Here is a 57,671-nt window from a genome sequence, read left to right as displayed (position 1 = left end):
CTTCTTTTTTCAAGTCTTGAATATAACCTGCATCTTCTAATATTCCTTCTAAAATTTGCAATGCAGAATGGTCTTCTAGGCGTTCTTGCCAAGTTTTAATAATTTGGGCAAATTGATTGACGGATTTTGCTGAACGTCCGGCTATGGTATTGACTGAATCTTCATCACTAATCACTTCCCAGAGGGGAATTCCTAACTGTTGAGACGCATTAACTAACCCATCAATGGTGGTTTTCCCAATTCCTCGACGGGGGACATTAATAATTCTGAGTAAACTCACACTATCGGCGGGGTTCGCAACGACTCTTAAATAGGATAAGGAATCTTTAATTTCTTTGCGGTCATAAAATCTTAATCCTCCGACAACGGTATAGGGAATATTATGTCTTAATAACACATCTTCTAAGGCGCGAGATTGAGCGTTGGTTCGATATAAAATGGCAAATGCCCCATAATCTAATTCGGGATTTTGTTGACTAATTCCTTGAATTTGTGATAAAATAAAATTAGCTTCATCGATTTCATCATCTGCCTTATAACAATAAATCGGCTGTCCTTCTCCTCGCGTTGGACGCAGAATTTTATCAATACGTTCTGTATTTTGTTGAATTAAATGGTTAGCGACTTGGAGAATATTTTCCCGTGAGCGATAATTTTCCTCTAATTTAATCATAGTACGGGTATCGTCATCGGGTAAGCGATCGCCAAAATCCTGTTGAAATTCTAACAAGATTTTATAGTCTGCCATGCGAAAGGAATAAATCGATTGATCCACATCTCCCACGACAAAAATCGAGCGATTTTGCCAATTTTTGAACGCTCTGGGGTTTTCGCCATTGGTAACTAATAATCGAATTAAATTATATTGGGTACGGTTGGTATCTTGATATTCATCGACTAAAATATGACTAAATTTTTGATGCCAATAGGCTAAAACCTGTTCATTTTGACTGAGTAAATCAACGGTCACTCGAATTAAATCATCAAAATCTAAGGCATTATTGGCAGCTAACTGAGATTGATAGGCACTATAAACCTCTGATACCACTCTTCCATAATAATCCGGGTTTTCCTTGGCATATTGTTGAGGGGATAACCCTAAGTTTTTGGCATTACTAATAGAATATCTAATTTTTTTAGGCTCAAATTTTTTATCGTCTAAATTCATTTCTTTGAGAACGATAAATTTAACCAGTTTTTGAGCATCATCTTCATCAAAGATTGAAAAGTTTTTATCCCACTTTCGCCCACTTTCATCTTGATATTTATTAATATCATATCTCAATATTCGAGCGCATAAACTATGGAACGTTCCCATCCATAGATGCTTAGTAATACTGCGATAAACCTTTGATTTAAGGCGAGTTTGCTCATCAGGGGCTAAAGCCGACAAGGGTTTTTCAAATTCGATTTCTGCTTGTTGTTGAGCAAAAATGGACTCAACTCGTTCTTTAATTTCCCTAGCGGCTTTATTAGTAAATGTCACCGCTAAAATATTCTCAGGATGAACCCGATAACTGCGAATTAAATTAGCAATACGATAGGTTAACGCCCGTGTTTTACCCGAACCCGCCCCCGCCACCACCAGCATTGGGCCACAAAAATGCTCAACCGCTTGACGTTGGGACGCATTGAGATGACTAAGGAAATCAACAGTTTGAGTCATGGCTAGAAAAACACGGGAATTCAACACTTTCTATTCTATTGTAGGATGTCCATCGGGGCGAGGTCTTCTCGCCCAAACCTCAAAATAATTTAAGAATTATTCTAACTTCCTGAGTCAATTCCTACACCATTCTGATTAAATTCTATCACTGTTTTTTCTGATAATTCATGGGTCGTCATGGCGGTTAAAATTTCCAAAGGTAATGTTAAATGATAAGCCCCAGCTTGCAAAGTTGCAGAGGCTTCTTCAGGAGATTTAATACTGGCTGCTAATATTTTGGTCGGACTTCCATCTAATATATTCGCCATGTCTTTAACTAATGCAATTCCATCTCCTAATAATCGCGTTGCACGATTAACATAAGCGATCGCATATTTTGCCCCTGCTTCCATTGCAACGGCGGCTTGAGCAGCACTATAAATCGCAGTAACAGAACAAGGAATTTCTGGAGATAAATTAGCAACAACTTGAAACCCAATGGTTGTGGCAGGAATCTTCAAAACCGTTTGTTCTCCTAATAATTCAAAGGCTCTTATTCCTTCTCTAACCATTTCTTGAAAATCCGAAGCGGTTAATTGATAATAAATTTCTCCCGAAATTAAATTTTTTAACTGAGTTAAGGTTTCTTCTGGAGATAATTCACTCTTTGCTAATAAAGTCGGGTTTGTGGTAATTCCCTTCACCCATCCCCACTCTTTCACAATTTGTGCTTCCGAAATGATTGCAGAATCTAAATATAAAGCCATAAATTTAATCGTGTTGACTGTTAACTATTAACCCTTATTAGTTACCTGTAATCCCTTATCAGCGTCAGAGTCAATTTACTATCCACTTCTTAACTGATAACTGATAACTGATAACTGATAACTGATTAAGACATTCCTTCAAACGGCCCTAAAAAAGTCGGTTTAGGACGAATAATATGGATTTCGAGAATCGCTTTAATGACGGCTAAAACTTCCCGTTGGGTGTAAAATCTCATGGAATCATCCTTGAATTTCCCCCAGTCCGGTGTTCCTAGACCCACTGCTTCTATCCCCAATTGATTACAGGTGTAAACAGCACGGGGAAGATGATATTTTTGGGTAATTAAAACCGCTCTTTCTACCCCAAAAATAACTTTAGCACGATAACAACTTTCATAGGTACTAAATCCTGCATAATCTAATTTAATATCTTTACTGGGAACCCCTAAACGTTCTGCATATTGCTGCATAGCCACCACTTCATTATATTCAGGAGTGCCATTATCTCCCGTCATTAATATTTTATGAACTCGCCCTAAACGATATAATTCTACCGCCCCTTCTACCCGATCAGCTAACATTGGTGTGGGGGTTCCATCAGCCCAAACTCCCGCCCCAAATACAATTGCAACAGGTTCATCAGGGACTTGTTCAACTTTGAAATATCGGCGATTATTCGTAACTGTTTTAATATAAACTGTCAAAAGAAATGGGGTTAATATTGTTCCCAAAGCAATTAATAAACATAGAAAACGCCAGTGCAACACAAACCATTTAGGCATAAAATTGAAGCTGACCGTAGCAGGGACAAAGTTTGACTCAAAAATAGGGTATCAGGTTTTTGACGATTCTGAGTTTAAAGGCGAACCCAATTCGGTCAGGTTCAAAACATAACCGCCTGTCACCAGATAAACACGGTTGGCGATCGCCCCTAAATGACGAACTAACGCCCCTAAGCGATCGCGAAAGGTTCGACCAACGGGATAAGCGGGAACAATTCCCCATCCCGTTTCTTCTGCTACTAAAATGACATTTCCTGGGATTTCATGCAAGGTTTGTAATAATTGTTTTTGAGTATTTTCCCAGGTTGTTTCATCTTGATCAAGAAGATTGGCTAACCACGTTCCCAATGAATCTACAAGAATACAATTATTTTGACAGGATATTTTTTGTAATGTTGCGGTTAATTCGATTGGAATTTCTAATAGTTTCCAGTTTTTCGGACGACGTTTTTGATGTTTTTGAATCCGCATTTTCCATTCCTCATCTGTTGGATCATGCTGAGAAGTTGCAATATAAATGACTTGTTTTTGAGACTGTATTGCTAAGGTTTCCGCCCATTCACTTTTTCCTGAACGGGATGGGCCAGTTACAACAATTAAGTTAGAGGAGGTCGATCCAGAATTCAGCATAAAATTAGGTTTTCCAAAATAATTTTAATCGAGTACATAAACTGACAAATAATGCTATAATTAAAGTATAAGATAATCCTCTTAAAAATCCCAGAATAGGGGTATTTGTTAAGGCTTCAATTTTAGGAGTCCAGCCTTGTAATTCTAAAATAGGCCATAACAAGTTGGCAAAGGCTAAATAACCAATCATTGGATTTTTACCCGTATCGATGAATAACTGAAACCAGAGAGTTTGGTGAAAGCTATCGATGAAAATGGTTAATATCATTAACAGGAAAATAGTGATCGCCAGTGTTATAAAAAAATAACTCATTGTTGTAGGGTCTTTTTTAATTCCTCCTTGATAAGGTTCAAAAGCTAATCCTAAAATTAATCCATACAGTCCCCATTGATACATTTGATTTAGTAACTGTTCTAGGGGATGGCTAGGATTTTTGAGCAAGAAATAACTAATAATTAATAAAATTACACTAATTCCGGTGGTTTGGGGGAGCAAACGAGATTGTAAACCAATGACTAAATTGAAAATCATTAGTAACATTAAAATCACAATTCCCCCTAAGCGAAATCGGTTCCAAGTTTTCGGCATATATCCATCTTCAATTTGGGTATAAATGACGATTTTATCGCCAATTATAGTTCCGGGGATAGCAATAAATAAATATTTTAAATATTCAAATCGATATAACCAAGGAATAGGAGAAATAGATAACAGATTGCTCATCCATCCTCCGGCTGATTTTGATAAAATCAAGGCGAATAAAACCCCCATTAACCCGACTCTAAATTGGGGATGATTGCGGGTAAATAACCAAATAAAAGAGGTAAAAACAACAATATTTGTTAATACCCATAAAATAATATCACTTCGATAGAGAGAAAATTCAGGGAATTTGGCATTATAGGGATATTGAATTTGAGTTAAAATAGCGATCGCAGCCCCCCAACCCATTAAATTCACCGCTAAATTAATCCATTTAGGAATAACCCTAGGTAACTGAACAAACATTAAAAATAAGATTCCAAATCCCATTAACGCGAGTTGCCATTTTTCAGAACTCGGTTCAGGATTAATAACGGTTGGGCGAAAATGTTGTAAAACAATAGCAAAAGTTCCTAATAAAAAGCCCCGTTTTATAATTCCTAAACTGATTTCAAGATTTGTCCATCCTTGAGATAAACGCCGAGATAAGGCGATGGGAATAGCAGTTCCTAATGAAAAAATAAAGATGGGAAAGACTAAATCTACCCAAGTCAGTCCCGCTATTTTTGGATTAAATTGATGAGTTGGTGGCGGAAATTGAGCGTGATACATCCAAGCAGGTAAGGTTCCATTAAAGGGAATTACACCGGATAATACCATTGCTAAAACTGCAAGTCCTCGCAACGCATCTAACGCATCAACTCGTTTAGTCTTTGTAGAAGGAGAGTTGGCTAATTGCATGGGTTTAAATCTGACGTTTTGCTAAATCTAAAAGACCAGAGTTAGCTCAGTAATTCGTGAGGTCAGACAATATCATTGAAAGGGGGTACGGATGAAATTTAAAGTTAAAATCAGCTAATATTATTCATTAATTAAATTAGCCAATGCCTCCAGAAACAGCCAAAATAATTGCTGCAATAAAACCGATTACGATAAAAATTAAGGCAATCATAAACAGCCAATATTGCAGCGTATAAAGTTTACGCAGTTGACCCAAAGCACCTATCAAGTTTTCAATATCATTGCCTTGAGTTTCTACAATTAATTTGAAAGCTTTTGAAGCATTAATTGTCCAAATTCCCGTTACCAATAAAACGACTCCCTGAACTATCCCACCAAATCCTCCTTGCATAATTGCGATGATGCCACTAATAGCCCCCAATATTCCACTGGCTATTAGGAAGTAACTCACAAACAGCATTTTTTTAGACAAATCCAAAATCAGTTGATTCTGGGATTCATTAAACTCATAGGTTTCGGTGTCCATAATTTACCCTGAAAAAATACGTTAATTACAGCTTAATTTTACTCCTATTTTTTGAAATGGCAATCATTTAGCCGAAAAATACTTGCCCCTCCTGGGGTTTGTGATAAAATTTGGGCAAATGCTTAACCCATTCCCAAGCCCTAGGCTTTGAACAGGTTGAGCAATAATACTAAAAAAATGGAGTGAGGATGATGAACCTTAAAGTCTTAGCATTGTCTGTTATTCTATCTACACTAGGATTTGCCCCCGTTGCTCAAGCAGAAAATGAATCCGATTTACAACGATTAAGAACGACAAATCGTTGTCCTGAATGTGATTTAAGAGGAGCTAATTTGCAACAGTTTGATTTGCGAGGGGCAGATTTATTTAAAGCGCAATTACAAGGTGCTAATTTAAGAGGAGTTGATTTACGCAGTGCGAATTTGAATCAAGCTAATTTATATAAAGCTGATTTAACTCAAGCTAATTTAGCAGCGGCTAATTTATTTGATGCGAATTTAAGGAATACTATCTTAGAACGGGCTGATTTAAGAGAAGCGGATTTATCCCAAGCGGATTTAGCTCAAGTCAATTTGATTAAAGCTAATTTAAGAGATGCCAGTTTAGTTAGTACAAATCTGAGTGAATCCTATCTTAACCAAGCCAATTTAGAAAATGCTGATTTGCGTCAAGCCTTTTTATTTAATAGTGATTTAGAAGCAGCAAATCTCACCCGTGCTAATCTTTTAGGAGCAGATTTACGCAGAGCAAATCTGGATCGGGCTGCTTTAGAAAGTGCTAACTTAACGGCTACAATTCTAGCAGATACTAACATTGATCGGGCAGAATTATCTCAAACTATATTAAAAGGAACGGTTTTACAAGGAACGGATTTAGCCCCTGTTGTTTGTGTGGTTAGTAATGTTGTTAATTGTGTGATTTCTCCCGCTTCAAAACAAGCTGAAGATTTATTCTTTCAACCGGAAATAGAAAACCCCCGTTAGGCATTTAAGATGAGCTACGCCCATCACTTACCTCTATTTAACTTACATGGGGTTATGATGGGCAGAACTCCTCCGACGGAGTTTTAAAGTTTTGTAAAAAGATGTAGTAATTATGGAAATTAATCCTGACAAATGATTAAATAAACATTCAGGATTTCAGGAAGGGTTAAAATTAAGAATGGATGATTTATCAATAGGATTGCAACAGATTATTGTAGAGACTTGCGCTCATTATCAAGGGTATTTTTATCCTTAATTTTGTAGTTTTCCAGAGTTTTAAATTATGGGATATGCCACTGGAGGAGATTCTATTATCTTACCAATTCCCCAAAGAAACCGACGCCTAGCTCAACGCTTTTCTCAACATCAACCTACCCTCGAAAAAGCCGAACAAGTCTTTAACAATACCCTTGCAGTTTTAGTGGTTTATGATTTTTTACAACTGTTAGGAATCGAAACAGATTTACTTAAGAGTGATAGTTGGAATTCCGTTGTGAGATTAGTGGCAAATAGTGCCGATTTATTGATTCCTCATTTAGGAAAATTAGAATGCCGTGCGGTTAAAATGGGATCTCAAACTTGTCCTATTCCGATGGAAGTTGGGTCAGATCGAATTGGCTATGTTGTTGTCGAATTAGATGAACAGTTTAAAGCAGGAAAACTCTTAGGATTTATTGAACAAGTTAAGGGAACAGAAATCCCCCTGTGTCAATTACAACCCCTGGATGCTTTACTCGATTTGATTAATTTAAGCCTGAGAAGATTCTAACTTGCTTTGAATTGCAACTTCAATTATAATCAAGCATTAACTCAATCCATTAGGAAACAATTTCTGATTAAAACCGCTATATGAAAAAAAATCTGTTTCGTGCAAAACTGGTGCAAACGATGATTGTGGGAATTATTCTTTTATTCCCAACCTTTGCCCGATCTCAAAATGAATTACCGACTGCTGAGGAGCTTCGAGGTAAACCCAATGAAGCAGAACAGCAACGTTTAGATAAAAAGCAAAGCCGACAAGCTGCACTTCGCCAAGGAATTCAACTTTATAAAACTGGAAATTATGCAGCTTCTGAAACTATTTTTCGTCAATTAGTAGAAGCTCAACCTGAAGAAGCCAAATATCATTTTTATTTCGGAAATGCTTTGTTTTATCAACGCAAAATTGAGGAAGCCACTCAAGCTTATCAAGAAGCGATTCGCCTTAATCCTAAATATGCTTTAGCTTATAATGCTTTAGGCTTTTTACAAGCCACTCAAGGTCAATGGGATGAAGCGATCATACAGTATCAAAAAGCCTTAGAAATTAATGCTGACTATGCAGAAGCCTTAAAAAATTTAGGGGAAGCGTTCTGGAAAAAAGGGAACATCGCCGAAGCTAAAAATGCTTGGAATAAAGCCTTAACTTTATATACACAACAGGGAAATAATAAAGCCGCACAACAAATTCAAGAAGTCTTAAATCGGACGGCTCAATAATTTTTAAATTCAAGAACCAACTCGATTAAAGGGAGAAAAATCTTAACATGACAACCCAGCAACCCACCCGCAAAGAATGCGATAGTATGGGAGAAATTGAAGTAGTGAGCGATCGCTATTGGGGAGCCCAAACCCAACGCTCTATTTATTATTTTAGCATTGGCAATGATTTAATGCCCCAGGAAGTAATCACTGCCTTTGGTATCCTTAAAAAAGCCGCTGCAATTACGAATCAAGAGTTAGGAAAACTCCCCGCAGACAAAGCAAAATTAATTATTCAAGCCGCCGATGAAGTCATTGCGGGTCAACTCAATGATCACTTTCCCTTGCGAGTTTGGATGACCGGAAGTGGAACCCAATCGAACATGAATATTAATGAAGTCATTGCGAATCGAGCTATTGAAATAGCCGGAGGAATTTTAGGCAGTAAAAATCCGATTCATCCCAATGATCATGTTAATATGTCTCAATCTTCTAACGATACATTTCCCACGGCAATGCACATTGCAGCAGCCATTGCTGTTACACAACGGTTAATTCCCAGTGTCAAAAAAATGCGGGATGAATTACACAAAAAAGCCGAAGAATTTGCCGATATTGTTAAAATTGGTAGAACCCATTTACAAGATGCAGTTCCCTTAACGTTAGGTCAAGAATTCTCCGGTTATGTGGCGCAATTGGATGGAAATTTAAAGCGGCTGGAGATGATTTTACCGGATTTATATGAATTAGCCATCGGGGGAACAGCCGTTGGAACTGGCTTAAATACGCCTCAAGGATTTGCTGAAAAGGTATCCGATCGCATTAGTCAATTAACCGGATTACCCTTTATTTCTGCCCCGAATAAATTTGCAGCTATGGCGGCTCATGATGGCTTAGTGATGGCAAGTGGAGCCTTAAAAACCTTAGCTTGTTCTTTAATGAAAATTGCTAATGATATTCGATTTTTAGGCAGTGGCCCCCGTTGTGGTTTAGGAGAATTAATATTACCTGAAAATGAACCCGGTTCGTCTATTATGCCGGGGAAAGTCAACCCCACCCAATGTGAAGCCATGACAATGGTAGCCGCACAAGTGATGGGTTATGATACCGCGATTAGTGTTGCGGGTTCCCAAGGACATTTTGAGTTAAATGTATTCAAACCCATGATTATATTTAACTTCTTGCAATCCGTGGCTATTTTATCAGATAGTTGCCATAACTTTACAGATTTCTTGTTAATGGGATTACAAGTTAATCGTAAAAAAATTAATAGTTATGTTGAACAATCTTTAATGTTAGTGACGGCTTTGGCTCCTAAAATTGGCTATGATAATGCAGCCCAAGTTGCCCATATTGCTTTAGAAAAAGATCTGACGTTAAAAGAAGTTTGTCTGGAATTAGGATATATTTCTAGTGAAGAATTTGATGCCATTGTAGATCCTTATAAAATGGCATATCCTAACCTTTAAAAAGCGGGAGTAGGGATGGGTCGTTCATCAATAATAGCCTTTACCCTATTTCCTTTTATCATCCTGTTATTTTTTTATTTCAGAGAAGATTAGCTTTAATTTATTTAAAGATGAGTCTGCTTTTTTCTATTCACCCCTTTTAAAAAAAGGTATTGAATTTACGAAAATAAGGATCTATAGTAAATGTAGACTATACTAAAATTTACTCGCTAATCACAATCACGTCGCCTAAATCAAACAAAAACCCTGAAAACCTAGGATGTGAGTCGAGTTTTGACACGTTATCAAGCCCAAAGGATAAAAATTTTAACTTTAAGACTTAAGCTCGCCATTAGAGTAAACCGATCAACCCAAACGATATTGTTGATCACCTCAGAACAATCTAAACTAGCGAGGAATCAAACTTGAATTTAAAACTCATCTATTTTTCAACTCATTATCAACAAAATTTCTTTTATTAATAATGTATTTATTATGTCTTTAAACCCAACTTTTGTCCCTAGAGATACAATTGAATTTCCTGATCGTCCACTTCCTTTAGATTCTAAATTTTATATTCAACGCCTTCCTTGCGAAAATTTAGGCTATGCAGAGATTCAAAAATCGGGGAGCTTACTCCGACTAAAAGCTGCTAGAAAAATGGGGAAGAGTTCTTTTATTTTGAGACTCCTAAACTATGCTGAAAGTTTGGGATATAAGACGGTTTCAATTGATTTTCTCCAAGCGGATAGTGCCATTTTTGAGAATCCTAATAAATTTTTGAAGTGGCTGTGTATTAATATCGCTCGACAATTGAAAATTGAACCTCAATTAAGCGATTATTGGGATGATGATATTGGGAGTAAAGTCAGTTCTACAGTTTATTTAGAAAGTCATATTTTTCCCCAAATCAATTCCTCTATCGTTTTGGCTTTTAATGAATTAAATCGAGTTTTTGAGTATCAAAATATTAGTCAAGATTTCCTCCCTCTGATTCGATTTTGGTATGAGCAAGGAAAACAAACTCAACTTTGGCAAAAGGTTCACTTTATTTTAGTTCAGTCCACAGAAGTTTATGTATCTTTAAATATTCATCAATCTCCCTTTAATATTGGTTTAGCGATTGAATTACCTGTATTTACCCTTGAACAAGTTAAGGACTTAGCACAACGTTATCAACTGAATTTAACAGATAATCATATTAAAAAACTATCCAATTTAGTCGGAGGACATCCCTATTTAGTCCATCTTGCGCTTTATCACTTAAGCTATGATCTCATTAGCATAGATGACTTATTAAATACCTCTCCAACCTTAACAGGAATTTATCGAGAGCATTTGCAATCTCTCTCGTTGAGCCTTCAACAAAAACCTGAACTTGCTATTGCCATGAAACGAGTAGCAACAACAACAGAAAGTATTCAAATTGAACCGCTCATTGCCTATCAATTGTATAGTTTAGGTTTAGTCAATTTACAAGGAAATTATTGCCTATGTTCTTGTGAACTTTATCGTCTTTATTTTCAGTGGCAATTGTTAAATGAAAAGCCAGAAAATACCAATAAATTACGAAAACTTCAACAAGAAAATAAATTTTTAAAAGCTTTAGTTTATGTTGATCCTTTAACAGAAGTCGCTAACCGTAGGCAATTTGATCACTGTATAGATATTGAATGGAAACGAATGATGCGGGAAATTGCTCCCTTATCTTTAATCTTATGTGATATTGATCATTTTAAAATTTATAATGATACTTATGGTCATCAAATGGGAGATGAATGTTTAAAAAAAGTAGCTCAATCTATTCGTAATGTTGTTCAACGTCCGGGGGATTTAGTGGCTCGTTATGGGGGTGAAGAATTTGTGATTATCCTTCCGAGAACAGACGCAACAGGAGCGCTATATATTGCGGAAGCAGTTCGTGAGAATCTCAAAACTTTAGCGCTTCCCTTTGACACAGAACAATTGCCCAATCGTCCAGCACCGATTGTTACAATTAGTATCGGCGTAGCCAGTACAATTCCCGGTGTTGATACTAATGATATTGGCTCGTTATTTTTAGCCTCCGATGAAGCCTTATATGAATCTAAAAGAAACGGCAGAGATCAAGTGCAATTGAGTTCATTTTTGCAATTTAGATATTGATTAAAAGAATGACAATCTATCGATATCGTGTCGGCGGTAGTCTCAGTAATGATGATTTATTTTATGTGGTTCGCCAAGCGGATACAGAATTATATGAAGCCTTAAAAGCGGGAGAATTTTGTTATGTTCTCAATGCTCGACAAATGGGAAAATCTTCTTTATTAGTCCGAACCTTTTATCGGATGAAACAGGAAGGTTATGTTTGTGCAACGTTGGATATGACCCAAATTGGGAGTGAATCTGTAACGCCGCTTCAATGGTATAAAGGAGCGATCACTAGCTTATTATTAGGATTTAATTTATTCAACACATTTAATTTTAAAGCCTGGTGGACAACTCAGGAAAACGTTTCATTTTCCCAACGATTTAGCAACTTTTTAGAGCGTTTATTATTTGAATTTTTTCCTCAAAAAAGAATTATTATTTTTATTGATGAAATTGATAATATTTTGAGTTTACCATTTTCCGTTGATGATTTTTTTGCTTTGATTCGATTTTGTTATAACAACCGAGCCATTTATTCTGAATATAATCGTCTAACCTTTGCAATTTTTGGAGTCGCCACTCCACCGGATTTAATTACCGATAAAACTCGGACTCCCTTTAATATTGGCAAATCAATTTTTTTACAAGGTTTTCAATTCCATGAAGCTCAACCTTTAGCCCAGGGATTAACGCCCTATTCTGAACGACCTCAAGCGGTCTTAAGCGAAATTTTAAATTGGACAAATGGACAACCCTTTTTAACTCAAAAATTCTGCCAATTAATCCAAACGATTAATCAAAGTAGTAGCTCTCAAAAAATCATTATTCCCGCCGGACTAGAATCTTTTTGGATTGAGTCTCTAGCCCGAACTAAAATTATTGAAAGTTGGGAATTTCAAGATGAACCCGAACACTTAAGAACCATTCGAGATCGCCTATTTTTCTATCAAAATCGCATCGGTAAATTACTGGGAATGTATCAAAAAATTCTACAAGGAGTTGCTATTCCCTGCGATGGAAGTCAAGAACAAATTGAACTACTTTTATCTGGTTTAGTCATTCCTGAAAATGGATTTTTAAAGGTTAAAAATTGCCTTTATAAACTGATCTTTAATTTAGAGTGGGTTAATCAACAATTAAGCAGCCTACGCCCCTATTCTCAATCCCTAGAAGCCTGGGTTGCCCAGCAAAAACAAGATAATTCTCGTTTGTTACGGGGACAAGCTTTGATTGAGGCTCAAAATTGGGCAAAAGATAAAAGTTTAAGTGATTTAGATTATCAATTTCTCAATCAAAGTGAAGCTTTAGATCGACAAGAAACACAAAAAAGTTTAGAAGCACAACGGGCAAAAGCTGTGGAAGCTAAAATAGCTGAGGAACGTAAAACTGCTAAACTACAACGGGTTTTACTCGGTGTGGTTACTGTAGGGTTAATAACCGTTCTCCTCTTAGGTTTTGAAGTGTTAAATAACTTTTATACTGCCAGAAATAACGAAAAAATAGCGAGATTGAATGAAATTAAAGCTTTAATTTCTTCTTCAGAAGGAAAATTTGCTTCGGATCATCAATTAGATGCTTTAATCGATGGAATTAAAGCCAAAAAATATCTGCAAAAAATTCCAGAAGTTGATCCTCTATTTACTGCTAAAGTTGAACAATCTTTGAGACAAGTAGTGTATGGTACAAATGAATTTAACCGTTTAATTGGACATCGCGGAGGGGTATTAACCGTTGATATTAGTTTTGATGGTCAACTGATTGCCACAGGAAGTAACGATAAAACAGTCAAACTGTGGAAACGAGATGGAACTTTACTGAAAACCTTAAAAAATGACGCTACTGTACATCGGGTGGCTTTCAGTCCTGATAGCAATCAAGTTGTCGCCGCCACTTTAAACGGTCAGGTGAACCTTTGGCAAGTAGATGGAACCCTCGTTAGACAAATTAAAGCCCATTCAGCACCCGTTTGGGGGATTGCTTTCAGTCGTCAGGGGGATGTGATTGCTTCAGCCAGTGGCGATGGGACGGTTAAATTATGGTCGGTTGATTCCTTCCAACTCCTACACACCTTCAAGACCCAACAGCAAGCCGTGTGGAATGTCGCTTTTAATCAAGATGGTCAAACTCTGGTGAGTACGGGATGGGATGGAACCCTGCAACTGTGGAGTCGAACCGGAAAATTACTCCACACCCTCACCGGTCATCAAAAAACCGTTTGGGATGTGGCGTTTTGTCCCCAGACTAATCTGTTTGTCTCCGTGAGTTCCGATCACACCGCTAAACTGTGGAATGTTGATGGCACCTTAATTAAAACTCTCGTGGGAAATAATGTCATGTTGGGGGTGGATTGTAGCGAAAACGGTCAATATATTGTTACCAGTGGTAAGGATAATGTGGTTCAACTGTGGAAATCCGACGGGACTTTTATTCGTACCTTAAGAAAACATCAAGCGGTGATTCGAGATGTGGCACTCAGTGGCGATGGGTTGATGGCTGCTTCCGCCAGTGATGATGGCATCGTGAAACTCTGGCAACGCAATCTTTATTTATTAAAACCGCTCTATGGACATCAAGATACGGTTTGGACTGTGCAGGCTAGTCCCAATAATCGCTGGATGCTTTCAACCGGAGCTCAGACTCTGCGATTTTGGTATCGGGATGGAACCCTAATTCAGGTTTTGCGTGAAATGATGCGGGGTGCGTCCTTTAGTCCCGATAGTCGTAAGATTGCTGGCGGGGGAACACCAGAGGTTAAGTTGTATGAAATTCAGGACACTGACCCCCCGACCCTAAAACGATTGAGAACCTTCAAAGGCCATCAATCCCTTGTGATTTCAACGGTGTTTAGTCCCGATGGCAAAATGATTGTTTCTGGAGGGGATGATCACACCCTGAAATTTTGGGATCTTCAAGGGAAACTGCTGCATAGCGTGGATGCTCATACGGAAAGAATTTGGAAACTTGCGTTTAGTCCCGATGGTCAGATTCTCGCTTCTGCGAGTGAAGATGGAACCGTGAAGTTATGGACACCGGAGGGAAAAGCTGTTACCACCTTAAAAGGACATGAAGGGGCCGTTTGGGGTGTAGCGATTAGTCCCCTGGGAAATTTGATCGCATCGGTGAGTCTGGATGATACTCTGCGACTCTGGAAACGGGATGGAACCCCCATCACCACTATTCCGGGTCAAAGTCGAGGGTTAACACAAGTGGCGTTTAGTGGTGATGGACAATTTCTAGCCACCGGAGGTATTGATAATACGGTTAAGTTATGGAATTTAGTCGGGGAATTAATCATAACTTTACCCGGACATCAAGGGATTGTTGATAGTGTAGATTTTACGGCTGATCAAAATGCCGTGATTTCAGGAGGAGATGATAGCACTGTTATCCTCTGGGATTTAAAAAAAATTCGTAGCCTCAACGAATTACAATATGCTTGTAATTGGGTAAAAGATTATTTAAAAACTTCTCCTGAAGTTGAAGAAAGTGATCGAAGCTTATGCGACTAAAAAAGTGCTTGATTGCCAAAAGTATCATTGTTAATTATGAAAATAATTAATTTTTTTAAACCCGCTATTTCTGTAATTAATCAACTTAAATATCCTCAAAAATTTGTTTTGATTAGCTGCATTTTTATTATTCCTTTAAGTTTGATGATGTATTTGTTAATTTCTGAAGTCCAGACTCGGATTGATTTTGCGACTCAGGAGCAGTTAGGAACTCTCTATCTCCGTCCTCTACGGCAACTTTATCCTAAAATCTATCAAGCTCAATTATTAATGGCTAACCCGAATTTGAGCGGGAAAGATCAAGCTCAATTAGAACAACTGAAACGAGACATTACAGATCAGATTAAAACCTTAGAAAACCTAGATAATAAAATTGGGAATAAATTATTAACAACGAATTTATTTAAAGAGCTTCAAGACAGTTGGAGAACCTTAGAAGAAAATCAAAAACTGTGGAGTTTACAAACTCAAAAAGTCTATTCTTCTTTGATTTTAGAACAAATTAATCAACTTCGGTTTCAAGTGGGAGATCAATCTAATTTAATTCTTGATCCTGATTTAGATACCTATTATTTAATGGATACAACCTTATTAAAATTACCAGAAATTCATAAAATTTTAGTCGATATTCTCTTGATCAGTCAAGATATTAGCCAACGAGATCAACAACAGTTAACTCCAAAAGAATATTGGACGATTACCACCCTTTCAGGATTATTAACGAATTATAATGAAAAACTCAAGCGTTCCCTAGAGGTTTCTTTTAATCATAATCCGGCGGGAAATCTCCAACCTAAATTGGGAGAAAAATTAAATTTACTCACCGATAATATTCAAACCTTGAATAATGGGCTGAGTAATATAATTAGAACAGGGGATACGACCAACATACAACAATATGCCCAAAATGCTGAATTAAATATACAACAAAGTTTGAGATTGTGGGATCTGACCATTGATGAATTAGATTTCTTATTACAGCGTCGGGTTCAGGGTTTTATGGCTCGACAACTGTTTTTAGGGATCTTAGTTTTAATCCCATTATTAATCGTGATTTATTTATTTATTGGATTTTACCAATCCGTGATGCAAACGGTCAATAGTCTTAGTATTGCGTCTCAAAAAATGATTGCGGGGGAAATGAATGAAACCCTATATCTGGAGAATCAAGATGAATTAGCAGATGTCGCTCAATCCTTTAATAATCTGGCTGTGGCTTTAGTGAAAGCCAATCAAGAAATTACCTCCCTGAATCAACAGTTAACCTCAGAAAATCTTCGCATGAGTGCGGAGTTACAAGTAACTCGTCAACTGCAAAAAATGATTTTACCCAATGACCGAGAACTGTCAGAAATTGTCCATTTAGATATTGCAGGTTATATGGAACCAGCAGATGAGGTGGGGGGAGATTATTATGATGTTTTATATAATAATGGGATGGTTAAAATTGGCATTGGAGATGTTACCGGACATGGGTTAGAATCGGGGGTTTTAATGTTAATGGTACAAACAGCAGTCAGAACGTTAACTACTAACAATGAAACTGACCCCATCCAGTTTTTAAATACCTTGAATCGCGTGATTTATGATAATGTTCAACGCATGAAATCCGATAAGAATTTAACCTTTTCTTTAATTGATTATTATAATGGATTTCTCAGCATTTGTGGTCAACATGAGGAAATGATCGTTGTGCGATCGCAATTGCAACCGGATAGCAAATATCATCCGGTTATTGAAAGAATTGATACCATGGATTTAGGATTCCCCATTGGTTTAGAAGCCGATATTACTGATTTTATTGGTTCTATCAATATTAAATTAAACCCAGGGGATGGCGTTGTTCTCTATACCGATGGAATTACGGAAGCTGAAAATCATCAAGGTGAATTTTACTCCTTAGAAAAACTCTGTGAAATTGTCAAACAACATTGGCATTTAACCGCCTCAGAAATTCGTAAAGCGGTGATTAATGACGTGCGATCGCACATTGGTAAACATAAAGTTTATGATGATATTACCTTGGTGGTTATGAAGCAAAAATAGTAAGAGTTATAACGGATAATTCTGTTGTAAAAAGGCTTCCGCAGACGTGCGATCGCAGACTTCCCCATCTAATGTTGCTGTTAATAAATCATCTAACATTTGTTTAAATTGACGACCCGGTTTATATCCCATGGCTTTTAAATCATTCCCATTTAAAGCAGGTTTAATCTCCCGCAATTGGATTAAATAGTTCCAAATGTGTCGTCTAACTTTTCGATCTGAATGAATAGCGATTAAAATTAACATCGGTAAACTATAAAGTTTAAATAACCAGAAAAATTGACTATTTTTTTCAGCTTGAGAAAGGGTTTCCAAAATTTTATCTTGAGCAGGTTCTAAATTTTTTAACCGTTCAATACTTTCAATCTGTAATTGAAGAGTTTGAGCTACTTTTTCTCGATATTGGGGAGATAAATAGGCAATTAACACTTCTAAGCGAACTTCCCAATGGGTTAAGGTTCGTTGGGAATCAAACCGTTGTAAACAGCGATCTACAGAGCGAATTTGTTGCCATAACTGGGGACTTAATTCTAAGGTTGGATGAATACACCGTAAGGCTTTTAATTCTCCTAAAAGTTGTAAAGATCGCTTCCAATAGTGAGACTGTAAAATATATCTTAACTCACTTTTTAAACGGGTTTCTAACGCCGGAACTCGACGATTTTGATCAAAGGATTTATTACTTTCTTCCCGTTGTTTTTCATAAATTCCACTACTAATGGCATAACGAATATATTCTTTGGTTTGAGTTTCAATTTCAAATCCTAAACGCACCGCGAACCGCACCGCACGATAAATTCGAGTCGGATCTTCAATAAAACTATTAGAGTGTAAAACTCTAATTTTTCGTTGTTCTAAATCTAAAACTCCCCCAAAAAAGTCTAATAATTCTCCAACCAGGGGAGGCGTTAACCGCAAAGCTAAGGCGTTAATGGTGAAATCTCGTCGATATAAATCTTGACGAATTGAACTCGCTTCTACCTCTGGATTTGCCGCCGGATAGGGATAAAATTCGGTTCTAGCGGTAGCAATATCAATCCAAAGAGAATCTAAAATTGGATCATTATGCCATAATAAAGCAGCCGTTTGAAATTGTCCATGAACATCTAACCGCGCAGCCGGATAATGCTTTTGTAAATCCATGGCTAATTCTACGGCGGGAGAACTGAAAGATAGATTATCTCCATTATAATTCGTATTTCCATAACATCCATCCACCACAATATCAATATCACTTAATACCACCGTTGTTTCGGGTTCTGCTAATAGTAAATCCCGTACCGCACCGCCAACTAAATAAACCTGCCAGCCCCGTTTCTGTGCTAAAAAAGACAGATGATTTAATAAAGTTAATAGTGGCGTTGCTAATCGTTCTTGTAATAATTCTTCTAAGGTGGAACAAGTCACCCCCGGAATACACCCTTTTAAGGGGGATTTTTGCGGACGTTGCTGTTGATGGAGTAACCTTAAAACATCGGTTCGGGTAACAATTCCAACTAAATTTCCTTGATCTAAAACTGGCAACCGTCCAATATCATACGTCACCATTAAATATTCGATTTCGGGTAAAGTTGTATCCGGGGTAATGGTTTTTAATTGCGGGGTCATATATCCCTTAACAGGTGCATGACTAAACCCATGATGTAAGGCAATATCTAAATCTCGCCGGGAAATAATTCCCACTAATTGATCTTGTTCATCAACGACTGATAGACCGGAATGACCATAGCGTAATAAAATTCGATGGGTTTCTTCTACAGAAGTATCAGGACGAATGGTTCTCACCGGAGAAGACATTAATTCTTTTGCTGTTGGTGGGTGAGGAATTTGTGCTTTTAATTGTTCTACTAATTGATTTAAAATTTCCGAAAAATTACCGTCTTTTAAGCTAACTGAAGCAGCACGGGTATGTCCTCCACCGCCATAGGGTTTAAACAATTCATTGAGATTTGTTTTCTCAATTCGAGACCGTCCAATAATACTGAATCGATCCCCTTCTCCTTTGCCATATTGATGTCCTAAGAGTAAGGCATCGCTTTCAGTTAAATCGATTAATTCAGACGCAACACTGGATAAACCGGGCACATATTCATCGGTTTTTAATAATACCCAAGCAACGGTATATCCTCGAATGGTTGATTTTTTTAGCTGGTCTAATGCCAGGGTTAATAAATCTTGTAATTTAGGCGGTAAACCCGGTTCTACATATTCTGAAATCACAGGTAAACTTGCCCCTTGCTGCATTAACCAAGCTAACGCCATGGCATCTCTCGCAGTGGAATGGGGGAAGGTTAAAGACCCTGTATCTAAATGAATTCCTAACGCCATTACCGTTGCTTCTGCTGTGTTTAAAACCACCGGTTGAGCAGAATTTTGAGCGAAGATTTGTAATTGTTCAACAATTAAAGTTGTGGTGGCACCCACGGCTTCAATATAGGTTTCTGTAGCGGGAATATCGGATTTGATATCGGGATGATGATCATAAATTCTAATGGTTGATAAATTGGCTAATTTAAACCATTCTGCACTTTTTCCTAAGCGATCGCAACTTTGGGTATCAACCACAGTAATTGAATGAATTTTATTGGGATTAACTGACCGACGTTCAATTAAAGGAAATTCATCTCGATAAAACGCTAAAAAATCTCTCACCGCCGGATGACTTCCCCCGGACAATACTATTCGACTTCCGGGATAAATTCGAGTCAGTCCCACCGCCGCACCCAAAGCATCAAAATCAACAGTTGTATGGCATAAAATTAAGTGCATAAAATTAGGAGTAGGGTGTGTGGAACAGGCATCTTGCCTGTTAAGTGGGGTGGCGGATGTATTTTAATTAAGTTGGCTCTTTCATTAATTTTACCATAAAAAATCCATCCATATTCTGTCTATGGGGCCAGATTTTAATCCAGCCTTCTGGTTCAGGAGAAAGGGTAAAATTCCCAGGAGGAGGTAAAATTTTCCAATTAGAATGTTGGCTTAAAAAGGTTTGAATTAAGGTTTCATTTTCTTGGGGATGGAGGGTACAGGTAGAATAAACTAAACAGCCTCCCGGTTTAACCCAAGTTTGGGTAATTTCTAATAACTCCGATTGAAGTTGAGACAACTCTTTAATATTTTTAGGATCATGTCTCCAGCGTCCATCCGCCCGCCGATGTAACGTTCCTAAACCCGAACAAGGTGCATCTAATAATAGCCGATCTGCAACCTCAAAATAACCTTTTAACTCCCGAATATCTCCCTGTTGAGGATGGATAGAATTGAGTTGTAATCGGGTTGAATTTTGCTGAACTTTTTTTAATCGAGATTTAATCGAATCAAAGGCTAAAATTTTACCTTGATCTTGCATTAATTCAGCAATATGGGTGGTTTTTCCTCCGGGGGCGGCACAAGCATCAATAATGACTTCTCCAGGTTTTGGATCTAATAAATAACTCACCCATTGAGCACTACTATCTTGAATTGACCACCACCCTTGATCATAACCGGGTAAATTTTGAATTGCACCGACACTTCCCGTTAATCTTAATCCTAAAGAAAGTCCAGAAATTCGATGAACTGCAATTCCCCTTTCTTGAAATTCAGATTCTACTGTTTCTAAGGTTGTTTTTAACGAATTAATTCTTAAATCAAGGGGGGGAGATTGATTAAACCAAGTACAAAGCTGTTTTGTTTCTTCTAATCCTAAACTATCTAACCAAAATTGAATCAACCAGTCAGGAAAACTATAGAGAATTCCTAATTTTTCGATGGGATTTTGGGGTAACTCAAAACAGGTAAAAATAGAATCAGGTGTTTCTAAAGGACAATTTCCTTGCTCTCGAATATAATGTCTTAATATCCCATTCACAAAACCACTAAAGTGCGTTAAGCCATTTTGTTTAACTAATTCCACACTGGTATCTACCGCAGCCGAATTGGGAATCTGATTGAGATAGCAAATTTGATAAAAACCAAGATGTAGTATAGTACGAATATCCGGGTGCTGTTGATGGGATTTTTTAGAAGCTAAGTAATCGATTAAGGTATCGAGCGATCGCCTTCTACGAACACAGCCATAGACTAATTCGGTGGTTAAGCGTCGGTTAATATCCGATAAATCAGATTGACGAAGCCATTGATCTAAAACCACATCAGCCAGCCCACCCCGTCGGTTAATGTCTCGGAGAGCTAAAAATGCAACTTGGCGCGGATTATTATTCACAGTTATTTTAACACTCAATTCAACTTAATTGGACAATAATTTATCCCAGATAGATTGTATTGAACTCATAGCTGAAACCCCAAATAAACCATGACTACAACTGACTCAAGACTATCAGAAATTGGTGCATTTATTCAAACCAACCTCAAGAAGTTTTCTTCAAATTTAGCTCCAACTAAAGCTCAAACTTATGACGATTGGCGAAAGCATTTTCTTTACCAACGTTTAAGTTTAGGTTTTACTTTAGCTCTGATTTCCTATTTTACCTTTACTCTTTCACAAATTAACAATTTTTTCTTTGATCCCGACCATTTCCAGCCGTCCTGGTTAGCCACACAAGTCGTCGCTGAGTTAGGTTTAATTATTGGTTTAGTCCTGCTGCGAACTCCCTTGGGGATGAAATATCCGGGGTTAATGTTTCTGTTATTATCTTGGGTCGTCACAATTACCCCGCAAATTCGAGAAAACCTAAACGGAATTGCTACTGCTTCCATTATTGAATGGCCGTTAATGTTTTTTTCTCAAGCTACATTAATTCCGGTTTATTGGCCTTTACATTTAATTTCTCAATTAGGGGTTTTGATCTATTATCACGGAAGCCAAATTTTATTTAATTTAAAACTGGTTCTTCCAGCCCCTTGGATGACAGCAGAGTTCTTATCTCTGTATTTATTTTGGATTTGTTTAATTTGCAATCTTTCAGTGTATTTATATGATCGGTTAGCGCGTTCGGAATTTAAGTCTCGTCAAGCCTTAGAAAAAGCTTATGATCTAGTTAAAGAAGAACAGGAACGCTCCGAAAGTTTACTCTTAAATATTTTACCCCATTCCATTGCCCAACGGCTAAAACTACAACCTAGTACCATTGCCGATAGTTTTACCGATGCAGGCGTTTTATTTGCCGATATTGTGGGTTTTACGGAACTTTCAGGACAGTTTAATCCGGCTGAATTAGTTAATTTACTCAATCAAATCTTTTCGGAATTTGATCATTTAGCTGAATTACATGGGTTAGAAAAAATTAAAACTATCGGGGATTCTTATATGGTGGTTTCCGGTTTACCCATTCCCCATGATGATTATGCACAAGCGATCGCAGCTATGGCTTTAGATATGCAACGAACCCTGAAAGAATTTAATGTCAAAACTCAACAAAATTTTCATATTAGAATTGGAATTGCAACTGGGCCAGTAGTGGCGGGAGTGATTGGAATTAAGAAATTTATTTATGATTTATGGGGAGATACGGTTAATCTAGCAAGTCGGATGGAATCCCATGGACTTACCGATGAAATTCAAGTCACAGAAACGACTTATTTAGCCTTGAAAGAACAATACCTATTTGAAAAACGAGGGACAATTTTAGTTAAAGGGAAGGGAGAAATGACCACTTATTTATTAAAAGGGAAAAAAACTCTAGCGGTTTCCACCAACATTCCTTAATCAGAAAAACTCTCGGTCAGGGTTAGAGTTTCCGAAAATAGGGTCTTGACAGTTGTTGTTATGATTAGAGAAAATTAAATTCTATTTCACGAACAACAATGAAAGCTACCTTATTCACCGTAACTCTAATTCTGTCCTTGACGATCACTGAAACTGTTCAAGCCAAAACGTTAATAGAAAATCATTCCTTGAGTTTACAACAGTCTGTCAATGAGACTCAAATTGCTCAAAGTACAAATCCAATCAGTTTGGGACAAGCCGCAGATTTAATCACACAATGGTTAACTGCAAAATCGAGGATTTTTGCTCCTCCCTTTGACCTTCAGCTTGTTAGCCAATTAACCACAGGGACGTTATATAACGATACCTTAAAAGCGATTGATTTTTTAAGGAATAACGATGCTTTCTATCAATATGGAGTCCAGAAAGTTGAATCCGTTGAACGGTTTGCAGCATCAGGAAATAAAGCGACCATAGAAGTTAAAGTCACTGAGGATACAACTTTATACAAAAGGGGTCAAATTCTTGAAAGTAGCTTTAATACGAAATTAGTGCGTTATAATTTAGAAAATTGGGATGGAATTTGGAAAATAGCGAACTCTCAAGTTTTGAATTAAACACTCCTGAAAATAGCGATCGCTAGTCATTAATTATGGTACAAGAACTGATTAATTTAAGAACCTGCATTGAAGAACAACGCTATGATGAAGCGTTAATAATTATTGAGGAATAAGAAGCCGAACGAATTATCAATAATTTTACAAATATAAAATTGATTTTACTCAAGTAAAATATTGATTAAAATCGGTATTATAGCTCTCAGCATTTGTTTTTATATTTTCCTAAAAAAATATTTACTTCATAGACAAGAAAAAATCAAGTTAAGAAAATATAAGTCTTATAGGTATTTCTAATTCCTATGATACCATAAAGAAAAGTTATTTTGGGAGATGATCATAAAATCAAGTCTTCTAAAGCTTTTGATTATCCATCAAAAAGGAGATTAAATTATGCCTAGCGGTCAACAAATCTCTAGTTATTCGCAAATTTATCGAGATATAAAAAAAACAATTCATTATCATCGTCAAGATACTTATTGGAGTTGTGTGATTTTCCTGATTATGCAATATTCTATTCCTGTATTGTCAGCATTTTTAACAGCTGTTATTGGCACAAAAATGTTTTCCGAAAATGTTGTTTTATATATGGGAATTTTACTGACAGTGTTAGGAACTTTTAACTCAATTTTAAAGCCTGCTGAAGGTTATGAATGGGCAGCTAGTTTTTCTAATAAGTTTGAAGAATTTGAGAATGATTTGAATCTATCAATGATAGAATTAGGAGCTAGAAGCGAAACAAAAGAATCTGATTATATTCAACTTTTAAGAACGACTAATCATAATTTAGCAAAATTGATTGATGAACGAAATCAACGACAAATCGCTTTCTTTAGATCTAGACCTACTGAAGTAGTTAATGAACTTCCTGTAATTGCTGGGGATACAGAGTAATTTTTTTCAAGGCAAAGGGTAAGCAATCTCGTCCAAAACAAATTTAATATCATTCGAGGAGTTGATCAAAGCTTAATCGACTTACCCGGAGGAATGGCTTGGAAAGAAGGACATTAAATCTCTCGTGAAAAAACCGGGTTTCTCATTGTTATTTCGGTAAAAACAACAAAATTCTTGTTAAGAAACCCGGTTTCTGTTTTCGGTGATTTACAGTTTATTAATCATCGGCATAAATATAACGGCACAGATCTTGGGGATCAGGTTCAGGGCTACTTTGGGCAAATTCAACCGCATCATCAATCGTGGCTTGAACTTGTTGATCAATTGCTTTTAATTCCTCCTGGGTTGCTAAATTATGTTCCGTTAAATACGCTGCAAATTTTTTAATCGGATCACGAGCAAACCAAAATTCTTTCTCCTCTTTATCCCTTAATTCATCAGGATCTGCCAAAGAATGTCCTCGAAAACGATAGGTTAACGCTTCGACTAAGGTTGGGCCTTCCCCAGCGCGAGCACGAGCAACGGCTTTTTTAGCCACTTCTCGAACCGCTAAAACATCCATCCCATCGACTTCATAACCCGGCATTCCAAAAGCAGGGCCTTTTTTGTAGATTTCGGGGTCAGAAGTTGCCCGCTCATGGGCCATCCCGATCGCCCATTTATTATTTTCGACCACATAAATAATCGGCAATTTCCATAATGTTGCCATGTTCAAACATTCAAAGAATTGACCGTTATTACAAGCTCCATCGCCAAAGAAACACATGGTTACTTGATCTGCATTGGGATCATTCATGGCTTCCCGACGGTATTTACTTTGAAAAGCAGCCCCCATAGCCACCGGAATTCCTTCAGCAACAAAGGCAAACCCCCCTAATAAATTATGTTCAGAGGAGAATAAGTGCATCGAGCCACCCCGACCCTTAGAACAGCCTGTAGCCTTGCCAAATAATTCCGCCATGACTTGACGAGGGGGAACTCCCGCGCTCAACGCATGAACGTGATCCCGATAGGTACTACAAACATAATCTTCATTTCGGCGACCGGCGCGGATCATCCCCGTCGCAACGGCTTCTTGACCGTTGTACAGGTGGACAAAACCGAACATTTTGCCCCGATAATACATCTCAGCGCATTTATCTTCAAACAACCGCCCCAAAACCATATCCTCATACAGCATTAACCCTTCATCACGGGTTACAGCCGTTGCATCCGCCTTAAATGTCGGTAACGTGCGTTCCTGTACCATTGTTTCCAATCACCTTTACCAATTTGAATTTATATTTTACCAGGGCTGTTTCATCTTCAAGTTAAAAAGACTAAAAAAAGAGGGCTGGGACTAGCCGTGCTTTTTGGCGCATCACTATTTAATAAAATCGAAAGCCAGGGCGATACCACTACCTATCAGTATAGCAATTTTTTTATCAAAAAACAATACCCAATTCCTGAATTGTATATTTGTAAAAAGTTAATCAATTTAGAGTATTTAAAGTCTGATTCCCCGAAAAAAAGAAGATGATAAAACAAAACCTATAGCGCTACTTGAAGAGGGGACAGGGAACAGTAAGAAGTGAAAGGGTTTGAGAATTCAGAAATGTCAAACACCGTAATGCGTAGTGCTATATAAAAAAGTGTTTTTTATAAAAATCAATAATTTCCAAAATAGCTTTCGGGCTTTCTAATTAATCGTCCCCTTTTCTGCTATACTTTTAAAACATGAAACCCCTCTGGGGAGAAGGCGTAGTGTTACGTTTTCTCTTTTTTGCCGACAGTCAATCGCTAACAGCCAACCATTCATGACATTTATATCTGTTCTCTACGCACTATTTTTATTAATTCTATTAATATTTTATTGGATTCTTCCGTGGAAGTTTTGGCGACTTTTTATCCTATTAATAGCGAGTCTAATTTTTTATAGTACATTACAAATTCAATATATTCCTTTACTGTTGCTATGGACAGTATTTAACTTTGGTTTAGCCTTAACCATTGTAGAACCCCAAGAATGGGAAATTCCTCACATTTCTTGGAATCGTCGTCGCTCTTTCTTGTTAACCCTAGGTATTATCATTAATGTTTTAATTTTAGTTGGGTTTAAATATTTACCCTTTATTTTCAATATTGTAGGAACCGCGTGGAATCTTCCTGTGATTATTAATACAGGGAATTGGATTGATCAATATGTCATGGCGCCTTTAGGGTTAAGTTTTTTCTGCTTTGAACTCATCGCTTATTTAGTTGATGTTTATCGAGGTGCACCCGCATCTACTTCTCTCCTCGAATTTGCCGCTTATAAAATATTTTTTGCTAAACTAATTTCAGGGCCAATCACTCGTTATCATCATCTGAATAATCAATTTAGAACCCTAAAATTTCCGGTTCCTGAACAAATTGCTGATGGGTTATGGTTACTCGCTAGAGGTGCAATGAAGAAAGGACTGTTAGCTGATAATTTAGGGATTTTAGTAGATCTCAGTTTCAGTAATTTACAACGAGCCGGAAGTGGGGATTTGTGGTTAGCAACCTTTGCTTATGGATTACAATTATATCTTGATTTTAGCGGTTATGTTGATTTAGCCAGAGGCACAGCATTACTCTTGGGATTGAGTTTACCTATTAACTTTGATGCACCTTATTTTACCACCAGTATTGCCGATTTTTGGCGACGTTGGCATATAACATTAGGAGATTGGTTACGGAATTATTTATATTTTCCTTTAGGTGGTTCTAGGGTGGGATTATTTCGCACTTGTCTGAATTTAATCATCGTCATGTTAATCGCTGGAATTTGGCATGGTGCGGCTTGGGGATTTGTCGTTTGGGGAGGATTACATGGTTTAGCATTAGTGGTTCATCGCCTCACAGACGCAATATTTACGAAATTATCTATAACCTGGATTTGGAAAAGTTTACCTGGTGTTTTTATCGCTTGGTTAATCACTCAATTAATGGTATTTACCGCTTGGATTTTCTTTAGAATTCCCAATTTACAAGATTCTGGGTGGGTTATTCATCATTTATGGGGTCATACGGCTGATGTACAGTTTGCTCATAAAGTTTATGTTGAAGCTTTAGGTTTAGAACGACACAATCTTGTCATTGTATTAGCTTCTATTTTTGGATTAATGGCTTTGACAACGTTCTTAAACCGAGGGTTAAAATTAGAGTTAAATTGGACAGTCAAATTAGCCTTAGTCCCCCTTAGCTTTTTTGCGGTTTGGCTATTAGCACCTGAAGGCGGTTTACCCTATATTTATTTTGATTTTTAATTGTTATAAAAGGCAATAGGGAAGATTTTAATCCATTTATACTCCTTCAAGCAAAGTCAAAAATTGCTGAATATCAATTAAAATATCTTCAGAAAAATTTCGAGGATAGGTGAAACGATGCAGATAGTATCCAGGAAGAGTTTCGCCAATATAATAATAGTAATCTAATTCTACTAAATTACTAATCCACCAATAGCAATGATAAACATAATTCGGCGAAAATAATTCAATCACTTTCGTTCCCGGTTGACAAAATACTAAATTCGTTAAACCACTCCCATGAGGCGCAATAATCAGTTCAGCTTGGGAAAATAAAGCGGCTTGTTCAACAACGGACATTGATTCTAATTGAACAAATTCAACTCCGAAGAGTTTTAAAATAGTTAATAACTCATCCTCATTCAAAATTCGACGGCTTTTAGCCGAATTCCGACTAATATAAATTCGCTTAAAATTAGGTGAATTTGAAATCAAATCTGGAATCAAAAATTGTTGTTTTAAGAAATCGCACGTCCATTTTGGCATCCAAGCGACACAACCGGGAAAAGAAGGGACAATTAACTCTGTGGCTTGAACATGATGAAGGTTATGAATATTGATTTGTTGATTTTCAGTAATTCCTAATAACTCTAAAGTTTCCTGCTGAAAATGACAACGATTATCTACAATAAAATAATCAATATTATCCCAATTAATATTGCTTTTTCTCAATAATTCAATTCGCGGTAACACATCTAACATCCAGTGAAAATAAACAGAATTTGAAAGTCCTGCTAAAACCGAAACAGTTCCTTGAATCTGATGAATAGGAGGTAATTTCTGAACAGATAAAATGGAGTGATGTCTAGGATGTTTTTCAGGATGACCTGGACTCAATAAAGGAAATTCAGGGGAAAGATCGCCTAAAAAATGCTGTTCACTGGTCAAAATTGCCGATTGGGTTTGATCAGAACTTAACCAAAACCTTCCTTGTGATAATTGAACCACAAAAGCAGACGGAAGTTGAACGCTTTGACCAAATCTAAAACTAAAATGAATAGAATCATCCAGGGATTTAGGCGGTTTTAAATCGACAACCGTTTCAGAATAAATTTGTTGATAATTAAGTTGATTTAAAGCATGAAGCTTTACCCAATCTTTGGTTAATTCATCAAACTGAGTTGGTGGGTTAATAGCTTGAACTTCGGAAAAATTAAGATTAGGGTTCAGTTTTCCAGCTTGAAATAAATGGTTCAGTAAACTATCAACTAAAACTGCCATTGAGGATTCTTTTTCTAAAGCTTTTTTTAAATAAAACAACCCGTGTTCTGTTTGATAATTATAAACCAATAAAAACCCAAAATATCCTAAATATAAAGCAGATTCTGAATCTTCTTTTAAACTCTGTTTTAAATAGTAAATTGCTTCTTGAATTTCTCCGGTATTAAATAAAGCTTGAGCTAAACCATAATAAGCTTCAGCTAGATTAGGATGATAATGAATTGCTTCTTTAAAATGGGTGATGGCTTTTGAAAAGTGTTCTAATTTTAACCAACATTGTCCGACTTTTAAGTGATACCTGGCTTTTCTATCCTCCAAAGAAAGTCTACTCCCCGGTTTTGCAATTGTATTGATACCGGATAGAGAACCTGATAAATTTGCAGCCAAATAACACTGAACAGCTTCTAAATAGTCTTGTTTATGCTCATAAAATATATCTCCAAAGGTTAAATAAATTTCAAAATGATGAGGATCAATTTCTTGTGCTTTTTGCAGTACCGTTAAGGCTGAATCAGGATCAAAATTTGATAAAATTTTTCCTAAATAAAGATATAAATCTATCGGTATTTCTGAGGGAAAAGATAATAAATTCAAAAATTGAATCGCCCGTGAATTAATATTAGGGGTGAATAGAGTTTGATTTTGAATCTGTTGAATTAAAGCTTGATAAAATTGAGGCTGTTTTTGTATCCCTTGCTTGAGGGCATCAATTCCTGATTCTAATAATCCTTCGATAATTAAATTAATTCCTAAATCACTATAAGCAGGTGCATAATTGGGTTGAAGTTGAATTGAATTTTGAAACGCATCAATAGCGAATTCCCAGCGTTTAATTTGAGTAAAACACAGTCCTAATTGATAATAGCTTAAATAATCTGGGGAACGCTGAATCACTTCTTGATAACATTGAATCGCCTGCTCAAATTGTTCTAATTTTTGATAAAGAATGGCTTGATTAAGATAAGCAGAACAGTGATTGGGTTGCAATTCAATTCCCCGTTGCCAAACCTCAATTGCTGTTTCTAAATCTCCTTGAAGCGCAATGGCTTGACCTAAATTATCATAAATTTCAATATCTGTCTCACACCAGTCTAAAATAGCCTCATAAATCTGTTGTGCAAATTGAGGATATTGAGACGATAAATAACCCTTTGCTTGATGTTTTAAAAAATTAATAAATTCACTAATTTCAGGTGCTTCTAAATCTAAATTAAATTGAGTAAAAGCCGAAAACCAAATCGTTTGTGCTTGAAATGAATCTCCGTATAATAACCAAGATAATCCTAAATACCAATAGTTAGAAATAATATCAGGAAACTCTAAAATACACTGTTCATAAATTGAGACGGCTTCTAAAAACTGTTGTTTGTCCAAAGAACGATTTCCTTGTTCTTGGAAGGAAGCCATAGAATTTAATAACTCATCTTCCCCTCCCAAAATGTGGGAAGAAAGGAAGGTTTCATTTGAGTCTGGATTTTCTGACATTGAACAACTTTTTTCTCCGTGATCTTAATTTGATTGTACTTCAGCCTCTAATATTTTTTGAATCCGATCATGAGTTTGTTCTAAATGCGCTAAGGTATAAGCATTCATCTTATCCTTTTGTCGCTTTAATGTTGTTTCTAACTGTTGATTTAACTGTTGAAGTTCATACCAAGCTAAGGTTTCTGCATCTTCAGGAACGGTAATTTTTCGTAACACCATCTCGCTCAAAATTTCCAGATGCTCCCGTTGTAAAGAACGCCGAATACTGGAAATCTCAATAGTGCCATTATTCACTGAAATTTCTGACCAAATTCCATTTTGAACCGTTTCAAATAATTCGGGTAAAGTTAACGCATTATTGGCTGTTGTTTTTAATTCTAAATCCCGGAGCCGAAATAACCGAGTTGAAGCAAACAATTCGTGTAAAATATAACGCTGAAACCAACTAATTCGGCGAGTAATGGGATAATCCAAATAACTATTTTGATCAGGATTTGCCCAATCTGACCAACGAGCAGGTGCTAACTGATTTAAGAGATTGGGAGAAAACTTAAAGATTTTATCGGTAAAAACATAGGTTTGCAAAAGTTTTAAAGCATCCCGTTGTTTTTTAATTGAAATAGGTTCAAAAGGTAAACGATGATATCCTTCTCCTGCTCTGGTTCGATTAAAGGATTGTCCGCCAATATAAAGGGTTAAATTAATCGCTTGACTAGAATAATAATCAAAAATTGTATCGAACATTTTCCGCATTTTATCATAGCCTTCTCCATCACGAGGGGTATAGCTTTCTAACCGTTTCCACATCTCAACAGAATTATCTAATTGCCATTGAGAATACTTCAACATATCATTACTTAAATCTCTGGTATTTGTAGCGGGGTCAAGAAAAACTCCCCAGAAATCTTCATCGGTTGCATAAGCTAATTCTGGTTGAGTTGCTCGTTTAGCAATGTCTTGTAATGCTTGCCATTCTCCTTCAGGGGTTGTACTAGCAATAGGCTTATAACCATATTCAATTGCCCATTGATCATAAGGCCCTATTTGGGTGGGAAAATAATCTCCCTGTGGTGTTCCTTGGGGAGCTAAATTCACCGGAAGATAATCCATAACGGAACTAACTAATCCTTTCGTTTGAGTAATTTCAGGATTATTTAATTCCTCTGGAGATAGAAGGGTACTGCCTTGAAAATTATGTCTTAATCCCAACGTATGCCCGATTTCATGGGAGATTAAAAGACGTAAATATTGCTGAATATAGGCTTCCATTTTGGGGCTATTGGGCATAATATTTTCTAATAGCGATAAAGCTGTTGTACCAATCATTAATTGTTCATTGAAAGCACTGCGAAAACAAAATTCTTCGGCAATATTACTCTTTTCAGCTTGGGATTTTTTCATCTGGGAATAGGCATATAATCCTATTGGGCAAGGTTGATTAACGGTAGTTAATGATGAATTATTATTGTCGTCTCCTTCAGAACTCATTGCAGAATTTGAATCTAAAAAGACTCCAGCCCCCTCTTGTAAACTTCTTAGAGCACTGCTTTCGATAATAATATCTGCATCTAAAATCTCCCCGGTAAACGGGTTAGTATGGGAGGGGCCATAACCATTAAAGGAAGATTTAAAGGAGGTAGACCAACGAATTGTATTATAACGTACATCTGCGGGATTCCAGGGAGCATTGTCGGGCATTTGTTCCACTTGAATCGCATTCAAAAATCCAGCTTGTTCAAAGGCTTTATTCCAGAATAAAATTCCCTCTCGAATTCCTTCTCGATATTCTAAAGGAACGGTGTTTTCTATCCAAAATTTAATCGGTTTAATCGGAGGAGAAAGAGCAGCATTGGGGTCTTGTTTTTGTAAATTCCAGCGATTAATATAACGAACAATCGACGATCTATCTGTGCGTCCCGATAAATCTTTATAGGTTGTGGTAAAATATCCGACTCGTTCATCGGCTAACCGAGGACGATAATCATTATTAACAGGAACAGCTAACAAACTATAGCGAACTTTTAAGTTAAAGGTGCGATTATCGGGTAAGGACGGAATTGATCTAGCCTCCCCATATTGTCCTAAAGAAAATCCAAACACAGATTCAATTTCAACATTTTCAGGAAAGGTTTGAATTTGAGAAATATAAGACTTACTGGGATCGATTGCATACTTATTGTTTAAAAATTCCGAAAATTCAATCATCAATCCGGGTAAATCACTTTGACTATTCAATAAATCACTAATTTCTATTAATATTGTTTTCCGTTCAGGATGAATACCTAAAATAGGTAGAGTTTGTAAAACAGATTCACTAAAGGAACGATTAATTGAACGAGTTTGGGGATCATTTTCTTCAGTGCGAAAATTAATATTAGGAACAACCACTTGAATTTTATTCTCTACAGACCGGAATTGAAATAGGAGATCCCTAAGATTCGTTCCACTTACAATTCCTTCTTCTCCAATACCCGATTCTAAGGTAGCAAACGATAGAAAATTTTGATTCAACTGTTCAGGTTTTAATTCCAGATAAACTTTACCCGATTCTTTATTATGATAAATTGTAAATAACCCTTCTAATTTTTCACTTCCTTGAATCACTTGCTCAAAGGGTTGTTGAGTCACTTGTTGAGCTACTAAATAGTCTTTGAAATTCGAGAGAGAAACCTCTTGAGCATTAACTTGAGATAATCCTACTGTTATGATTAAAAATGACATCAAGCTCAACAAAACAAAGCGTTTTGCCTTTCTAAATTTTGTCATTATCCGCGCTATCCCTTTTGGCAATCTGGTTTTCATCAGTTATCAGTTATCAGTTATCAGTTATCAAGTATCCGCATCGTAGAGACGTGCCATGGCGCGTCTGTACTCAAGTATCCGCATCATCAGTTATTGGTCTTGAGTTTTTAGTTTTTAGTTTTGAGTCAACAACTGCTTACGACTCAATCCTAAATCCTCAATTTCAACGATTAACTCCTAACTCTTTCACTGATAACTGTTGACTGATAACTGATGACTGATTACTTTTTACTTTTTACTGGTTTCGGCCAAGAAATTTGATCAAGTTTAACTAATTTTTGAGAAACGGCAACTGCACCATATTGATTTAAGTGACTGGGATCAGAAAAATAGTGATAAGTTTGTAACCATTCTCTGGATAAATCAATAAAAATTAGTCCTGTTTCTGCGCTGATGGATTTCATCAGATCTTGGAATTTTTCTTCATAAGCTGTGCGAATCGGATCAAGATAATCTTGTGTCAGTGGCATATTGACAAACACAATATCAGAATTTTTGGATTGCACATATTCAATCAGATTTTTTAAGGCAGTGGTTTGTTTTCCCTCTAATTCAAACCCTTGATAATCTCCATCATAATAACCTGAAACTTGAGAATGAGTTTGATAATAAACTTCAGGACTAAATTGAATGGATAGGGGTAAAAATCCATTGGCTTGAAACTCTGAGGTTTCTAAGTCTTGAGGATTTGAAGGTTCCGCTTCATCAACCGGGGATTTAACCTGCGGTTGAAAGGCTTGTCCCTTCATCACAGACTGTAACAGAAATTTCAGGCGATCGCGTTGTCCATAACTTTTTGAACCTCCAACAAACTGTTGATTTAAACTGGTTTGAAACTGGTCAAAACTTAATTCTCCTTGACGAACTTTTTGAGCAAAATCCCCTAAATTATATTGCCAATTCCGGCTAAAAGGTTTTTCCTCCTCGATTTGAGACTGGATCTGAAACGTTCCTTGAGCAATTTGTTCATAACCTTCCGAGGTTGAGATCGTTTCATACGTCCGATCCACTCGACCACTATTGAGAGCACGAACCCCATCGGCTAGGATAATCAACCTCGGCAATTGTTCAGGAGGCAAAATCTGACGAACAATCAAATCAACGACCTGCAAGGTGGCACCATTCACCCCAAAGTTATAAACTTTTAACTCTCCATAACCTTGTGATCGTAACTCTTGTTCTAAAACCCCCGGATCAATGCCCCGTAATGCTCTGGAACTTCCAATTACTAGAATATCAGGCGGTCGTTTTTCCGTCAAAATAAAATGTTGATATCGTGCTAATTGCTCATCTAATTGGGGGCTTTTAAATGTTGGATAAAGAAATTGAGCTAACTTACACGCTTCTAACCCTAATTTTTGATTAGATAAACTACATTTTTTTGTTTTTAGGGTCGATGAAATAAAATCACTGGCATTAAATACACCATTTTCCTTGGAATTATTCTGATTTCGAGGAAGATTGGAGGCAATAACAACCTCTGATGTTTTTTCCGCTAAATTACTTTCATTAGAAACGGTTATTGCACTGTCGCTCACCCCATCCATCGGAATTTGTGCTAATCCTTCCCCTAATATTCCATCCAGTTGTACGACCAACAACCCTCCCAAAGTCCCCCACACCAAAGCTAAGGCGATTTTTTGATATCGGCGGGTTCTGAGATCTTGCACAGAAACCATCATCGCTTCCCGCGACGCAAACACACGGGTCGCCACCAACCCTTGAGCCATAACCTCAACACTGCGGTCTAAAACCTCTCGCCAATTGGGATAAATCAGGTTTCGAGGTTTGGGAGCATCTGTCTCAAGAGTATCGAGGTTTAAATCAGGACGGAGAACTAAACTCCCCGGTTGTTGTACCAGGGTTTCAGCTTCCTCCGTCGGAGTGACAAAATCTGGTAAAGCCGAAGGAGTTGTATCCGGTTGAGTGGTTTTCAACCTATAGCCATAGCGCCATAAGGGCAGTTTCTGTCCCGAACGACGGCCATAAATTCGGACTCCCGCAATGCCACTAATGCGATGGGTGCGTAAAAATTGAGCAATAACCGGAGCAATCTGCGACTGAGACGGACAGGTTGCCGCTTCCGTCATAACGTGGAGTAATTCTCCTTTCTGTAATAACAGGACACGAATTCCTCCGGTCGCCAGTTTTAACTCTAAATCGGGATTAATTAAACGAGTAAGAATAAACCGTAAGGCGGACAGATTGCCCTGTTCCGCTAAGGTTAAGGCGGTAGGTTGTAAGTCCGAATGGTGGGCACCGGGTAAATTGAGCCAATCAATCCAGATGGGAGTCCCCGGTTTAGCGTGGGTTGCAGTGGTTTCTAAACCATAAACCGTTGCCGCACAAATTCCTTGCGGCGTCAGCAGATCTAATAGGGGGGCCACGATATCCATGACCGTTTGTTTATCAGGAACTTGACGTTTTCGAGTTTTCGTTGTGCAGTGACAGAATAAATGCAGCGTTGATTCTTTTAAAGTGGTTCGGACTTCCACCTCAAATTGACTGAATTTATCATTGAGCAAACGGGTGATTGCTTGTTCATCCCCCCAACGTCCCCACTCTTTGAGAATTTTGTCCGGTGGGGTTAAATCAATCCGTAACATCCAGTCAGGAGTTGATTCCCCCTGGACTTGCAACAAAATACAAGCATCCCGAAATCCTTCCAGATGCAACTGTCGTAACCGTTGAGCAATGGGTTGAGCCAGTAAGGACGGATCAGGACTATAAGCCGATTCACACAACACCCACAGCCGCCTCCCGGATAGCTGTGTTTCCTCTAGGGATTGTTGTTTATCGGTTTTTTTGACTTTAGCGGCTTTTTCCCGAATCGTAACTTTGACCCCAACTCCCAAGCTGCCTAAAATTTCGCTGAGATAACTAGCGATCGCATCAGGATAACCCTGTCGTGCCAAACTTTCCGTCGAGACTTCAATCCCGCTTGATTGCTGATTGTTGACGGTTGGCGGTTTGTTATTAACCGAGGACTCAGAAGTTAATAAAATTCCCCCCCTCTCCTCTCCTTCCCCTGCTCCCCCAACTCCCCCTGTCCCCTTGTCCCCTTGTCCCCTTGTCTCCCCTGCTCCCCCAACTCCCCCTGTCCCCTTGTCCCCTTGTCCCCTTGTCTCCCCAACTCCCCCTACGGTCACTGAGCTTGTCGAAGTGTCAGATATTGCACTAAAAGCAAGACCATCATCTGCAAGTAAGGAAAAAGGTAAAGTGTCTGGTTCAGTCGGATATTGCTCACGGGGTTGGATTTCTAAATCGGGTTCCGGTATTTGTTCTGGTTCGGGTTCCGGCTCCGGTTGGGGAAACGGTTGAATCGTTGAAGGGGGCGTTATTTCCTCTAGTTTAGGGCGTCTGAAAAATCTGGTAATTTTTTCTAAAGGGTTGTGTCCCGGCTCAGGAACAGGCTGTGGATGCTCTTCTACTGGGGGACTTTCACGAAGATGGGCAGACGCCTGAAATTGTAATTCTGTGTATTCGAGTTTAACTGTCCAATCCGGTCGTTTGGCTGCAATACTCCGCCCCGATAAAAAGATTTTATAGATCGGTTGATTGGGGGGAAGTAAAGTTGTTAAGTTGGTGTGGGTTAAGGCTTGTGAAAGGTGAGATGTTGCAATTTTTTCATCAGGACTGACAACAGATTCACACAAAATGTGTAAATGATTGCCCCGCAAACGGATTTGAACCTGCACATCCGCAAGTCCAATCGCTTGTTCTGCCCATTGGGTTAAAGCTAAACCCTCGACCGTTGAAACTGTTTTATTGCCCTTCAACACCACTCCCTGCCCGTATGTACAGACGTGCCATGGCACGTCTCTACTTGTTTCGACTATAATTTTGGCATGATTCGCCAAAAATTTGGATCAAGATACACCGAGAAGTAGAGACTTATCAACCCTGAATTTCGACCTCCTTAACTCTAACAATATTAACTATGCAATCCCCCCAAACCGATCAATCCCTGCCTAAAAGTGCGTCCAGCGTTGCTATTCCTCAAAACTGGTTATTAAGTTTAGCGACAACTCCGCTATTAATCACGGTATTAGGAACAAAAGCTCTCCATGAGATGCTTCTCAATCTCAGTTCCAACAGTGAAGAAATTTTCCGAGGCGATCGCCTTCCCGTTCTCCATTTTCCCCCATCAGAGGAATAAGCTAAACAACAGGAGAGGGAGGAAAAATCCTGAACTTCTAGCACCGTACTCTACGATTAGCCCTTCTGTGTCAACCCTCAACCCCCTGTTTATGTCATGAAAGGATTAAATTTACCTTAAAGAGTCGTGGATTTGACTGTAACGTTCCGTGTTTTGGGAGAAATTAAGCCATACAATAAATTGGATATTCTTGCCACACACCGAACAGACCATTATGAGTTCACTGCTCCAATCCTCCGAACAGGTTCCAAACACGGTCGTTTCATCAAACCCACCCACTACCACGTCGGATTTGTTTTTGCGGAATCGTCTCAAAATTATAGAGGATGTCTGGGAGTCCGTCCTCCGCCAAGAATGCGGTCAACAACTGGTGGACTTACTCCATCAGTTAGCGTCTATGACTTCACCCGAAGGACAAGCCGCAGAGTTTCAAGGATCAGACGTTCTAAAATTAATTGAACAGCTTGATATTAACCAAGCCATTCGCGCAGCGCGAGGGTTTGCATTATATTTTCAACTGATCAATATTGTTGAGCAGCATTATGAACAACGGGAGCAACAACTGGCTTATTCCCAGGGAAAAGGGAAAGGAAAGTTGCCGATTTCCCCTGTTAAATCAATGTCTACTTTTGAATCTCGGAATCAACGGTTTTCCGATGAAGAAGAAAGTCCAATTCCGGGCGCGAATGTCACGAATTACACCGAACAAGATCGGGAGTTAGCAACATTCCATTCTCTGTTTCCCATGCTGCGACAGTTGAATGTTCCGGCTCAAAAGATCCAACGGTTATTAGATCAACTTGATGTTCGCATGGTGTTTACGGCGCACCCGACGGAAATTGTTCGCCATACCATCCGCACCAAACAGCGTCGGATTGCCACGATCTTAGAACAATTAGATCAAGTGGATGAAAGCTATGGTGGCTTAAGAAATGAAGATTTAGGAGAGTCTTCCATTTTCTCGGAATGGACAGAAGAACTCCATGAAAAATTGACGGAAGAAATTCGGTTGTGGTGGCGGACGGATGAACTTCATCAATTTAAACCAACGGTTCTCGATGAAGTAGACTATTCCTTACACTATTTCCAGGAAGTTATATTTGATATCATTCCTCAACTCTATAAGCGTTTAAAACACGCTCTGCACGTTTCTTTCCCTTATCTGAAATTACCTAAATATGATTTCTGTAAATTTGGATCGTGGGTGGGTGCAGACCGAGATGGAAACCCATCGGTGACACCAGAAGTGACCTGGAAAACGGCTTGTTATCAGCGTCATGTTGTCCTAGAAAAATATATTGAAGCCGTTAAACGCCTCAGTCGGGTACTCAGTTTATCGTTGCATTGGAGTGATGTTCTTCCTGAATTATTGGAGTCTTTAGATCGAGATCAAGGTCAATTACCGGACATCTATGATCAAACGGCGATTCGCTATCGTCAAGAACCCTATCGTTTAAAACTATCTTATGTTCAAAAACGATTAGAAAATACTCGCGATCGCAATTGGCAAATGTACAATAATGCTGAGTTGTCTCGCATTCGAGAGCGTTTAGTTCCTGACCATGAAGCGAGTAAATTGTACCGTTCCGATGAGGATTTCTTAGGGGAATTAAAACTAATTCAACGCAACCTGGAAGAAACGGGGATGACCTGTCAAGAACTGGAAAATCTCATCTGTCAGGTGGAGGTTTTTGGATTTAGTTTAGCTCGGCTGGATATGCGTCAGGAGTCTTCTGTTCATTCGGGTGCCCTCAACGAAATTATTAGTTATCTGCAACTTTTACCCCAATCCTACAACGATCTTTCAGAAGCGGAACGATGTCTTTGGTTAGCAACGGAACTCCAAACTCGGCGCCCTTTAATTCCGGCAGAATTGCCCTTTTCTGAAAAAACCTGCGAAACTATTAATACTTTTAGAGTCATGCGGGAGTTACAGCAGGAGTTTGGGCCTCAAATTTGCCAAACCTATATTATTAGTATGAGCAATGAAGCCAGTGATTTACTGGAAGTGTTGCTATTGGCAAAAGAAGCGGGACTGTATGACCCGGCGACGGGGATAGGAAACGTGATGGTGGTTCCTTTGTTTGAAACAGTAGAAGACCTCAAACGCGCTCCCCGTGTGATGACAACTTTGTTTGAGTTACCGTTATATCGGGCGATGTTAGCCGGAGGTTATGAAAAATATCAACTGGTGCAGAATGATCCTGACCAATCTTTGCAAGAGATTATGTTAGGGTACTCCGATAGTAATAAGGATTCGGGTTTTTTAAGTAGTAACTGGGAAATTCACAAAGCCCAAAAAGCTTTACAAAAGGTTTCTGAATCTTATAAAGTCGGTCTTCGCATTTTTCACGGACGGGGAGGGTCTGTCGGTCGAGGCGGTGGCCCAGCTTATAAAGCGGTTTTAGCTCAACCGGGTAAGAGTATTAACGGGCGGATTAAAATTACTGAACAGGGGGAAGTTCTCGCGTCCAAATATTCCCTCTCTCAGTTGGCTTTATTTAATTTGGAAAGTGTGACAACGGCGGCAATTCAAGCTAGTCTGCTCCATAACGGGTTTGATGAGATTGATCCCTGGAATCAAATTATGGAAGAGTTGGCAACCCGCTCTCGCAGCCACTATCGGGCATTAATTTATGAACAACCTGATTTAGTGGAATTTTTTCATCAAGTCACCCCCATTCAAGAAATTAGCCAACTGCAAATTAGTTCCCGTCCCGCTCGTCGCAGTGGCGATAAAAAGAAAGATATTTCGGGTTTACGGGCGATTCCTTGGGTGTTTAGTTGGACACAAAGCCGCTTTTTATTACCGTCTTGGTATGGGGTGGGAACGGCTTTACAGGAATTTATTAATGAGGAACCCCAAGAAAATCTAAAACTGTTGCGGTATTTCTATGTGAAATGGCCGTTTTTTAAAGTGATGATTTCTAAAGTGGAAATGACCTTAGCCAAAGTAGACATCGAAATTGCTCATCACTATGTTCGGGAGTTAAGTCATGCTGATGATAAAGAACGGTTTGAGGTATTATTCCAACAAATTGCAGAGGAATACTATCTGACGATGCAATTAGTTCAACAAATTACAGGACACCAACGACTTTTAGATGATGATCCAGTTTTACAACGTTCCGTTCAGTTACGCAATGCCACCATTATTCCGTTAGGTTTATTGCAAGTTGCCTTGTTAAAACGGTTACGTCAACATGGAAAATCCGTTGCTTCTGGTGTCGTTCATTCCCGTTATAGCAAAGGAGAATTACTCCGAGGTGCGCTATTAACAATTAATGGAATTGCTGCGGGAATGCGAAATACAGGCTGATATTTTCAGTTATCAGTTATCAGTTATCAGTTATCAGTCTATCTTTAATCAAAAAAGAAGAAGAGTAAAAAAATCCCCCAGCATCAATTCCGGGGGATCAATAAAAAAAGGCTTAATATTATAAGGAACTGGAATCCAAACTTTTTGCTTCTTCTTCGGTTTGGGGTAAATGTAAACCACATTCTTGTTTCAAACCTCGGAAACGAGTATCCCGTTCATTTTCATCCGTTGTCATTAAAGGACGACTGGAATGCCAATCTCCGACGGTGGTATATCCGAGATCAAAATAGGGATGGTAAGGTAAATTGTAGGTTGTTAAATATTGATAAATATCCCTAGAATTCCAAGACAGAATCGGATGGACTTTGTAATACCCTGATTGTTGAGCTACTCGATTTAAGGTTCTCCGATGACTGGTTTGATCTGCCCGTAATCCGGCTAACCAAGCCATTGCTTTTAATTCTTTTAAAGCTTGTTGCATCGGTTCAACTTTACGAATTTTATCGTAATAATTTAAGGCTTCAACATCATTTTTTTCCCATAATCTGCCATGTAAAGCTTCCATTCGCGCTGGACTGATGGGAGATTGATAAACTTTTAAATTCAGGTTGAGGCGTTGTGTTAACTCTTCAGCAAAAATATAAGTTTCTGTCGGTAAATAACCGGTATCAACCCAAATAATCGGAATATTAGGAACAATACGAGTCACCAGATGCAGCATCACAGCCGCTTGAATTCCAAAGCTGGTACTCATGACCAAACCATCCCCAAAGACTTCCGCCGCCCACTTGACAATAGTAAGGGCATCCGCATCAGCCAATTGCTGATTTACGGCATCTAAATCGAGTTCGAGTGGTTGAATGACTTGAACTGCCTTATGGTCTGAGGATTGATCCCGATGATCACGCTGCTGTTGGGAAGGGGTGTGACCGTTGGCAACGGAAGAAGAAATAGAGCTAAGATTCCCGTTACCATTGGGATCGATCAGATTCAATTGCGGCATAGTTTTCCTGGTTTCCCTTGTTATCGATATTGAGTGTAAACCATGAAGGGCTTTGGAGGTTGGCTTAACACCGGACGAAGTGGGTTAGTCGCTTTCTAACCCTTTGCAACACAACTTAAGCTAACCAGACCCTTATATTTCAGATTTTGGGGGTTCTCTACTAGATTTTACCACAACAACTCGATCTAAAATTTTGCCATCGGGGAGCAACATCTCCCCAATAATACCCCGCCGTTAAAAATTTAAAGGTTTGAAAAACCAGAAAAAGAATAATTATTGTTAACTAAAATCAGTTTTTTGTTGGGCTTTAGTCCCCAGATTTAGAGAATTAAAGCCCAGTAATAAACTGATTTTTTGATCGGGATTATTAAACAACAGCACTAATCGCTTCTACCGGATAACCAACAGCTTGCCATGCTGCTAAACCTCCGATGATCTCAGCGACTTTTTTAAATCCAACTTCACGCAGTTTCGTAGCTGCTTCAGCCGTTTGTTCATCGCTTTCACCGTAAATGTAAATATCACGATTTAGTTCTAAATGTGATAAAATCTGTTCAGCAAGATTCTCAAAGGGCGTATGAATTGCACCTTGAATATGGCAATGATTGAAGCTATTTAAGTCGCGGACATCAATAATCGTTAAAGCGGGTTCGCCCCAATCCAGACGGGTTTTGAGGTCATAAACCCGAGATTTTGCTGTTAAGGGAGGAGGTGTAGGAATGAATCGAGAAAACATAATTAAATATCCGTTAAATTTGCTTACAAGAAACATCGAATGTAACAGATTATTGCTTATTTCATTAAGTTTTGTTACCATCCTCTTGACAGATTTATTAAGATAAATTCCTATTCCTTCTGATTCTAGGATCACTGATCACTGATTACAGTCAACAGCCAACACCCTAAGTGATCAGAAAAATGGGTTTTAAACCCCGTCCCATTCGACAAGTTCAGGGCAAGCCTTCTAGGACGGGTTTATTGAGGTTGTCATTAACATTTGATCGTGCTACGATTTTCGGTAGCAGGAAAGGTAAATAACCTGTCTAAAAACCTAGTTGCCTAACGGCAAAATACGCTCACCTTGGCAATTGAATCTATAGGGTTCTACTGCATAGTTCTAGTTTCCCCAGCAGTGGGTAAATGATTCGTGGGTACTAGACAACCAGTTTTTTGAAACAAAAAAGAACTCGCAGGAATGCGAATAGGGTAGGGCATACCCGAATTTACGCTTGGGGAGAATCCCACCTCTGGTTAAAGCACGGCAAGGTACTTTGATTAAGTGGTTTCGTTGAACCAAGAATCCACACGCCTTCAGGCTGAGGAGTGTCAAGCTGGTGTTACCCCTATATGCTCATCGTTGATGTATGACTAGCACCCTAACTTCTGTTCCCTTTGTGGATTTGAGTTTTATTCACGATCCCCTGAAACCTGAAATTCAAGCTGCAATCCAGGCTGTAATAGACAAGGGGGACTTTGTTTTAGGTCAAGCTTTAACCGAATTGGAAATTGCTTTTGCTCAGGCTTGTGGGGTTCAGTATGGAGTAGGAGTTGCCTGTGGAACGGATGCGATCGCTCTAGGTTTACAAGCCTGTGGAATTCAACCGGGGGATGAAGTTCTAATTCCTGCTAATACTTTTATTGCCACATTGATAGGAGTTTTACACGCAGGAGCCACTCCAATATTAGTGGATTGTGAACCCCATACCGCCTTAATTGATCTCAATCAAGCCGACAAACTTGTTACCTCAAAAACCAAAGCAATTATTCCAGTTCATCTCTATGGTCAGATGGTTTCTCCCCATCAACTCTTTGCCTTTGCCGCATCCCATAATTTAATTATTTTTGAAGATGCAGCCCAAGCGCATTTAGCAGATCGGGAAAGTTATTGTGCGGGAAGTATTGGGTTAGCGGCTGCCTTTAGTTTTTATCCGGGTAAAAATTTAGGAGCTTTTGGCGATGGCGGAATGGTGGTGACACAAAATGAAACCGTTGCTCGAAATCTGCGAAGTTTACGGAATTATGGTGCTCCGCAAAAATATTTCCATACCGAACGAGGAACCAATAGCCGTCTTGATACGTTACAAGCTGCCATTTTAAAAGTCAAGTTACCCCATTTAAACGGTTGGAACCGCGACCGCAATTTTGCCGCCGAAAAATATGATGCGTCTCTTTTGTTACTACGAGAAAAAGGGATTATTCCAATTGAAAATCAGAGTGCAGATGGTCATGTTTATCATCTTTATGTCATTCGTGTAACAGAAGACTGTGCGATTAGCCGCGATACCCTGCAAAACAAACTGACTGAACAAGGAATACAAGTTGGAATTCACTATCCTATTCCTTGCCATCTCCAACCGGCTTATCAAAATTTAGGCTACAAAGAAGGAGACTTTCCCCAAACCGAAAAACTCAGTCAACAAATTTTATCTTTACCCATGTATCCAGGGTTAACGACAAACCAAATTAATCACGTTCTAACAGCCATTCAGTCTGCTATTACGGCTTAGAAAAATAGGATTTTCAGTCAGGGGCTTCTCGCTTAACAGTTAACCGTCAATCGTCAACAATAATTATGCAGTTCAACCGTAAAATTCCGTTCGCCATTGAACAAGATCTATTAAATTGGGTGATTGTTGTTTTAATGGTGTTGTTGTATGCACCGATTTTAATTCATTGGTATGATGGCTGGCTCAATAAGAATATTGGGATTGAGCATGAATATTTTAGTCATGGTTTAATCGGTTTGCCTTTTGCGGCTTATATTGTGTGGACAAAACAGCATCAGTGGAAAAAGTTACCGAATACTAGCCATCCTTTAGGAATAGTGCTCATCCTACTGGCGAGTCTTTTTTATGGGAGCGGTTTAGCAGATTTAGTTAATTTTTCTTTTCCCATAATGTTAGCGGGACTTTGCCTACAATTTAAAGGAATACCCGGTTTAAAATTACAGGGAATTGCATTAGTCTTTGTCTTGTTAGCAACCCCCAATCATTTACCCTTTTTAATCGAACCTTTAGCCTTACCCTTACAGACGTTTATTGCTCACGTTGCTGGATTTATTCTCACCCAATTTAATTTAGATGTCACGGTGGAACAAATTTACCTGTTTGTCAATGGTCAAATTGTAGAAGTTGCTCCTCATTGTGCCGGGTTAAAAATGCTATTTACCAGCCTTTATGTGGGATTAATGTTACTGTATTGGACAGGACTTTTAGCCTCAAGAACCCTCAGTATTTTTTTCTTACTGAGTGCAGCTTTAATCAGCATTATTGCTAATATTATTCGGAATACGCTGTTAACGCTGTTTCATGGAACTGGTCAAAATGGGTTATTCGCGTGGCTCCATGAAGGGTGGGGTGGAGATTTATATTCAGCGTGTATGCTGGGTTTATTGGTGGTATTAATTAATCAGTTATCAGTGATAACTGATAACTGATGACTGATAACTGATGACTGATAACTGATAACTGATGCGACAGCAACAATCTAAAATTCTGATTGTCATTGTAATGACAGCATTGTTAATTGGCGCGGCACTTCCAGGCTATATCAACCAGAAATGGTCATGGATTGATATGCCTCAACTCAAAACTTTGCCCCAACTGCAAACCATTAGAAAAGAAGGTTTAACTCTTTCAGGATGGCAAACCGTTAAAATTGAACCGATCCAAATTGGAAATCAACAGTGGTTAAAACAGGAGGTAAAACGTGACAAACAAACAGCAATAGTGTTGTTATTAACCCAAAATTACTATAAAGATCAGCCTCAAGTTGAATGGATGGATGTGACTGGATTTCTAGGATGGAAAACTGATGAGGAGCAACGCGATCGCTTTTCGGTAAAGTCCACCTCTGAAGACTTAGATCCTGTTGAAGTTGAAGTCAAATTTTTTAAAGCTTGGACTGCGACTCAAACCTATGCAGTGGCTCAGTGGTACGCTTGGCCAAATGGTGGACATCCGGCTCCGAGTCATTGGTTTTGGGTAGATCGTTGGGCACAACTGAGTCGAAATCGAGCCCCCTGGGTGGCGGTTTGTCTTTTGATTCCGATTAAACCTTTGGGTAATATCCAAGACGCTTGGCCGGTGGCGACCGCTTTGGGTGAAAGTGTACAAGCGTCCTTAATGGCAGAAGCATTAGTCACAACTAAACCTTAATAGCACTTAATAGCAAGAGTTGGCTCGCAATTGGTAATTCGTAATTCGTACATGAATCAGCGTTACAACAAAACCTGGGCTTCCCTGTTTCTCTCTAGTTTGTACTCCACAAGTTGGATTATTTCTTTTGTGGCATTGTTGTGGGGATTTCCAGCCCAACAACGGGTTTTAGCCCAAACCGTTACCCTTCCAGAAAAATGCGTACTTCCCCAGGAAATACCCAGCCAACCCTATCCAGGAGCGCAACTACGACCGCCAGCTTTTCCCCAACCAACTTGGCCCCAACTCATCCAACTCTTTGAACAAGCTGGGAATCCAATTTTAGATCGCTCAGGAGCCATTCCACCGCCGATTGATAATACGTTTTTCAAACGTTTGAGCGAAAATCGAGGCGCCAATTATCGTCTGGGGCCAGGGGATCAACTGTATATTGATGTCTTTATTAATGGCCAACGTTCTAATGATTTAAGCGTTCCCACCACAACCGTTACCCCCGATGGTGCGATTCTACTGCCTTTAATTGGGGCAATTCGAGTTCAGGATGCAACCCTAGAACAGGTACAGTCGAGTATTGTAAATCGTTTAAATCCCTATGTGAAAAATCCGCAAGTCAATCTTTCATTATTAACTCAGCGTCCTGTACGAGTCACGATTACTGGGGAGGTGGCTAGACCGGGGTTTTATCCGTTAACCAGTCCAGAACTCCCAGTTGCGTTAACAACAGCCCAGGGAACGACAACGGCGGCAGATTTGCGGATGGTTAAAATTCGTCGCACCTTAGCGAATGGTCAGGTTGTGGAAACTGAAGTGGATTTGCTAACTCCGTTGTTGCTGGGGGTGAGTCCGGCGGATGTGTTACTCGAAGACGGTGATGTAATTGTCGTTCCCTCCCAGCAGGTTCGGGCCTATCAAGGGCCAACCCGAAATATTTTAGAAACCTATAGTTTAGCCGCAGCCCCAACGGCGGTGAATGTCACCATTGTTGGAGATGTGACTCGACCGGGATTTTATCAACTCCCCCCTGGAGGTGGACAACTAGCAACGGCACTTCAAGCTTCAGGGGGAGCGAGAATTACATCGGATTTACGGTCAGTGCTGATTTGTCGAATTACTGTTGATGGTCGTTTAGTCGAAGATATTGTGGATTTGTATACTCCAATTAAGGAAGCAACGGCTTTACCGAATGTGTCCTTACAGAATGGAGATGCGATTATTATCCCGAAACTTCAGCCTGATGAGAAGGAAGGTTATGATCAACGTTTGATTGCCACCTCAACTTTAGCCAGCCCTCAAATTACGATCAGGATTTTGAGTTATCCTATTAATGCGGTGGGTGCGGTGGTGTTACCCAATGGTAGCAGTTTTATTGATGCCTTGAATTCCGTTCCTTTGAATTTAGCAGATTTACAGGAAATTGCTTTAATTCGTTATGATCCTGAAACTGGGAAACCTACAAGACAGATTTTAAATGGTAAAAATGTATTAGCCGGTGATGCAACTGATAATGTTTTGTTACAAGATAATGATGTGATTGTTGTAAATCGTAATTTAGTTGCTCAGGTGAGTTATGTTTTAAATAATTTTACTCAACCTTTCCGCGATATTCTCGGATTTATTCTATTTTTCCAACAGTTACAAGCAGGGGTAGAAAATTTGTTTAGTCCGTCTGGTTCTAGCAGCAGTGGCAGTAAAAATAGTAGCGGTAGCAGCACCAAGAAATAATCAATTAAGTTATCAGTTATCTGTAAATCGCAGTTCACTATTCCCTTTAATCCTGTTCTTACCTGTTCCCTGTTCCCTGTTCCCTATTCCCTATTCTTATGACTTTACCCATTATTAAACGATATTTAATCGCTTTTGAAAACTATAAATTAGCGGGTTTTGCAACCTTTATTGTGGCGTTAGGGGCATCAGGAGCCGCTGCAATGTTGATGGAAACCCCTCCAACTCCTCCCTATAAAGCTACGGGTTTGATGACAGGTCAAAGTAGTCCTGTTATTTTTTCTAAAACCGGTGAAATTATTCAACAACAAGGACAACAATTATCTTCGGAAATGTTGCTTCCTAGGAGTGTGATAGAACCGCTTCTTAAAGAATTTAATCTTGTCCCGGATGACTTGAAAAAAAAATTAGCGATTAAACTAGAGCCAGGCGTTCCAGGAGGGAAAGATGCTCCCGGAACTCCGATGAAAATTACGATTTCTTATCAAGATCCTAAACGAGAACGAGCCGTAATGTTTGTCAATACCCTGATGAAAAAAATGCAGGAACAAAGCCGGATTATTAATACTCAACAATTGAATAGTATTATTACAGCAATTCAAGAACGATTAAAACCATCCAAAGCAGAACTGAGAAAGGCAGAAAAAGAGTTGGAAAATTATGATAAGCGCGAAGGGGCAACAATTTTAACATTAGAAAGTGGCTCTTTACCTGCCGCTATTTTAGCAAATGAACAGCAGCAAAAGGATATTAAATTACAGCTAGAAGCTCTGAATGCTCAACTTGCTAGTTTAGAATCTCAATTGGGTTTAAATGTTGATCAAGCTTTTGTTTCCCAAGCCTTAGCATCTGATCCAATTATTGCTCAATTACGGGTTCAATTGTATGAAATTGAATCCCAATTAGCCGTTTTACGCAAAGATTATCGAGATCAACATCCCCTAGTAGCGGACTTAGTAAAACGTCAACAAGCTGCTGAACAACAGTTACAAGAGCGCGCCGCCGAAGTGTTAGGAGGAGATGGAATTGCAGCCCCTTTACGACAAGTTGATCAAATTCGAGTCGATTCCTCTCTCGATCCCACCCGTCAACAATTAGCTCAAAATTTGATAGCCCTTAAAACTCAAAAAGAAACCTTAGAACAACAATTAAAAGCCTCGATCAAAACCGGAGAAGATTTAAAGCAAAATTATGCCACAATTCCCAACAAACAAATGGAAAAACAACGCCTAGAACAGCAGGTTGCTTATAAAAAAGCATTGTATGATCAAATGCAAGCCAAGTTAGTGGATGCTCAAGCTGCTGAAGCCGAAACAACCAGTAGTTTAGCGATCGCTAAAGAAGCAGAAGCCCCCGATGTGGAAACCCCCAAAGCGATGAGTATGGCTTTAATTTTGGCAATGGGAGGACTTGGTGGTGTTCTAGGGGGTGCGGTGATTATTTTTGTCTTAGGAATGCTAAGTGGAAAATTCTATACTTGGGAAGAAATTCAGGGGGCATTTAAAGAACGTGAAGTTCCCCTTTTGGGTGTGGTTCCAACGGTGTTTTTATTCTCAGAGGAAGATCATCTCCCTTTATTATTGAAACCCCATTCTGCTTATCTGGAATTTTATGAAAAAGTCCGTAGTAATTTGCAACGGGCAGGAAATAAATCTCCAAAAATAATTTTAATTACCAGTGTCGGAACTTCTGAAGGAAAAACGTTAAGTGCTTATAATTTAGCGATCGCTTCGGCTCGTAGTGGTAAACGCACGTTATTAATTGAAGCCGATTTTCGCTCGCCTTCTGAAGTCAATTCCTTGGGATTAGCTCTTGATCCTCAAAGTTTCATTGAACCCTTGCAATATTATGGGGATTTATATGGTTGTATTCGTTTAGTTCCTAATGTCAGTAACTTGTCTGTGATTCCTAGTCCAGGGCCAGTGCGTCAACCCTCAACCCTTCTCGAATCAAGTGAATTTCGACATCTTTTGGAAGAGGTGCGTTATCGATTTGATTTTGTGGTGATTGATAGTCCTTGTTTCAATGGTAATAATGATGTCTTAACGTTAGAACCCTATACCGATGGCATGGTGATGGTCGCTCGTCCCATTTATACCCCATCGGGGTTATTAGGAGAAATCACAGACAAATTAATGGATACCGAGGATGAAGATCCTAAAAAATATCGTCCGCGACTCTTGGGAGCCATTGTGAATGGGGCTGATATTTACGTTGATGACCATACCGAAGAAAACACCTATGAAACCGAACAAATGATCAAAGATAAACCTCCTGTGCAACCTGCACTGAAGTCGAAAACACCTTCTCCTCAGAAACGATTACCGGCTAAGGTACGGAATTGAATAGGGAATAGGGAATTACGAATTACGCTTATGGAATAGAGTGTGCTGGATTTAGTAGAGACGTGCTTGGGCCGAGCAGGTTCATGCCGTCAGGCTATTGGCACGTCTCTGAGGAAGCCTTAGCGACGTTGTGTTGGTAATTGCGGTGGGGTTTGAAGGTTGAGATCGGTATAGGAGGGTTGGGTGAGAATTGAAGTGTTATAGGGATTGATCATATCGGGAGTCCGAATAATCGGATCATTGCTGACTTGGCGCAACATGGCTTCCCGATATAATTGATTCACAAGTCTGGCATCATTGGTCATGACCGTTTCAGGAAAACCATTGATACCATTAGGCCAAGGGAAACTAATCCCTAAATAAGTAGACATTTGACCCGCTAAGGATTTGTTTTTAAACACATCTCCAGAAGTTCTGGAGGCGGCGCGCATAAAATCTTCCGCAAAGGGTTGATAGGTGGTGGGATAATCATTAAACATCGGTTCTGCTTTCACTGTCGAGGCAAACACCGTTGATGCGATCGCCCCAAAAACAGCATAGCTCAAGGATTTCAATTGTTTAGTCATAATCTTAGTTGCTTGATAACTCGCTTAAATCTTAACTTGTTTTCACAGTGAGACACCCAAGGCCGGAAGTGATCCCCCCCAGATGTGAACTTTTTTGAAGCTTATGCTCATTTCTGTAACGAGATTGCCTATCCCTGCGTAAAATATGAGCTTAATAACTGCTACAAGTTCTTCAATTATTACAGGAGAAAGAAACCCCATGGCAGAATTGATTAAACCCTATAACGGTGATCCGTTTGTCGGCAACTTGTCCACTCCGATTAGCGATTCTGATTTTACCCGTGCATTTATCGGGAACTTACCCGCTTACCGTAAAGGCTTATCTCCTTTACTGCGTGGCTTAGAAGTCGGTATGGCACATGGTTACTTTTTAGTCGGGCCTTGGATCAAACTTGGGCCATTACGGGATCATCCCAGCGCGGCTAATTTAGGGGGATTAATCTCAGGCATTGCGTTAATTCTAATTGCCACGATTTGTTTATCTGCCTACGGATTAGTTTCTTTCCAAAAAAGCAGTTCAGACTCCGGCGATTCTTTGCAAACCTCTGAAGGTTGGAGTCAGTTTGCTGGCGGTTTCTTCGTCGGTGCAATGGGTGGGGCTGTTGTCGCCTTTTTCCTGCTGGAAAACTTTGGCATCGTTGATGCGATTTTCCGGGGCTTGGTCAATAGCTAAGTTTCCTTTGAATTCGGGGATAACATAAAATCCCATCACCCAACGTAACGATTTTCTAACATCCAATAGGAGAATTTGATATGACCGGAGCATACGCAGCTTCTTTTTTACCTTGGATTTTAATTCCTGTGGTTTGCTGGTTATTGCCAATTGTGGCAATGGGTTTATTATTCATCCACATTGAAAGCGACGCCTAGATTTTACCGTTGAGTCGCTCCAATTCTCCACCCCAGGGTGGGGATTTTTTTTGTTAATTTAAAAAAACCGGATTTTTTAGGTTACATTCATGTCTCCCGCCGACACCCCTAAACCTCAACCTGCTCCAGCAAAACCCCCTGAAGATAAAAAACCTTCTCCACCACAATCTCCAGACTGGGGAACATTAGGGGCTTTAATTCTGGCCTTGTTTATCTTAATTATCGTGGTGGGAAATGCAACTGGATTTGGAGATAGTCAAAATCGACCCTTGACGGATTCTAGTTTTGAGCAAACGGATTAACAATTTTTGTCTATAGCACTACTTGAAGAGGGAACAGCTTAACTGGGAACACCGAACAGTAAGAAGTGAAAGGGTTTCAGGATTGAAAAATGTCCTAACCGTCAGGCGTAGTGCTATAGGGTGAGGGATGCCAAGCTGATGCAGGAACCTACTCACCCTAACTTAGGAATTCTTAACCAATGGTTAAGGCTAAATCTGTAGGAGATGTAATCACAATTCCCGTTTGTACAACGCTCGGTTGAACATTTTTAACAACGCCTAAAATACCCGAATTAGCCACACGAATTACTGTGTCATTTCCTGATGCAGTAAAACTCAAGTTAGCCAAAGGAATTGTATCAAGGATATGAATTTTATCTCCTTCTGCAACTTTAAAGTCTGTGATGATATCGGCTAAATTGACATCAAAAACTTTTGTTGCTTCATCCCCCCGCAACATAAAAATATCAGCCCCCCCTTCTCCGGTTAAAGTATCTGTTCCTAAATCTCCGATTAGAAAATCATTGCCCTCATTTCCATTTAAGCTATCATTATCCTGTCCACCTCGAAGAAAATCTGAACCAGCCCCTCCAAAAATCGTATCATTTCCTCGATTTCCATTCAAAATATCATCCCCTTTTCCTCCTGTCAGACTATCATTATCTTTTCCTCCCAGAATATAATCATTTCCATCATTTCCATTGAGAGAATCATTGCCTTGATTGCCATTAATAACATCTTGTGCTGTGGAACCTGTCACCAGATCATTCCCCCCTCCAGTTAATAATCCACGAGGATTATTTTGGGTAATTTCTGGGGTCATTGTTATGACATTATCCGCATCCAAATTACGAGGATAGGCATAACTTAAAGGCAGACTTGCACGATTGATGGTATTAATAAATGCGTTGAGAATATTGACATCGTTAATCACTCCAGAAACACGACTCGGTATAATTCCATCAACCACTTCTGCGTCTAAAAGTCTATTTCCTTGTCGAATTTGTGTGACGATATCAAAGCCTTGAACAACATTTCCAAATACGGCATACTTCCCATCTAAATTGGTGGAATTATCCGCTAAATTAATATAGAATTGTGATGAAGCCGTATCGGTTCCTTGCGCTCGCGCCATGGCAATAGAACCTTGTACATTACTTAATACTGGAGGAACGGTAATTCCTGCTTCTTGAAAGGTTTTACTATACAGAGGTTCTGTAGCCCCTTGAGGTTTAATTTCTAAGGGAATATTTCGGACTTGACCTGTGGTGGGATCAACAAAACCTCCCGTTCCTAAAACACTGGGATCAACATTCGGATTTTTACTTTGGGGGTCGCCACCTTGAACAACAAAAGGTTGGGGTTCTAAAACAACACGATGAAAGATGGTGTTATCATAGACATCTCGTTCAACTAAATCTACAAAATTTCCAGCCGTTATGGGTGCATTAGCACCATCAACTTGAATGGTAATAGGTAAACCTTCAACTACCATAATCACGGTCGCCGAACTGGTTAATTTGGGTTGATCAGCCATAATAAAATAATGAGTTAAAGTCTCTAAACTGCTGGGAAAAATAAGGCAAAATTAACCTGATTTTCTCTTGATATTTTACAAGGAAAATTGCTCTTTGAGTTAAAGATTGCCAAGATTGAGACTTCTCAATGCAAAATTAAGTTCCTGATTGTCCTGAGATTGTGTAAACTTATGTAAAGAGTTGTGATGATCTCGAACTATGATATCTCGTCGTTTATTTTTCAGTTTCCTTTTATCTGTCGGTTTAGCGGTTTTTAGTTTGAACTCTACTTCGCCGGCTTGGGCGTTAGGAGGGAAACTTCCCAACTTAAATCAACCGGCTCCTAATTTTACCTTACCCACCAATAGTGGAGAAGGAAAAATTTCTTTATCAGATTATCACGGACAATGGGTTGTTCTCTATTTTTATCCGAAAGATTTTACCTCTGGCTGTACTTTAGAAGCCCGTCGTTTTCAACAGGACTTACCTAAATATTTCGCTAAAAATACACAAATTTTAGGGGTGAGTGCTGATGATATTCAATCCCATGCTGAGTTTTGTGACTCGGAGGGGTTAAAATTTCCTCTACTGGCAGATGTTGATGGAACTGTCAGTAAAGCCTATGGTTCTTGGCTCAATTTTATCTCAATGCGTCATACTTTTATTATCGATCCTGATGGGATTTTAAGAGAAAGATTTCTAGGCGTTAATCCTGCTATTCATAGTCAAGAAGTTTTAGCTCGGTTGGATGAATTACAACAAACAATTTAGTTAAACTTAAAAAGGGAGGGAAAAAAGAATAACCCGCCCTTTTTGTTTAAAAATTATTCTATTTGTTTTTTAAACCGGGTTTAAGCCTAACATTGCGCGTAAGGTAAAAAAGGTAAAAGCAAAAACACTAAATAGTAAACTAACGAGTGCAATTGCTGTTACCGGACGATTTAAAAGGGGTTTTAGGCGTTCAAACAGGAAAAAGAAAATTCCCAGGGTGAAGGTAATAAAATAACGGGGATAGCGCGAAATGTTTTGAAAAAAGTCTTGCATTGTCGGGGTTGGAATTAACTTCAGATTAAAGGTTTTTCTAGTTTAACAGATTCAGTCCTGTACTGGGTTTTGGGGTTAGGGAAGGGTTGACAGCCCTTGAGGGAAGTGATATTAATTAGGGAGCCTAATATTTAGGAGTCCTAATAAAAAAAGGAAGAACTGACATGACATTAAATGTTGATGCCTATGCTGTGATTACAAGCCTGATGCTAGAAGGTGCTAATTATCCAGCCGAAATCCTTAAACTAGCCCAGATCTAACACTCAGGTTCTATCTATTTTCCAGCATGATGCAGACTGGTTTTCTAGTAGTTTTATGGCAACGCTGCAAGCATCAGTTATCCCTACTTTCCGTCTCCAAAAGTGATCAAGAACTGATTCAGGGAAAGCCATCAATCCGTCTTCAAAAGGGCGTTTCTAAGTTTTTAGGTAATACTAGGAGACATCGACGGTTGAGAGTTTATGTCAGGCGATCGCATAAATTGGGTTGTGCCTATCAACCTCGGTTTTCCTATATTCAAGTGTTACTCTCTTGGCTCGGCAGTTTTGTGGGAATCGCAGCCCTGGCTTATCTTTCCACCTATAGCCATTATCCATTGATTGCAGCCCCGATGGGCGCGACGGCGGTTTTGGTGTTTGGAGTGCCGGATAGTCCCTTGGCTCAACCGCGAAACGTGATTGGGGGTAATTTTTGGGGGGCATTGGTTTCGATTTTATCGGTGCAATTTTTCGGTACGGCTCCTTGGGTAATGGCTTTAGCCGTTGCAACGACGATTAAGCTGATGAAACTAACGCGAACCATTCATCCGCCGTCGGGTGCGGTGGCGTTGATTGGTGTGATGAGTGGTGTATCGTGGAAGTTCTTATTCACTCCTGTATTAGCGGGATCGGTTATTATTGTTCTCTGGACTTTTGTGTTTAATAACGTTGCACCAGGTAGAAGTTATCCTAAACACTGGCTCTAAGCCTTAAATTATTTTTAAACACTAGACATCAATAGAGGGGTCTGGACATGATGAATCATTCTGATCAGGGCTCAACAGAACAACGTATTCTTGTCGGGCTTTCTAAGATTAGTCTAGCCCTCAAAAGTCAATCCTGGCAGGATGCTGGACAACATGGAGTTTCACCCACCCAAGCCCAAATTTTATCGTTGTTACAAGCCAAAGGCGATGAGGGAATGCGTTTGGCTGCTGTAGCAGAGGGTTTAGCCGTTACCCCAGCGACTGCTAGTGATGCGGTGCGGGTATTGGATGAGAAAGGTTTGGTGCAAAAAATGCGATCGCCCCAGGATGGACGAGCCATCACGATTACCCTCACTCCAAAAGGCCAAAAGCTGGCTGCACAAACGTCTTGCTGGTCTGATTTATTGTTGGATGCGGTAGGAGAACTATCGGAACTCGAGCAGACCGTTTTCTTACGCGGATTAATTAAAATGATTCGTAAGTTGCAAGAAGCAGGTCAAATTCCGATCTCCAAAATGTGTGTAACTTGTCGATTTTTCCAACCGAATCGTTATCCGGGAAGTGATCAACCCCACCATTGTGATTTGGTCGATGCACCCTTTGGCGATCGCAACCTGCACCTGGAATGTTCTGAGCAGATTGAGGCTGCTGTAGATCGGACAACATTAGATAAATCAGTTAAAAAGAAATGATTGATTTTGTAATTTCTTTGATTTTTCTTTAATTTATGGATATTTTAATTGTTGAGGATGAACCCGAAATTGCCCGATTAATTCAGCACACCTTAGAAGCTGAAGGATTTTCTTGTCAAATTGCGAATAATGGATTAGCCGCTTTACAAAAATTTCAAGAATTGCAACCGGATTTAATTATCTTAGATTTAATGATTCCGGGGTTAGATGGATTAGAAGTTTGTGCTAGAATTCGCCAAAAACCCGGACAAAAAGATCCGTATATTTTAATGTTAACGGCTAAAGGAGAAGAACTGGATCGAATTATTGGTTTATCGACCGGGGCGGATGATTATTTTGTAAAACCCTTTAGTCCGAGGGAATTAGTGGCTAGAGTCAGAGCTTTATTAAGACGAAGTTTGCGCCAAGGGGGTCAACAAAATCAAATGTATCAAACCCCCCATTTTTTAGTCGATTTAGATCAAAGAAGCGCCAGCCGTCAATTAGAATCAGGGGATACGGAAAATTTAGATTTAACCACGTTAGAGTTTAATTTATTATCCACATTCCTAAGTTATCCGGGTCGGGTTTGGAGTCGTACCCAACTGATTGATAAACTTTGGGGGGATGATTTTTTTGGCGATGAACGGGTTGTCGATACCCATGTCGCCAGACTGCGTAAAAAAATTGAACCTGACCCCTCCCACCCCAGTTTTATTAAAACTGTCACGGGGGTAGGATATAAATTTGAAGATGCCAATTAAGCGCAAATTCAGCTAAAATAACTCAACCTTCTCTCGGAAGATGGAGTGATTTTAGGCAAAGTTAAGTTATAATGTTATTAGGATTAAACGTGTTAACAATGAGTCAAGCAAAACCCCTCACCGACCTAGAATTAATTGATTGTGCAAAAGCTAATGCTAAACAAGGCGTTGCTAATGCGGCTAAACTCTCTGGTTATGGCGATGATGTGGATCAGTTTATGGATGCACTTCAAACCGCCTGTCAACGAATTGGAGTTAATATTGATTCTTTATCCGATTTAATTACAGAACAACAACAAATGAGACAAATACCAGGATTAGAAATTGCTCCTGACTCAGAATCAAGTTTATAACAGCAATACTTCGGTTAGTTTTTGAAGATGGACATGAGAAAACAAATTCATATTATTTATTAAGATTCCGTATAAAATCTTAATAAAGTTCTTCATGGGAACAGAGTCAAGACTTACGCACAAGACCTAAGAAACCAGGTTTCTAACCTGATGCTTTAAGCTGTTGAATAATATCCTGAAAATTTCTTCCATAAACCGCTTGGTTATATTCTAATAATTGTGTTTCTGACCATTCCAATCGTTCTAAGGTTGCTTGTTGAATTTTAGCCATAAAAGGACGGCGAAATTCTTCGTAGGTTTGAAAACATTGTGTGATTTTATCAGAATAATTCCAATGATTATTTTTAGCTAATTCCTCAAGTAAAGTAACCATTACTAAAGCATCTTCAAACCCCTGATTAACGCCTTGAGCCGCAAAAGGCGGCATTCCATGAATCGCATCCCCAACTAATACGACTCGTCCTTGACTCCAAAAAGGTTGTATTTCTACATCAGAATCAGGAACATAAAGATGAGCAGATGAGGGAAATTTGGGTTGATTAGAAATTGTAACTCGATGAATATAATAGGGACGTTTGTATAGGGTTTTCA

At 38.9% G+C, this 57,671-nt stretch carries 44 protein-coding genes (2 of these 44 only partly in view); 26 read left to right on the top strand and 18 right to left on the bottom strand.

Annotation, left to right across the window (positions count from 1 at the left end; all coding sequences use genetic code 11):
- The 6 genes from pcrA to NMK36_RS27695 all read right to left on the bottom strand — a co-directional run.
- Positions 1 to 1,666, bottom strand: the 5' portion of a protein-coding gene (gene pcrA / locus NMK36_RS27720; protein ID WP_254175106.1) for a DNA helicase PcrA. It extends 707 nt beyond the left edge of the window; the window shows 1,666 of its 2,373 coding nt (coding positions 1-1,666); the start codon lies at positions 1,664 to 1,666; the stop codon falls past the left edge of the window.
- A 101-nt stretch (positions 1,667 to 1,767) separates the two neighbouring features.
- The gene (locus tag NMK36_RS27715) at positions 1,768 to 2,412 is read right to left on the bottom strand and encodes a transaldolase family protein (protein WP_072717566.1); all 645 of its coding nucleotides are present in this window, start codon (positions 2,410 to 2,412) and stop codon (positions 1,768 to 1,770) included.
- Positions 2,413 to 2,537: 125 nt separating this feature from the next.
- Positions 2,538 to 3,194, bottom strand: coding sequence for a SanA/YdcF family protein (locus NMK36_RS27710; protein WP_072717567.1), 657 nt, complete (start codon positions 3,192 to 3,194; stop codon positions 2,538 to 2,540).
- Positions 3,195 to 3,245: 51 nt separating this feature from the next.
- Entirely contained in the window at positions 3,246 to 3,824 is a 579-nt protein-coding gene (cobU, locus tag NMK36_RS27705; protein ID WP_072717568.1) for a bifunctional adenosylcobinamide kinase/adenosylcobinamide-phosphate guanylyltransferase, read from the bottom strand.
- A 4-nt stretch (positions 3,825 to 3,828) separates the two neighbouring features.
- Positions 3,829 to 5,268 carry a DUF5009 domain-containing protein gene (locus NMK36_RS27700; protein WP_072717569.1) on the bottom strand — a complete coding sequence of 480 codons (1,440 nt, stop codon included), beginning with the start codon at positions 5,266 to 5,268 and terminating at the stop codon, positions 3,829 to 3,831.
- A 136-nt stretch (positions 5,269 to 5,404) separates the two neighbouring features.
- On the bottom strand, positions 5,405 to 5,794 hold the full coding sequence (locus tag NMK36_RS27695; RefSeq protein WP_072717570.1) for a hypothetical protein: 390 nt from the start codon (positions 5,792 to 5,794) through the stop codon (positions 5,405 to 5,407).
- Positions 5,795 to 5,982: 188 nt separating this feature from the next.
- Between NMK36_RS27695 and NMK36_RS27690 the strand changes: the two genes are divergently transcribed.
- The 7 genes from NMK36_RS27690 (at position 5,983) to NMK36_RS27660 (ending at position 17,371) form a co-directional block, all read left to right on the top strand.
- A complete protein-coding gene (locus tag NMK36_RS27690) occupies positions 5,983 to 6,777 on the top strand; it encodes a pentapeptide repeat-containing protein (protein WP_245824170.1) in 795 nt (264 codons plus the stop codon).
- 283 nt (positions 6,778 to 7,060) lie between these two features.
- On the top strand, positions 7,061 to 7,546 hold the full coding sequence (locus tag NMK36_RS27685) for a DUF1822 family protein (protein ID WP_072717572.1): 486 nt from the start codon (positions 7,061 to 7,063) through the stop codon (positions 7,544 to 7,546).
- Positions 7,547 to 7,626: 80 nt separating this feature from the next.
- Positions 7,627 to 8,256: a tetratricopeptide repeat protein gene (locus NMK36_RS27680; RefSeq protein ID WP_072717573.1), complete on the top strand. Its 630-nt coding sequence runs from the start codon at positions 7,627 to 7,629 to the stop codon at positions 8,254 to 8,256.
- 47 nt (positions 8,257 to 8,303) lie between these two features.
- Positions 8,304 to 9,707, top strand: coding sequence for a class II fumarate hydratase (gene fumC, locus NMK36_RS27675; RefSeq protein ID WP_072717574.1), 1,404 nt, complete (start codon positions 8,304 to 8,306; stop codon positions 9,705 to 9,707).
- Between the two features lie 474 nt (positions 9,708 to 10,181).
- Positions 10,182 to 11,831, top strand: coding sequence for an AAA-like domain-containing protein (locus NMK36_RS27670; protein WP_072717575.1), 1,650 nt, complete (start codon positions 10,182 to 10,184; stop codon positions 11,829 to 11,831).
- A gap of 8 nt (positions 11,832 to 11,839) precedes the next feature.
- Positions 11,840 to 15,325, top strand: a complete 3,486-nt coding sequence (locus tag NMK36_RS27665) for an AAA-like domain-containing protein (RefSeq protein WP_254175105.1) — start codon at positions 11,840 to 11,842, stop codon at positions 15,323 to 15,325.
- Between the two features lie 36 nt (positions 15,326 to 15,361).
- On the top strand, positions 15,362 to 17,371 hold the full coding sequence (locus NMK36_RS27660) for a PP2C family protein-serine/threonine phosphatase (RefSeq protein WP_072717577.1): 2,010 nt from the start codon (positions 15,362 to 15,364) through the stop codon (positions 17,369 to 17,371).
- Positions 17,372 to 17,377: 6 nt separating this feature from the next.
- Here the strand turns inward: NMK36_RS27660 and NMK36_RS27655 are convergent, their stop codons facing one another.
- Entirely contained in the window at positions 17,378 to 20,140 is a 2,763-nt protein-coding gene (locus NMK36_RS27655) for a CBS domain-containing protein (RefSeq protein WP_072717578.1), read from the bottom strand.
- Positions 20,141 to 20,207: 67 nt separating this feature from the next.
- Positions 20,208 to 21,575, bottom strand: a complete 1,368-nt coding sequence (locus tag NMK36_RS27650; protein WP_254175104.1) for a 16S rRNA (cytosine(967)-C(5))-methyltransferase — start codon at positions 21,573 to 21,575, stop codon at positions 20,208 to 20,210.
- A gap of 90 nt (positions 21,576 to 21,665) precedes the next feature.
- On the opposite strand from NMK36_RS27650, the gene NMK36_RS27645 reads away from it, so the two are divergent.
- The 3 genes from NMK36_RS27645 to NMK36_RS27635 all read left to right on the top strand — a co-directional run bounded on the left by NMK36_RS27645 (position 21,666) and on the right by NMK36_RS27635 (position 24,529).
- On the top strand, positions 21,666 to 23,018 hold the full coding sequence (locus NMK36_RS27645) for an adenylate/guanylate cyclase domain-containing protein (protein WP_254175103.1): 1,353 nt from the start codon (positions 21,666 to 21,668) through the stop codon (positions 23,016 to 23,018).
- Positions 23,019 to 23,116: 98 nt separating this feature from the next.
- On the top strand, positions 23,117 to 23,635 hold the full coding sequence (locus NMK36_RS27640) for an ARC6/PARC6 family protein (protein ID WP_254175102.1): 519 nt from the start codon (positions 23,117 to 23,119) through the stop codon (positions 23,633 to 23,635).
- A gap of 393 nt (positions 23,636 to 24,028) precedes the next feature.
- Positions 24,029 to 24,529 (top strand): hypothetical protein, encoded by a 501-nt coding sequence (locus NMK36_RS27635; protein WP_193871549.1) that lies wholly within the window; start codon positions 24,029 to 24,031, stop codon positions 24,527 to 24,529.
- A gap of 217 nt (positions 24,530 to 24,746) precedes the next feature.
- On the opposite strand, the gene pdhA is transcribed toward NMK36_RS27635, so the two are convergent.
- The gene (gene pdhA / locus NMK36_RS27630) at positions 24,747 to 25,778 is read right to left on the bottom strand and encodes a pyruvate dehydrogenase (acetyl-transferring) E1 component subunit alpha (protein ID WP_254175101.1); all 1,032 of its coding nucleotides are present in this window, start codon (positions 25,776 to 25,778) and stop codon (positions 24,747 to 24,749) included.
- 547 nt (positions 25,779 to 26,325) lie between these two features.
- Between pdhA and NMK36_RS27625 the strand changes: the two genes are divergently transcribed.
- The gene (locus NMK36_RS27625; protein WP_254175100.1) at positions 26,326 to 27,798 is read left to right on the top strand and encodes an MBOAT family O-acyltransferase; all 1,473 of its coding nucleotides are present in this window, start codon (positions 26,326 to 26,328) and stop codon (positions 27,796 to 27,798) included.
- Positions 27,799 to 27,834: 36 nt separating this feature from the next.
- Here the strand turns inward: NMK36_RS27625 and NMK36_RS27620 are convergent, their stop codons facing one another.
- The 3 genes from NMK36_RS27620 to NMK36_RS27610 form a co-directional block, all read right to left on the bottom strand.
- Positions 27,835 to 30,543 carry a glycosyltransferase 61 family protein gene (locus NMK36_RS27620; protein ID WP_072717585.1) on the bottom strand — a complete coding sequence of 903 codons (2,709 nt, stop codon included), beginning with the start codon at positions 30,541 to 30,543 and terminating at the stop codon, positions 27,835 to 27,837.
- Between the two features lie 24 nt (positions 30,544 to 30,567).
- A complete protein-coding gene (locus NMK36_RS27615) occupies positions 30,568 to 33,309 on the bottom strand; it encodes a zinc-dependent metalloprotease (protein WP_254175099.1) in 2,742 nt (913 codons plus the stop codon).
- A gap of 257 nt (positions 33,310 to 33,566) precedes the next feature.
- Positions 33,567 to 37,163, bottom strand: coding sequence for a hypothetical protein (locus NMK36_RS27610; protein ID WP_254175098.1), 3,597 nt, complete (start codon positions 37,161 to 37,163; stop codon positions 33,567 to 33,569).
- Between the two features lie 122 nt (positions 37,164 to 37,285).
- Between NMK36_RS27610 and NMK36_RS27605 the strand changes: the two genes are divergently transcribed.
- Positions 37,286 to 37,504 carry a hypothetical protein gene (locus NMK36_RS27605; RefSeq protein WP_072717588.1) on the top strand — a complete coding sequence of 73 codons (219 nt, stop codon included), beginning with the start codon at positions 37,286 to 37,288 and terminating at the stop codon, positions 37,502 to 37,504.
- A gap of 214 nt (positions 37,505 to 37,718) precedes the next feature.
- On the top strand, positions 37,719 to 40,823 hold the full coding sequence (ppc, locus tag NMK36_RS27600) for a phosphoenolpyruvate carboxylase (protein ID WP_072717589.1): 3,105 nt from the start codon (positions 37,719 to 37,721) through the stop codon (positions 40,821 to 40,823).
- A 118-nt stretch (positions 40,824 to 40,941) separates the two neighbouring features.
- Here ppc and cysH read toward each other — a convergent pair whose 3' ends face one another.
- Both cysH and NMK36_RS27590 read right to left on the bottom strand, forming a co-directional pair.
- Positions 40,942 to 41,826 carry a phosphoadenosine phosphosulfate reductase gene (gene cysH, locus NMK36_RS27595; protein ID WP_254175097.1) on the bottom strand — a complete coding sequence of 295 codons (885 nt, stop codon included), beginning with the start codon at positions 41,824 to 41,826 and terminating at the stop codon, positions 40,942 to 40,944.
- A gap of 367 nt (positions 41,827 to 42,193) precedes the next feature.
- Complete coding sequence (locus NMK36_RS27590; protein ID WP_072717591.1) at positions 42,194 to 42,562, bottom strand: rhodanese-like domain-containing protein; 369 nt, start codon at positions 42,560 to 42,562, stop codon at positions 42,194 to 42,196.
- A gap of 628 nt (positions 42,563 to 43,190) precedes the next feature.
- Here NMK36_RS27590 and NMK36_RS27585 point away from each other — a divergent pair.
- The 5 genes from NMK36_RS27585 to NMK36_RS27565 all read left to right on the top strand — a co-directional run bounded on the left by NMK36_RS27585 (position 43,191) and on the right by NMK36_RS27565 (position 50,050).
- Positions 43,191 to 44,333, top strand: a complete 1,143-nt coding sequence (locus NMK36_RS27585; protein ID WP_072717592.1) for a DegT/DnrJ/EryC1/StrS family aminotransferase — start codon at positions 43,191 to 43,193, stop codon at positions 44,331 to 44,333.
- Positions 44,334 to 44,398: 65 nt separating this feature from the next.
- On the top strand, positions 44,399 to 45,262 hold the full coding sequence (gene crtB / locus NMK36_RS27580) for a cyanoexosortase B (protein ID WP_072717593.1): 864 nt from the start codon (positions 44,399 to 44,401) through the stop codon (positions 45,260 to 45,262).
- A gap of 34 nt (positions 45,263 to 45,296) precedes the next feature.
- Positions 45,297 to 45,983: a cyanoexosortase B system-associated protein gene (locus NMK36_RS27575; protein ID WP_072717594.1), complete on the top strand. Its 687-nt coding sequence runs from the start codon at positions 45,297 to 45,299 to the stop codon at positions 45,981 to 45,983.
- A 51-nt stretch (positions 45,984 to 46,034) separates the two neighbouring features.
- The gene (locus NMK36_RS27570; protein WP_072717595.1) at positions 46,035 to 47,705 is read left to right on the top strand and encodes a polysaccharide biosynthesis/export family protein; all 1,671 of its coding nucleotides are present in this window, start codon (positions 46,035 to 46,037) and stop codon (positions 47,703 to 47,705) included.
- A gap of 98 nt (positions 47,706 to 47,803) precedes the next feature.
- The gene (locus tag NMK36_RS27565) at positions 47,804 to 50,050 is read left to right on the top strand and encodes a GumC family protein (protein WP_254175096.1); all 2,247 of its coding nucleotides are present in this window, start codon (positions 47,804 to 47,806) and stop codon (positions 50,048 to 50,050) included.
- Positions 50,051 to 50,169: 119 nt separating this feature from the next.
- Here NMK36_RS27565 and NMK36_RS27560 read toward each other — a convergent pair whose 3' ends face one another.
- Positions 50,170 to 50,616 carry a hypothetical protein gene (locus NMK36_RS27560; RefSeq protein WP_072717597.1) on the bottom strand — a complete coding sequence of 149 codons (447 nt, stop codon included), beginning with the start codon at positions 50,614 to 50,616 and terminating at the stop codon, positions 50,170 to 50,172.
- A 199-nt stretch (positions 50,617 to 50,815) separates the two neighbouring features.
- Between NMK36_RS27560 and NMK36_RS27555 the strand changes: the two genes are divergently transcribed.
- The 3 genes from NMK36_RS27555 (at position 50,816) to NMK36_RS27545 (ending at position 51,788) form a co-directional block, all read left to right on the top strand.
- On the top strand, positions 50,816 to 51,289 hold the full coding sequence (locus tag NMK36_RS27555; protein WP_072717598.1) for a photosystem I reaction center protein subunit XI: 474 nt from the start codon (positions 50,816 to 50,818) through the stop codon (positions 51,287 to 51,289).
- 80 nt (positions 51,290 to 51,369) lie between these two features.
- Entirely contained in the window at positions 51,370 to 51,486 is a 117-nt protein-coding gene (locus NMK36_RS27550) for a photosystem I reaction center subunit VIII (RefSeq protein ID WP_072717599.1), read from the top strand.
- Between the two features lie 89 nt (positions 51,487 to 51,575).
- Positions 51,576 to 51,788, top strand: coding sequence for a hypothetical protein (locus NMK36_RS27545; RefSeq protein ID WP_072717600.1), 213 nt, complete (start codon positions 51,576 to 51,578; stop codon positions 51,786 to 51,788).
- Positions 51,789 to 51,960: 172 nt separating this feature from the next.
- Here the strand turns inward: NMK36_RS27545 and NMK36_RS27540 are convergent, their stop codons facing one another.
- On the bottom strand, positions 51,961 to 53,304 hold the full coding sequence (locus tag NMK36_RS27540; RefSeq protein WP_072717601.1) for a peptidylprolyl isomerase: 1,344 nt from the start codon (positions 53,302 to 53,304) through the stop codon (positions 51,961 to 51,963).
- Between the two features lie 199 nt (positions 53,305 to 53,503).
- On the opposite strand from NMK36_RS27540, the gene NMK36_RS27535 reads away from it, so the two are divergent.
- Complete coding sequence (locus tag NMK36_RS27535; protein WP_072717602.1) at positions 53,504 to 54,055, top strand: peroxiredoxin; 552 nt, start codon at positions 53,504 to 53,506, stop codon at positions 54,053 to 54,055.
- Positions 54,056 to 54,124: 69 nt separating this feature from the next.
- Here the strand turns inward: NMK36_RS27535 and NMK36_RS27530 are convergent, their stop codons facing one another.
- On the bottom strand, positions 54,125 to 54,328 hold the full coding sequence (locus NMK36_RS27530; RefSeq protein ID WP_072717603.1) for a DUF751 family protein: 204 nt from the start codon (positions 54,326 to 54,328) through the stop codon (positions 54,125 to 54,127).
- Positions 54,329 to 54,614: 286 nt separating this feature from the next.
- Between NMK36_RS27530 and NMK36_RS27525 the strand changes: the two genes are divergently transcribed.
- The 4 genes from NMK36_RS27525 (at position 54,615) to NMK36_RS27510 (ending at position 57,080) form a co-directional block, all read left to right on the top strand.
- Positions 54,615 to 55,292, top strand: coding sequence for an HPP family protein (locus tag NMK36_RS27525; protein ID WP_245824171.1), 678 nt, complete (start codon positions 54,615 to 54,617; stop codon positions 55,290 to 55,292).
- A gap of 47 nt (positions 55,293 to 55,339) precedes the next feature.
- Positions 55,340 to 55,984, top strand: a complete 645-nt coding sequence (locus NMK36_RS27520; RefSeq protein ID WP_222425204.1) for a MarR family winged helix-turn-helix transcriptional regulator — start codon at positions 55,340 to 55,342, stop codon at positions 55,982 to 55,984.
- A gap of 35 nt (positions 55,985 to 56,019) precedes the next feature.
- Entirely contained in the window at positions 56,020 to 56,727 is a 708-nt protein-coding gene (locus NMK36_RS27515) for a response regulator transcription factor (protein WP_072717605.1), read from the top strand.
- A gap of 98 nt (positions 56,728 to 56,825) precedes the next feature.
- Complete coding sequence (locus tag NMK36_RS27510) at positions 56,826 to 57,080, top strand: hypothetical protein (protein ID WP_254175095.1); 255 nt, start codon at positions 56,826 to 56,828, stop codon at positions 57,078 to 57,080.
- Positions 57,081 to 57,222: 142 nt separating this feature from the next.
- On the opposite strand, the gene NMK36_RS27505 is transcribed toward NMK36_RS27510, so the two are convergent.
- On the bottom strand, positions 57,223 to 57,671 hold the end of the coding sequence (locus tag NMK36_RS27505) for an FAD-dependent monooxygenase (protein ID WP_254175094.1). The gene runs 655 nt beyond the window's last position; 449 of the gene's 1,104 nt are visible here — the last part of the coding sequence; its start codon lies off the right edge, out of view — the gene reads right to left on this strand; the stop codon is at positions 57,223 to 57,225.

The sequence above is a fragment of the Planktothrix pseudagardhii genome, from assembly GCF_904830925.1.
Lineage (GTDB): Bacteria > Cyanobacteriota > Cyanobacteriia > Cyanobacteriales > Microcoleaceae > Planktothrix > Planktothrix tepida.
Note: the sequence above shows the minus strand (reverse complement) of the source record. Positions and strands in the feature narration are given on the sequence as shown.

Coding starts and splice junctions, on each gene's coding strand:
- NMK36_RS27715 (WP_072717566.1), bottom strand. CDS start 2,412: ATGGCTTTATATTTAGATTCTGCAATCATTTCGGAAGCACAAATTGTG.
- NMK36_RS27710 (WP_072717567.1), bottom strand. CDS start 3,194: ATGCCTAAATGGTTTGTGTTGCACTGGCGTTTTCTATGTTTATTAATT.
- cobU (WP_072717568.1), bottom strand. CDS start 3,824: ATGCTGAATTCTGGATCGACCTCCTCTAACTTAATTGTTGTAACTGGC.
- NMK36_RS27700 (WP_072717569.1), bottom strand. CDS start 5,268: ATGCAATTAGCCAACTCTCCTTCTACAAAGACTAAACGAGTTGATGCG.
- NMK36_RS27695 (WP_072717570.1), bottom strand. CDS start 5,794: ATGGACACCGAAACCTATGAGTTTAATGAATCCCAGAATCAACTGATT.
- NMK36_RS27690 (WP_245824170.1), top strand. CDS start 5,983: ATGATGAACCTTAAAGTCTTAGCATTGTCTGTTATTCTATCTACACTA.
- NMK36_RS27685 (WP_072717572.1), top strand. CDS start 7,061: ATGGGATATGCCACTGGAGGAGATTCTATTATCTTACCAATTCCCCAA.
- NMK36_RS27680 (WP_072717573.1), top strand. CDS start 7,627: ATGAAAAAAAATCTGTTTCGTGCAAAACTGGTGCAAACGATGATTGTG.
- fumC (WP_072717574.1), top strand. CDS start 8,304: ATGACAACCCAGCAACCCACCCGCAAAGAATGCGATAGTATGGGAGAA.
- NMK36_RS27670 (WP_072717575.1), top strand. CDS start 10,182: ATGTCTTTAAACCCAACTTTTGTCCCTAGAGATACAATTGAATTTCCT.
- NMK36_RS27665 (WP_254175105.1), top strand. CDS start 11,840: ATGACAATCTATCGATATCGTGTCGGCGGTAGTCTCAGTAATGATGAT.
- NMK36_RS27660 (WP_072717577.1), top strand. CDS start 15,362: ATGAAAATAATTAATTTTTTTAAACCCGCTATTTCTGTAATTAATCAA.
- NMK36_RS27655 (WP_072717578.1), bottom strand. CDS start 20,140: ATGCACTTAATTTTATGCCATACAACTGTTGATTTTGATGCTTTGGGT.
- NMK36_RS27645 (WP_254175103.1), top strand. CDS start 21,666: ATGACTACAACTGACTCAAGACTATCAGAAATTGGTGCATTTATTCAA.
- NMK36_RS27640 (WP_254175102.1), top strand. CDS start 23,117: ATGAAAGCTACCTTATTCACCGTAACTCTAATTCTGTCCTTGACGATC.
- NMK36_RS27635 (WP_193871549.1), top strand. CDS start 24,029: ATGCCTAGCGGTCAACAAATCTCTAGTTATTCGCAAATTTATCGAGAT.
- pdhA (WP_254175101.1), bottom strand. CDS start 25,778: ATGGTACAGGAACGCACGTTACCGACATTTAAGGCGGATGCAACGGCT.
- NMK36_RS27625 (WP_254175100.1), top strand. CDS start 26,326: ATGACATTTATATCTGTTCTCTACGCACTATTTTTATTAATTCTATTA.
- NMK36_RS27620 (WP_072717585.1), bottom strand. CDS start 30,543: ATGTCAGAAAATCCAGACTCAAATGAAACCTTCCTTTCTTCCCACATT.
- NMK36_RS27615 (WP_254175099.1), bottom strand. CDS start 33,309: ATGACAAAATTTAGAAAGGCAAAACGCTTTGTTTTGTTGAGCTTGATG.
- NMK36_RS27605 (WP_072717588.1), top strand. CDS start 37,286: ATGCAATCCCCCCAAACCGATCAATCCCTGCCTAAAAGTGCGTCCAGC.
- ppc (WP_072717589.1), top strand. CDS start 37,719: ATGAGTTCACTGCTCCAATCCTCCGAACAGGTTCCAAACACGGTCGTT.
- cysH (WP_254175097.1), bottom strand. CDS start 41,826: ATGCCGCAATTGAATCTGATCGATCCCAATGGTAACGGGAATCTTAGC.
- NMK36_RS27590 (WP_072717591.1), bottom strand. CDS start 42,562: ATGTTTTCTCGATTCATTCCTACACCTCCTCCCTTAACAGCAAAATCT.
- NMK36_RS27585 (WP_072717592.1), top strand. CDS start 43,191: ATGACTAGCACCCTAACTTCTGTTCCCTTTGTGGATTTGAGTTTTATT.
- crtB (WP_072717593.1), top strand. CDS start 44,399: ATGCAGTTCAACCGTAAAATTCCGTTCGCCATTGAACAAGATCTATTA.
- NMK36_RS27575 (WP_072717594.1), top strand. CDS start 45,297: ATGCGACAGCAACAATCTAAAATTCTGATTGTCATTGTAATGACAGCA.
- NMK36_RS27570 (WP_072717595.1), top strand. CDS start 46,035: ATGAATCAGCGTTACAACAAAACCTGGGCTTCCCTGTTTCTCTCTAGT.
- NMK36_RS27565 (WP_254175096.1), top strand. CDS start 47,804: ATGACTTTACCCATTATTAAACGATATTTAATCGCTTTTGAAAACTAT.
- NMK36_RS27560 (WP_072717597.1), bottom strand. CDS start 50,616: ATGACTAAACAATTGAAATCCTTGAGCTATGCTGTTTTTGGGGCGATC.
- NMK36_RS27555 (WP_072717598.1), top strand. CDS start 50,816: ATGGCAGAATTGATTAAACCCTATAACGGTGATCCGTTTGTCGGCAAC.
- NMK36_RS27550 (WP_072717599.1), top strand. CDS start 51,370: ATGACCGGAGCATACGCAGCTTCTTTTTTACCTTGGATTTTAATTCCT.
- NMK36_RS27545 (WP_072717600.1), top strand. CDS start 51,576: ATGTCTCCCGCCGACACCCCTAAACCTCAACCTGCTCCAGCAAAACCC.
- NMK36_RS27540 (WP_072717601.1), bottom strand. CDS start 53,304: ATGGCTGATCAACCCAAATTAACCAGTTCGGCGACCGTGATTATGGTA.
- NMK36_RS27535 (WP_072717602.1), top strand. CDS start 53,504: ATGATATCTCGTCGTTTATTTTTCAGTTTCCTTTTATCTGTCGGTTTA.
- NMK36_RS27530 (WP_072717603.1), bottom strand. CDS start 54,328: ATGCAAGACTTTTTTCAAAACATTTCGCGCTATCCCCGTTATTTTATT.
- NMK36_RS27525 (WP_245824171.1), top strand. CDS start 54,615: ATGATGCAGACTGGTTTTCTAGTAGTTTTATGGCAACGCTGCAAGCAT.
- NMK36_RS27520 (WP_222425204.1), top strand. CDS start 55,340: ATGATGAATCATTCTGATCAGGGCTCAACAGAACAACGTATTCTTGTC.
- NMK36_RS27515 (WP_072717605.1), top strand. CDS start 56,020: ATGGATATTTTAATTGTTGAGGATGAACCCGAAATTGCCCGATTAATT.
- NMK36_RS27510 (WP_254175095.1), top strand. CDS start 56,826: ATGAGTCAAGCAAAACCCCTCACCGACCTAGAATTAATTGATTGTGCA.